53 protein-coding genes and 1 tRNA gene (1 of these 54 only partly in view) are annotated in these 56871 nt (G+C 59.2%); 7 read left to right on the forward strand and 47 right to left on the reverse strand.

Annotation, left to right across the window (positions count from 1 at the left end; translation table 11 throughout):
• From NH448_RS14685 to NH448_RS14710, 6 genes are all read right to left on the reverse strand, one after another.
• Positions 1 to 661: AAA family ATPase (locus NH448_RS14685; protein WP_253028932.1), on the reverse strand; the 661-nt coding region annotated here is incomplete at its 3' end.
• Positions 658 to 1662, reverse strand: coding sequence for an HAD family hydrolase (locus NH448_RS14690; protein WP_045994160.1), 1005 nt, complete (start codon positions 1660 to 1662; stop codon positions 658 to 660). The genes NH448_RS14685 and NH448_RS14690, both read right to left, overlap by 4 nt.
• A 99-nt stretch (positions 1663 to 1761) precedes the next feature.
• Entirely contained in the window at positions 1762 to 3315 is a 1554-nt protein-coding gene (locus NH448_RS14695) for an arylsulfatase (protein WP_083970556.1), read from the reverse strand.
• Between the two features lie 444 nt (positions 3316 to 3759).
• Positions 3760 to 3836: transfer RNA gene (locus NH448_RS14700), tRNA-Arg, on the reverse strand.
• Positions 3837 to 3975: 139 nt separating this feature from the next.
• Positions 3976 to 4752, reverse strand: a complete 777-nt coding sequence (locus tag NH448_RS14705) for a haloacid dehalogenase type II (protein WP_239452591.1) — start codon at positions 4750 to 4752, stop codon at positions 3976 to 3978.
• Between the two features lie 27 nt (positions 4753 to 4779).
• Complete coding sequence (locus NH448_RS14710) at positions 4780 to 5334, reverse strand: carboxymuconolactone decarboxylase family protein (protein ID WP_045994161.1); 555 nt, start codon at positions 5332 to 5334, stop codon at positions 4780 to 4782.
• Between the two features lie 236 nt (positions 5335 to 5570).
• On the opposite strand from NH448_RS14710, the gene NH448_RS14715 reads away from it, so the two are divergent.
• Positions 5571 to 6167 carry a TetR/AcrR family transcriptional regulator gene (locus NH448_RS14715; protein WP_045994162.1) on the forward strand — a complete coding sequence of 199 codons (597 nt, stop codon included), beginning with the start codon at positions 5571 to 5573 and terminating at the stop codon, positions 6165 to 6167.
• A 95-nt stretch (positions 6168 to 6262) separates the two neighbouring features.
• On the opposite strand, the gene NH448_RS14720 is transcribed toward NH448_RS14715, so the two are convergent.
• Both NH448_RS14720 and NH448_RS14725 read right to left on the reverse strand, forming a co-directional pair.
• The gene (locus tag NH448_RS14720) at positions 6263 to 9457 is read right to left on the reverse strand and encodes a multidrug efflux RND transporter permease subunit (RefSeq protein WP_045994163.1); all 3195 of its coding nucleotides are present in this window, start codon (positions 9455 to 9457) and stop codon (positions 6263 to 6265) included.
• Positions 9454 to 10977, reverse strand: a complete 1524-nt coding sequence (locus tag NH448_RS14725) for an efflux RND transporter periplasmic adaptor subunit (protein WP_052704468.1) — start codon at positions 10975 to 10977, stop codon at positions 9454 to 9456. Before NH448_RS14725 ends, NH448_RS14720 begins: the two co-directional genes overlap by 4 nt.
• Before the next feature lie 130 nt (positions 10978 to 11107).
• Between NH448_RS14725 and NH448_RS14730 the strand changes: the two genes are divergently transcribed.
• On the forward strand, positions 11108 to 12076 hold the full coding sequence (locus NH448_RS14730) for a LysR family transcriptional regulator (RefSeq protein ID WP_045994164.1): 969 nt from the start codon (positions 11108 to 11110) through the stop codon (positions 12074 to 12076).
• Positions 12077 to 12129: 53 nt separating this feature from the next.
• On the opposite strand, the gene NH448_RS14735 is transcribed toward NH448_RS14730, so the two are convergent.
• Positions 12130 to 13047 (reverse strand): TIGR03571 family LLM class oxidoreductase, encoded by a 918-nt coding sequence (locus NH448_RS14735; RefSeq protein ID WP_045994165.1) that lies wholly within the window; start codon positions 13045 to 13047, stop codon positions 12130 to 12132.
• A 461-nt stretch (positions 13048 to 13508) separates the two neighbouring features.
• Here NH448_RS14735 and NH448_RS14740 point away from each other — a divergent pair, with 461 nt between their 5' ends.
• Positions 13509 to 13886, forward strand: coding sequence for a YkvA family protein (locus NH448_RS14740; protein WP_045994728.1), 378 nt, complete (start codon positions 13509 to 13511; stop codon positions 13884 to 13886).
• Here the strand turns inward: NH448_RS14740 and NH448_RS14745 are convergent, their stop codons facing one another.
• From NH448_RS14745 to NH448_RS14755, 3 genes are all read right to left on the reverse strand, one after another.
• Positions 13887 to 14897, reverse strand: a complete 1011-nt coding sequence (locus NH448_RS14745) for a zinc-dependent alcohol dehydrogenase family protein (RefSeq protein ID WP_239452618.1) — start codon at positions 14895 to 14897, stop codon at positions 13887 to 13889.
• Positions 14898 to 15039: 142 nt separating this feature from the next.
• Positions 15040 to 15951 carry a LysR family transcriptional regulator gene (locus NH448_RS14750; RefSeq protein WP_045994729.1) on the reverse strand — a complete coding sequence of 304 codons (912 nt, stop codon included), beginning with the start codon at positions 15949 to 15951 and terminating at the stop codon, positions 15040 to 15042.
• Positions 15952 to 16271: 320 nt separating this feature from the next.
• The gene (locus tag NH448_RS14755; protein ID WP_045994730.1) at positions 16272 to 17126 is read right to left on the reverse strand and encodes a DUF4437 domain-containing protein; all 855 of its coding nucleotides are present in this window, start codon (positions 17124 to 17126) and stop codon (positions 16272 to 16274) included.
• 199 nt (positions 17127 to 17325) lie between these two features.
• Between NH448_RS14755 and NH448_RS14760 the strand changes: the two genes are divergently transcribed.
• Complete coding sequence (locus NH448_RS14760; protein WP_045994731.1) at positions 17326 to 18255, forward strand: LysR family transcriptional regulator; 930 nt, start codon at positions 17326 to 17328, stop codon at positions 18253 to 18255.
• Positions 18256 to 18578: 323 nt separating this feature from the next.
• Positions 18579 to 19310 (forward strand): enoyl-CoA hydratase/isomerase family protein, encoded by a 732-nt coding sequence (locus NH448_RS14765; protein WP_157033128.1) that lies wholly within the window; start codon positions 18579 to 18581, stop codon positions 19308 to 19310.
• Positions 19311 to 19634: 324 nt separating this feature from the next.
• On the opposite strand, the gene NH448_RS14770 is transcribed toward NH448_RS14765, so the two are convergent.
• The 33 genes from NH448_RS14770 to NH448_RS14925 form a co-directional block, all read right to left on the reverse strand.
• The gene (locus NH448_RS14770) at positions 19635 to 19973 is read right to left on the reverse strand and encodes a hypothetical protein (RefSeq protein ID WP_045994732.1); all 339 of its coding nucleotides are present in this window, start codon (positions 19971 to 19973) and stop codon (positions 19635 to 19637) included.
• A 64-nt stretch (positions 19974 to 20037) separates the two neighbouring features.
• Positions 20038 to 21525, reverse strand: a complete 1488-nt coding sequence (locus NH448_RS14775; protein ID WP_083970635.1) for a DUF1254 domain-containing protein — start codon at positions 21523 to 21525, stop codon at positions 20038 to 20040.
• A gap of 580 nt (positions 21526 to 22105) precedes the next feature.
• Positions 22106 to 22714: a TerD family protein gene (locus tag NH448_RS14780; protein WP_045994733.1), complete on the reverse strand. Its 609-nt coding sequence runs from the start codon at positions 22712 to 22714 to the stop codon at positions 22106 to 22108.
• Positions 22715 to 22813: 99 nt separating this feature from the next.
• The gene (locus tag NH448_RS14785) at positions 22814 to 23548 is read right to left on the reverse strand and encodes a hypothetical protein (protein WP_052704520.1); all 735 of its coding nucleotides are present in this window, start codon (positions 23546 to 23548) and stop codon (positions 22814 to 22816) included.
• 11 nt (positions 23549 to 23559) lie between these two features.
• Complete coding sequence (locus NH448_RS14790; RefSeq protein ID WP_045994734.1) at positions 23560 to 24447, reverse strand: aldolase/citrate lyase family protein; 888 nt, start codon at positions 24445 to 24447, stop codon at positions 23560 to 23562.
• Complete coding sequence (locus NH448_RS14795; protein ID WP_045994735.1) at positions 24444 to 25583, reverse strand: cysteine protease StiP family protein; 1140 nt, start codon at positions 25581 to 25583, stop codon at positions 24444 to 24446. The genes NH448_RS14790 and NH448_RS14795 overlap by 4 nt, the downstream gene beginning before the upstream one ends.
• Positions 25580 to 26335, reverse strand: coding sequence for a hypothetical protein (locus NH448_RS14800; protein ID WP_045994736.1), 756 nt, complete (start codon positions 26333 to 26335; stop codon positions 25580 to 25582). Before NH448_RS14800 ends, NH448_RS14795 begins: the two co-directional genes overlap by 4 nt.
• Entirely contained in the window at positions 26332 to 27525 is a 1194-nt protein-coding gene (locus NH448_RS14805) for a phosphoribosyltransferase domain-containing protein (protein ID WP_083970636.1), read from the reverse strand. The genes NH448_RS14800 and NH448_RS14805 overlap by 4 nt, the downstream gene beginning before the upstream one ends.
• Positions 27526 to 27751: 226 nt before the next feature.
• The gene (locus tag NH448_RS14810; RefSeq protein WP_366078343.1) at positions 27752 to 28333 is read right to left on the reverse strand and encodes a TerD family protein; all 582 of its coding nucleotides are present in this window, start codon (positions 28331 to 28333) and stop codon (positions 27752 to 27754) included.
• Positions 28334 to 28381: 48 nt separating this feature from the next.
• On the reverse strand, positions 28382 to 28954 hold the full coding sequence (locus tag NH448_RS14815; protein ID WP_290442791.1) for a TerD family protein: 573 nt from the start codon (positions 28952 to 28954) through the stop codon (positions 28382 to 28384).
• 99 nt (positions 28955 to 29053) lie between these two features.
• Positions 29054 to 30052: a TerC/Alx family metal homeostasis membrane protein gene (locus tag NH448_RS14820; protein WP_045994739.1), complete on the reverse strand. Its 999-nt coding sequence runs from the start codon at positions 30050 to 30052 to the stop codon at positions 29054 to 29056.
• A gap of 15 nt (positions 30053 to 30067) precedes the next feature.
• The gene (locus NH448_RS14825) at positions 30068 to 30538 is read right to left on the reverse strand and encodes a TerB family tellurite resistance protein (protein WP_045994740.1); all 471 of its coding nucleotides are present in this window, start codon (positions 30536 to 30538) and stop codon (positions 30068 to 30070) included.
• Between the two features lie 405 nt (positions 30539 to 30943).
• Positions 30944 to 32449, reverse strand: coding sequence for a hypothetical protein (locus NH448_RS14830; RefSeq protein ID WP_253028933.1), 1506 nt, complete (start codon positions 32447 to 32449; stop codon positions 30944 to 30946).
• Positions 32442 to 34046 (reverse strand): PP2C family serine/threonine-protein phosphatase, encoded by a 1605-nt coding sequence (locus NH448_RS23690; protein ID WP_052704522.1) that lies wholly within the window; start codon positions 34044 to 34046, stop codon positions 32442 to 32444. The genes NH448_RS14830 and NH448_RS23690 overlap by 8 nt, the downstream gene beginning before the upstream one ends.
• Positions 34043 to 35104 carry a TerY-C metal binding domain-containing protein gene (locus NH448_RS14840; protein ID WP_045994742.1) on the reverse strand — a complete coding sequence of 354 codons (1062 nt, stop codon included), beginning with the start codon at positions 35102 to 35104 and terminating at the stop codon, positions 34043 to 34045. Before NH448_RS14840 ends, NH448_RS23690 begins: the two co-directional genes overlap by 4 nt.
• 10 nt (positions 35105 to 35114) lie before the next feature.
• Complete coding sequence (locus tag NH448_RS14845) at positions 35115 to 35759, reverse strand: VWA domain-containing protein (protein WP_045994743.1); 645 nt, start codon at positions 35757 to 35759, stop codon at positions 35115 to 35117.
• A 1090-nt stretch (positions 35760 to 36849) separates the two neighbouring features.
• Complete coding sequence (locus NH448_RS14850; protein ID WP_045994961.1) at positions 36850 to 38451, reverse strand: protein kinase; 1602 nt, start codon at positions 38449 to 38451, stop codon at positions 36850 to 36852.
• Between the two features lie 343 nt (positions 38452 to 38794).
• A complete protein-coding gene (locus tag NH448_RS14855; RefSeq protein ID WP_157033140.1) occupies positions 38795 to 39382 on the reverse strand; it encodes a hypothetical protein in 588 nt (195 codons plus the stop codon).
• Positions 39379 to 39801, reverse strand: a complete 423-nt coding sequence (locus NH448_RS14860; RefSeq protein WP_157033141.1) for a hypothetical protein — start codon at positions 39799 to 39801, stop codon at positions 39379 to 39381. Before NH448_RS14860 ends, NH448_RS14855 begins: the two co-directional genes overlap by 4 nt.
• Positions 39802 to 39832: 31 nt before the next feature.
• Complete coding sequence (locus NH448_RS14865) at positions 39833 to 40465, reverse strand: hypothetical protein (protein ID WP_083970660.1); 633 nt, start codon at positions 40463 to 40465, stop codon at positions 39833 to 39835.
• A complete protein-coding gene (locus NH448_RS14870; protein ID WP_083970661.1) occupies positions 40459 to 41364 on the reverse strand; it encodes a nucleotidyltransferase in 906 nt (301 codons plus the stop codon). The genes NH448_RS14865 and NH448_RS14870 overlap by 7 nt, the downstream gene beginning before the upstream one ends.
• Before the next feature lie 115 nt (positions 41365 to 41479).
• Complete coding sequence (locus tag NH448_RS14875; protein ID WP_157033142.1) at positions 41480 to 42079, reverse strand: HEPN domain-containing protein; 600 nt, start codon at positions 42077 to 42079, stop codon at positions 41480 to 41482.
• A gap of 1091 nt (positions 42080 to 43170) precedes the next feature.
• Positions 43171 to 43560: a hypothetical protein gene (locus tag NH448_RS14880; RefSeq protein ID WP_253028934.1), complete on the reverse strand. Its 390-nt coding sequence runs from the start codon at positions 43558 to 43560 to the stop codon at positions 43171 to 43173.
• Entirely contained in the window at positions 43553 to 43978 is a 426-nt protein-coding gene (locus NH448_RS14885; RefSeq protein WP_253028935.1) for a hypothetical protein, read from the reverse strand. The genes NH448_RS14880 and NH448_RS14885 overlap by 8 nt, the downstream gene beginning before the upstream one ends.
• Positions 43975 to 44655 carry a hypothetical protein gene (locus NH448_RS14890; RefSeq protein ID WP_253028936.1) on the reverse strand — a complete coding sequence of 227 codons (681 nt, stop codon included), beginning with the start codon at positions 44653 to 44655 and terminating at the stop codon, positions 43975 to 43977. The genes NH448_RS14885 and NH448_RS14890 overlap by 4 nt, the downstream gene beginning before the upstream one ends.
• 125 nt (positions 44656 to 44780) lie before the next feature.
• A complete protein-coding gene (locus NH448_RS14895) occupies positions 44781 to 45521 on the reverse strand; it encodes a hypothetical protein (RefSeq protein ID WP_253028937.1) in 741 nt (246 codons plus the stop codon).
• A 379-nt stretch (positions 45522 to 45900) separates the two neighbouring features.
• Complete coding sequence (locus NH448_RS14900) at positions 45901 to 49587, reverse strand: host specificity factor TipJ family phage tail protein (RefSeq protein ID WP_253028938.1); 3687 nt, start codon at positions 49585 to 49587, stop codon at positions 45901 to 45903.
• Positions 49547 to 49960: an NlpC/P60 family protein gene (locus NH448_RS23695; RefSeq protein ID WP_366078342.1), complete on the reverse strand. Its 414-nt coding sequence runs from the start codon at positions 49958 to 49960 to the stop codon at positions 49547 to 49549. The genes NH448_RS14900 and NH448_RS23695 overlap by 41 nt, the downstream gene beginning before the upstream one ends.
• Positions 49960 to 50445: a DUF1833 family protein gene (locus NH448_RS14905; RefSeq protein ID WP_253028939.1), complete on the reverse strand. Its 486-nt coding sequence runs from the start codon at positions 50443 to 50445 to the stop codon at positions 49960 to 49962. The genes NH448_RS23695 and NH448_RS14905 overlap by 1 nt, the downstream gene beginning before the upstream one ends.
• 8 nt (positions 50446 to 50453) lie before the next feature.
• Positions 50454 to 50822 carry a hypothetical protein gene (locus NH448_RS14910; protein WP_253028940.1) on the reverse strand — a complete coding sequence of 123 codons (369 nt, stop codon included), beginning with the start codon at positions 50820 to 50822 and terminating at the stop codon, positions 50454 to 50456.
• A 3-nt stretch (positions 50823 to 50825) separates the two neighbouring features.
• Positions 50826 to 53192 (reverse strand): tape measure protein, encoded by a 2367-nt coding sequence (locus NH448_RS14915; protein WP_253028941.1) that lies wholly within the window; start codon positions 53190 to 53192, stop codon positions 50826 to 50828.
• Between the two features lie 382 nt (positions 53193 to 53574).
• The gene (locus NH448_RS14920) at positions 53575 to 54015 is read right to left on the reverse strand and encodes a hypothetical protein (RefSeq protein ID WP_045995176.1); all 441 of its coding nucleotides are present in this window, start codon (positions 54013 to 54015) and stop codon (positions 53575 to 53577) included.
• Positions 54016 to 54038: 23 nt separating this feature from the next.
• On the reverse strand, positions 54039 to 54608 hold the full coding sequence (locus tag NH448_RS14925; protein WP_052704562.1) for a hypothetical protein: 570 nt from the start codon (positions 54606 to 54608) through the stop codon (positions 54039 to 54041).
• Positions 54609 to 54761: 153 nt separating this feature from the next.
• Here NH448_RS14925 and NH448_RS14930 point away from each other — a divergent pair, with 153 nt between their 5' ends.
• Positions 54762 to 54950: a hypothetical protein gene (locus NH448_RS14930; protein WP_045995177.1), complete on the forward strand. Its 189-nt coding sequence runs from the start codon at positions 54762 to 54764 to the stop codon at positions 54948 to 54950.
• 73 nt (positions 54951 to 55023) lie between these two features.
• Complete coding sequence (locus NH448_RS14935) at positions 55024 to 55896, forward strand: phage antirepressor N-terminal domain-containing protein (protein ID WP_052704563.1); 873 nt, start codon at positions 55024 to 55026, stop codon at positions 55894 to 55896.
• A 314-nt stretch (positions 55897 to 56210) separates the two neighbouring features.
• On the opposite strand, the gene NH448_RS14940 is transcribed toward NH448_RS14935, so the two are convergent.
• Complete coding sequence (locus tag NH448_RS14940; protein WP_157033152.1) at positions 56211 to 56606, reverse strand: hypothetical protein; 396 nt, start codon at positions 56604 to 56606, stop codon at positions 56211 to 56213.
• 10 nt (positions 56607 to 56616) lie between these two features.
• On the reverse strand, positions 56617 to 56871 hold the end of the coding sequence (locus tag NH448_RS14945; RefSeq protein WP_253028942.1) for a phage tail tube protein. It continues 660 nt past the right edge of the window; the window shows 255 of its 915 coding nt (coding positions 661-915); its start codon lies beyond the right edge, outside the window — the gene reads right to left on this strand; it ends in the stop codon at positions 56617 to 56619.

The following is a 56871-nucleotide window of genomic DNA, read 5'->3' on the forward strand; positions in this document are numbered from 1 at the left end:
CGAAGATCGCCTCCTGGGCCAGGGCCACGGGGACCTGAGCAGGAGCGTCGCCGGCGGCCGGGCTTGCCTCGCGATTGTTGGCCTGCTCTTCCTGACGCACCAGGCGAATCACCTGGACCTCTTCCTCGCGGCTGGGGTAGTCGACCCGCACATGCATCATGAAACGGTCCATCTGCGCCTCGGGCAGCGGGTAGGTGCCTTCCTGCTCGATCGGATTCTGGGTGGCCAGCACCATGAACAGCGCCGGCATCTTGTGGGTCGTGCCGCCCACCGTGACCTGGCGCTCCTCCATGGCCTCGAGCAGGGCCGACTGTACCTTGGCCGGGGCGCGGTTGATCTCGTCGGCCAGCACCAGATTGGCGAACAGCGGGCCCGGGTGAAAACGGAATACCGCGCCTTCCTCGCCCTGATGGTAGACCTCGCTGCCGGTCACGTCGGAAGGCAGCAGGTCGGGCGTGAACTGGATACGACTGAAGTCGGCCTCCAGATGGCGCGCCATGGCCTTGACCGCGCGGGTCTTGGCCAGTCCCGGCAGGCCTTCGATCAGCAGGTTGCCGCCGGCCAGCAGGCCGATCACCAGCCGCCGAATGACGTCGCGCTGGCCGATGATCGACTCGCCGATGGCGGCCTCGAGTCCCTTGATGTCGTCGTTGAGGCTCATGGTTTCTCCGGGTAAAGGCGTTGCCAGTCGCGGGCCATGTCGATCAACTGCCAGTCGCGCGCTTCAGCCTGTTCCAGGCCATCGGCCAGGCGTCCGATATGGCTGTCGCTGTCGTAGGCGACCTCGCGCTCGCCATCGGTGTGGTGAACCAGCCCGCCAAGGCGCGGGCCTTCGCCCTCGGTGGTCCAGATCAGCATCGGCACGTCGCCGTCTGAGTTGCCCACGGCGAGAATCGGGCGCTGGCCCAGATGGCGGTTGATCGATATCACCTTGCCGGGGCCGTCATCGAGCCAGATGTCGCCGCCGCGCTTGTAGAGCTGCGGATCGTCCTCGAGATCGACCAGTTCCATCTCGCCGGTACTGCCGATGATGTTCTGGGGCGGCACGCCATAGACGTCGCTGGCGAAGACGCGCATGAACTCGAGCCCGCCACCGGAGACGATGTAGGTCGAGAAGCCGTGGTCGCGCAGGTAGCCGAGCAGTTCGAGCATCGGCTGGTAGACCATGTCGGTGTAGAAGCGGCCGGTCGCGGGGTGGGTGGCGTTGGCCAGCCAGTCGCTCACGTCCTGCTGGAAGTCACTCAGCGACAGGTCCTGGTGGGACAGCGACAGCAGCGCCTGGATGCCTTCCTCGCCGGCCTCCAGCAGGGTGTCGATGTCACCTTCGGCGGCGGCCTTCTTGAGCGGCGTGTCGAGCGCCTCGGGGTCGGCCTCGCTGGCGCGGTCCAGGGCGTAGAGCAACTGGGTGTAGGCGGGCTGTTCACTCCACAGAGTGCCATCGTTGTCGAACACCGCGATGCGTCGCTCCTGTGGCACGAAGTCTTCGCTGTCCGGATCGCTGGTGGACTCGACAAAGTCGACGATGGTGCTCTTGCTGTGACCGGCATTCCAGGAGGGCAGCGGGTCGGCCAGTGCCATCGCAGGAAGCAGAGACAGCAGTACCGCGGGCAGCAGCGTTGCCAGTGACTGTCGTTGGAGGATGCTCGGATTAGGGGGATTCATGCACTCGGTTCCTTGAGAGAATGGAAGGGGCTCTTCGACCCGTCTTTTTTCACCGACGAGCCGCCCCCGGGGGAGCGGCTCGTGGCGTTCAAGCCGGCGTCAGTGAACGCTGGCGGGCTGTTCCAGGGCTTCCATTACCTGATCCAGACTGAAACTTGCTGCCTTCATGCGTGGCGGAAACTCCTTGAAGGTCTCCAGGAAGTTTGCCACATAGGACTGGGCGGGCAGGGCCAGGAAGGAGTGATCCAGCAACCAGTCATAGTAGGTGTTGGAGGTCAGCTGAGCACGCTCGTAGGGATCGCGGCGCAGGTTGAACATCAAGGGGACACGCAGCGGGGTGAAGGGGTTCGCCCACACTTCGAAGGTACCCTCGATGCGCTGCTCCATGAACACCAGCTTCCAGTCATCGTAGCGCAGCGCGGTCAGGTCACCGTCATCGGAGAAGTAGAACACCTCATGACGGGGGCCTTCCTCACTTTCCCCGGTGAGCAGGGGCAGGAAGTTGTAGCCGTCCAGATGTACGTTGTACTCGCGACCGATGGCCTGAACGCCACCCTCCAGCAGGTCCTGCTTGATGGAATCGTTGCCGACGGCGGCCATGAAGGTCGGCATCCAGTCCATGTGGTGCATGACCTCGTTGGAGATGGAGCCTTCCTCGATCTGACCTGGCCAGCGGACCATGGCGGGTACCCGCCAGCCGCCTTCCCAGTTGGTGTTCTTTTCACCGCGGAATGGCGTCATGCCAGCGTCGGGCCAGGTATTCATGTGCGGCCCGTTGTCGGTGGAGTAGAACACGATGGTGTTGTCGGCGATGCCCAGCTCGTCAAGCTTGTCGAGGAACTGGCCGACGTGCATGTCGTGCTCGACCATACCATCGGCGTATTCGTTCTGACCGGAGATACCGCGCAGCTCGTCCTTGACGTGGGTACGGAAGTGCATGCGGGTGGCGTTCCACCAGACAAACCAGGGGGTGCCCTCGGCGGTCTTGCGCTCGATGAAGTCCAGCGCCGCGGCGGAGGATTCCTCGTCGATGGTCTCCATTCGCTGGCTTGTCAGCGGTCCGGTGTCCTCGATCTGCCCGTCGGCGCTGGACTTGATTACCCCACGGGGGCCGAAGGCCTCGCGGAAGGTACGCCCGTCCGGCATTTCCATATCGGCAGGGTAGTCCGGGTGCTCGGGTTCTTCCTCGGCGTTGAGGTGATAGAGGTTACCGAAGAATTCATCGAATCCGTGATTGGTCGGCAGGTGTTCGTCGCGATCGCCCAGGTGGTTCTTGCCGAATTGGCCGGTGGCGTAGCCTTCGGCCTTGAGCAGGGCGGCGATGGTCGGGTCCTTCTCGCTGATGCCCTGAGCGGCGCCCGGCAGGCCGACCTTGGATAGCCCTGTGCGAAACACGCTCTGGCCGGTGATGAAGGACGAGCGGCCGGCGGTGCAGGACTGTTCACCATAATAGTCGGTGAACATCATGCCTTCGTCGGCGATGCGGTCAATATTGGGGGTCTGGTAGCCCACCAGACCGTGGGTGAAGGCCGAAATATTGGACTGCCCGATATCGTCGCCCCACAGCACCAGGATGTTGGGTTTGGACGAGTTTCCGTTGTCCTGCTGCTGGGTGTCATTCTCCTGGGCAAGCACCGACGTGGACATCGTCATGATAAGGCTGGCCGCTAGATAACCGCTCCAGCGTTGCGCTCTGTTGCGATAAGGATTGAATGCGAACACCGTCTGTCTCCCTGACCCGGTCGCGTACCACGATGACCAGTGATTTGACGCGATGAGAGGCTCCGAGGGAGCCCGATCGCTCGAGTATAGGAGGAGTTGTTGACGATTCAGTGCAACAGAAGAGGTAAGGCGGGGGAGGATAATCAGGGTAAGGAGAGAAAGCGTCTCATTGCGGCGAGAAAGTCCGATGTTGGCGGACGTTTCGCGCCAAATACAAGGAGTTGCTGGATTGTCGTATTTTTGTAAAAAAGTGTTCTGATGACGCGGTCGATGTCGGTACAGAAATTGGAAGGGCGTCGAACGAAAGGTCAGATAGAAAGGCGAGACAGAAAGGCCAGAAAGAAAAGACAGACAAGATACAGGAAAGACAATCGATGGCGCGCCCGGGAGGATTCGAACCTCCGACCACCTGATTCGTAGTCAGGTACTCTATCCAGCTGAGCTACGGGCGCGCAGATGCCGCAGGGGATGCGGCGTCGAGAGGCTGCGCATGGTAGAGCAAAGAATGTGATTTCGCAAGGTGTCTTCGGGAGGCAGTACCAGGCCCGGCCTGCGGGACTGGCCGCCGAATCAAGTAGCGGAGCTGCTTGATCAGGAACCAATCAACCGATCCGCCAACTTGCCGATATCGTCGACGCTATAGTCCGGTACCGGGACGCCGTCCGCCGGCAACATGGCGTTGTAGGGTCGTAGCACCAGTGCACCCTGCCAGCCGGCGGCCTGGGCGCCGATGGTATCCCACAGGTGGCAGGCAATCAGGCACAGTCTAGATGGCGGTGTCTGCATGGCCTCGGCGACCTGGGCGTAGGTGTCCGGCGCGGGCTTGAACTTTTTGACCTGGTCGACGCTGAATGAGCGTTCGAAATACTCGGCCAGTCCTGCCTTTTCCAGCGGCGTGGGGCCAGCGCCCGGTGCCGAGTTGGTCAGGGTGACCAGGCGAAAGCCGGCCTGGCGAAGCCGCTCGAGTGCCGGGGCCACGTCGGGGTGCGCCGGCATGGAGCCGATGCGCTCACCCAGTTCGTCGAGATCGTTCTGCTCGAGGGTGACCCCGTGAATCTCGGCGGTCATGCGCAGGGCGCCTGCGCCGAGCTGGCCGAAGGGCGTATAGAGTCCCGACAGGGTCATCGACTGGGAGTAGAGGATCAGTTGGGCGAACCATTCGCGCAGCATCGCCGGGTCGCCGAACAGCCGATCGAACAGCGGCTCAAGGTGGGTCAGGTCGAGCAACGTCTCGTTGACGTCGAAGACCAGCACGTCGGGGCGTTCTGGGGCAGTCATGGCGTCTCCTTGATCGAGCCCGTCGCGATCGACGGGGCCTTCGGTGGCCTCGGCCAGGTACCACGACCAGGCACCACGACAGGACGCCACGGTAGCGTCCTGTCGATAGGGTGGTCGTTACTCGGCCTTCTTCCAGTCGAACTTGGCGAAGGGTTCGTCCACCGGGGTGTTGACCAGGTGATTGGTGTAGTTGCTCATGACCTTCTGGGACAGGGCCAGGATCACTTCGAGCACCTGGCGCTTAGTGTAGCCGGCGTCGAGGAAGGCCTGCACGGCGTCGTCATCGACGTTGCCACGTTCGCGCACGACCGACAGGGTGAAGGTACGCAGCGCTTCGAGGCGCTCGTTGGGCAGCGGGTCTTCGTTGCGCAGGGCGTCGGAGACGGCGTCATCCACTTCCATCTGCTTGGCGATGGCGGTGTGGGCCGGCACGCAGTAGTGACAGTTGTGCTCGACGTTGATGGTTTGCCACACCACGGTGGTTTCCTCGGCATCGAAGGAGGAATCCAGAAATAGCTGGTGCAGGCGCTGGTAGCCTTCCAGCAGGCCCGGTGCCTCGGCCATGACCGCGTGCAGGTTGGGGATCATGCCAAAGGCGTTGACCGAGTTGTCGAGCAGTGCCTGGCTCTCTTCGGGGGCGCTTTGCTTGTCGTGGAGGCTAAAGTCGGTCATCGGGTTCTCCTGTGTGATGGCGCCTGTGGCAAGGCCGCAGACCGTTGCAGACCGGGGCGTTGCACGCGCCATTGATTCCGAATTTTTTGAGCGATTGCTCAAAATTGGCCGCCAGCAGGCCCTGCTGAAAGCCGTTCGGGCACACTCTAGCTATACCTGAGCGATCACTCAAGTTAAAATTTGAGCAGTTGCTCAATTTTCTGAAGGCCGTACCGGCCACGACACCGGACCCATCCATGCCGCGCGCGACACTACATAACCGTCAGGATTCGCTGGAACGTGCCCTGCACCTGTTCTGGCAGAAGGGGTTCCACGCCACCTCGCTCAAGGACCTGGAACGCACCCTCGATATGCGGCCGGGCAGCATCTATGCCGCCTTCGGCAGCAAGGATGCGTTGTTTCAGGAGGCGCTGGAACGCTATGCCCGGCTCGGGCTGGTCGAGCTCGAGCGTACCCTGGCCGAGTACGACTCGCCCTTGACGGGGCTGGCCGCCTACCTGCGCAAGCTGGGCTGTCTGCGGGACCAGGAGCTTCCCAGCCGGGCCTGCATGCTGGTGAAGAGCCTGCTGGAGTTGGGCGAGCGAGAGCAGGCTGCGCTGGGCAAGGCCGAGGCCCTGCTCGAGGCCATGGAAGCCTGCTTCGTCGATCAGTTTTGCGCCGCCAAGGACGCCGGAGAGCTTGAGCCGAGCGCCGACCCGGTGCGCCTGGGACGGCGGCTACAGGCCGAGGTGATGGGTCTTCGCGCCTACGCCCAGCGCGAGGTCGATAGCCAGGCGGTGCACGCCCTGGCGGACGATATGGCCCGGTCGATCGAAGCGCTGCGGCTTCCCTGAACGCGGCGCGCCTGTTCTGATGCACGTCCGCCAATGGTGGGCCGCCTGCCGAGTCCGACGTTGGTGCAACGCCAGACTCGGCAGCGGACAGGGCCTCAGGAGGCGGAGGGTGATGTCGCCTCGGGTGACGCGGTATCGCTATCGCCTGAGCGTGGCCGGCGACGTTCCACCAGGCGACGCACGCCCACATAGAACAGCGGGGTCAGCAAGAGCCCGAACAGGGTCACCCCGATCATCCCGTAGAACACCGCCACGCCCATCGCCTGACGCATTTCGCTACCCGCACCGGAGGCCAGCATCAGCGGGATGACGCCCGCGGTGAAGGCCACCGAGGTCATCAGGATCGGCCGCAGGCGCAGGCGGCAGGCGGTCAGCACAGCGTCCAGTCGCGACTGTCCCTGGCTCTGCTGCTCGCGGGCGAACTCCACCAGCAGGATGGCGTTCTTACAGGCCAGCGCCACCAGCACGATCAAGCCGATGCGGGTGAAGATGTTGTTGTCACCGCCGGTCAGCCACACACCGGCCATGGCCGACAGCAGCGTCATCGGCACGATCAGGATGATCGAGAACGGCAGCGACCAGCTCTCGTACTGGGCCGCCAGCACCAGGAACACCAGCAGCACCACCAGCGGGAAGACGTAGATCATGGTGTTGCCCGCCAGCACCTGCTGGTAGGTGACCTCGGTCCACTCGTAGGCCACGCCGGCCGGCAGGGTGGTGGCCAGCACCTCCTCTATCGCCTGCTTGGCCTGGTCACTGGACATGCCCGGCGCCGGCGAGCCGTTGATGTCGGCGCTGACGAAGGTGTTGTAGTGCATGACCCGGTCCGGCCCGGTGGTCGGGCTGATCTCGACGAAGCTGCCCAGCGGGATCATCCGGCCGTCGTTGCTGCGCACCTTGAGCTGGCGGATGGCCTCGGCGTCCAGGCGGTATTCGGCGTCGGCCTGGGCGCGTACCTGATAGGTCCGGCCGAAGCGGTTGATGTCGTTGACGTAGAGCGACCCCAGGTAGATCTGCAGGGTGTCGAACACCGCATCCAGCGAGACATTCATCACCAGCGCCTGCTCGCGGTCCACCTCCACGTCGTACTGCGGCACCTGGATGCGATAGCTCGAGTAGACACCGGCCAGCCGCGGGTCCTGATTGGCGGCGCCGACCACCGCCTGGGTCGCCTCGAACAGCCCGTCGAAGCCGACGTTGCCGCGGTCCTGCAGCTGCAGCTTGAAACCCCCGGTGGTGCCGAGGCCAAGGATCGGCGGAGGCGGGAACACCGCCACGTAGGCCTCGTCGATCTGGGCGAACTGGGCATTGAGGCGGGCGGCGATGGCGCCGGCCGAAAGCTCCGGCGACTGGCGCTCGTCGAAGGGCGCAAGCGGGGTAAAGACGATGCCTGAGTTGGAGGCATTGACGAAGCCATTCACCGAAAGACCGGGGAAGGCCACGGTGTTGGCCACGCCCGGCGTTGCCAGGGCGATCTCCTGCATCTCGGCGAGCACCTCGCTGGTGCGCTCGAGGCTCGCGGCGTCGGGTAACTGGGCCATGGCCACCAGGTACTGTTTGTCCTGGGACGGAATGAAGCCGCCGGGGACCTCCTGAAACAGCTTGCCGGTGAGTCCCAGCAACGCCAGGTAGCCGAGACCGACGATCAGCCCGAAGCGCAGTAGGCGACGAATCAGCCCGGTGTAGCCCCGCGACATGGCAGCGAAGGCGCGGTTGAAGGGGCTGAACAGCCAGCGGCCGAACAGGGCGTCGATCAGCCGGGTCAGCCAGTCGGGCTTAGCCCCGTGGGGCTTGAGCAACAGCGCCGACAGCGCCGGTGACAGGGTCAGCGAGTTGAACGCCGAGATCAGCGTCGAGATGGTGATGGTCAGCGCGAACTGCTGGTAGAACTGGCCGGTCAGGCCGCTGATGAAGGCGGTCGGCACGAATACCGCGGTCAGCACCAGGGCGATGGCGATGATCGGCCCGGTGACCTCGCTCATGGCGATGCGGGTGGCCTCATAGGGCGAGTGGCCGAGTTCGATATTGCGCTCGACGTTCTCCACCACCACGATGGCGTCGTCCACCACGATGCCAATCGCCAGCACCAGGCCGAACAGCGACAGCGTATTGATCGATACGCCGATCAGCTGCATCACCGCGAAGGTGCCGATCAGCGAGACCGGCACCGCGATCAGCGGAATCAGCGAGGCCCGCCAGGTCTGCAGGAACAGCACCACCACGACCACCACCAGCAGCACCGCCTCCAGCAGCGTATGCACCACCGCCTCGATGGAGCCGCGCACGAACACGGTGGGGTCATAGACGATGTCGTAGTCGACGCCGTCGGGGAAGGTCTCGGCGGCCTCGGCCATATAGTCGCGCACGCCGTCGGACAGGGCGATGGCGTTGGAGCCCGGACGCTGGAATACCGGCAAGGCCACGGCGTCCTTGCCGTCGAGTTGGGCGCGCAGGGCGTACTGATCGGCGCCGAGCTCCACCCGGGCGACGTCGCCCAGGCGGGTGATGCGGCCGTCGTCGTCCACCCGGATCACGATCTGGCGAAATTCTTCAGGCGAGGACAACCGTCCCTTGACGTTGAGCAGGCGCTGGAACTGGCTTTCGCGCGGGGCTGGCTGGGCGCCCAGGCTGCCGGCGGCGACCTGCTGGTTCTGCTCACGCAGCGCCGCCACCACGTCGCTGGCGCCGAGGCCCCGGGAGGCGATGGCGTCCGGGTCGAGCCACACCCGCATGGCGTACTCGCCGGCCCCGAACAGGCCGACGTCACCCACACCCTCGAGGCGCGCGATGTCGTCCTGCAGGTTCAGCCGCGCGAAGTTCGATAGCCATAGCTGGTCGTAGCGCCCATCCGGTGAGGTCAGGTGGACCACCATGGTCAGGTTGGGCGACGACTTCTCGGTGGTCACCCCCAGCGCCTGGACCTCCTGGGGCAGGCGAGGCGTGGCGCGGGCCACCCGGTTCTGGACGTTGACCTGGGCCTGGTCCAGGTCGGTGCCGAGGGCGAAGGTCACGGTCAGCGTCAGGTTGCCGTCGGCGGTGGACTGGGAGTCCATGTACAGCATGCCTTCGACCCCGGTGATTTCCTGCTCCAGCGGGGTGGCCACGGTCTTGGCGATGACCTCTGGATTGGCGCCGGGGTAGTTGGCCTTGACCACCACGGTGGGTGGCACCACCTCGGGGTATTCAGAGACCGGCAACTTGAACAGCGCCAGGCTTCCGGCCACCACGATCAGGATCGACAGCACCGCAGCGAACACCGGGCGTCGGATAAAGAAGTTCGACAGGTTCATGTGCGCGCAGGCTCCTGGTCGAGGTGCTTGGCGTCGGCGGCCAGCGTGCCCGCATCGCCAGTGGTGTCGCCCGAGGCGGCATCGGTAACCGGGCCGGGGGCCAATTCAGGGACAGACGCAGTGGGGGAGCCGGGCGCTGCGTCGAGGCGTTCGGCCAGGCGACGGGTACGCTCTCGCAGTTGCTCCAGCGGGGCGCGGTCGGGGCCGTCGACCAGCGCAGGAGAGATCGCCATGCCGGGGCCGAACTTCGAAGGACCGGCGGCGACCACGGACTCACCGCCCTCGAGCCCTTCGCTGATCTCGCGCCAGGCCCCGAAGCGGGCGCCGGTGGTGACCTTGCGATAGGCGAGTTTGTCCTGTTCGTCGGCGACCAGTACAAAGTTGGCGTCGAGGTCGGTGCCGACGGCGCGGTCGGGCACCAGCACCCCATCGCGATGGCGGGCGGCAGCGATTCGCACCCGGGCGAAGGCGCCGGGGCGCAGCGAGGGATGCCCGGCGTCGAAGCGAGCGCGCACCCTCAGGGTGCCGGTGGCCTCATCGACCCGGTTGTCGATAAAGTCGAGCTCGCCCTGGTAGGCGAAGTCGTCCTGGCCGGCGAGCTGCAGTTCTACCGGCCAGCCCTGATCGGCGGTGATCTGGGCAAAGTCGCGGTTCCAGCTGCGCTCGTCGATATCGAAGTAGGCGTCGACCTGGTCGGTGCTGACGATGGTGGTCAACACGCTCTGGCCGGCGCTGACTACGTTGCCCACCGTCAGGTCGGCGCGGGAGACGCGACCGCTGATCGGCGCGCTGACCTCGGCGTGGGCCAGATCGAGACGAGCACTGTCGAGCTGTGCCTGCAGCGAGGCGACCTCGGCATTCTGGGCCTGGGCACTGGCGCGCCGGGCTTCGGCTTCCTCGCGGGCCATCAGGTTGCGCCCGACCAGCTGATTGGCACGGTTGGCCTCACCGTTGGCGCGGGCCAGCTCGGCCCTGCCCCTGGCAAGCCCCGCCTCCAGCTCACGCACCCGCGCCTCGAAGGGCGCCAGGTCCAGGCGAACCAGCGGTTGGCCCTGTTCGACCAGGGAGCCTTCCTCGAACAGAATCTCGGCCACCTGACCGGTGACCCGGGGACGCAGGGTGACACGCTCGGGAGCCTCGAGGCGGGTAGTGTAGCGATACCAGTTCGAGACCGGCTGACGCACCGCCTGGACCACCTCGACCCGAGGCGCGGGCGCAGAGCCCGCGCCATCGGAAGCGTCACCCGGTCCTCCCTGGCCTTTGCCGGGTTGGCAGGCCGCCAGCAACAGCGCCAGGGCGGCGAGTCCCAGGCCATGGGCCAGGCGACGTATTGCACGAGGTGTCTTACGCGGTGTTGTACGACGTGCCGTGCGACTCGCCTTGCGATGTTCGGTGCGGCCAGCGCTATCGGCACCCCCTCGAGTAGGCAGGTCGTCAGACTCCGAGGGCGATACGGCAAGCGCAGGGGAGGGGGCAGGCGACACCACCTGGGGGTCGCACGGGGGGCGTTGGTCGGACATCTGGCGACTCCTGAGCAAAAGGTTCGCCAGTGTAATCCTCGATCGAGACTTGTATTAGACCGGTTGGTCGCACATTATTGATGCCAAATATGCACGCATCTGTGCGCTTGTACCTTCTGTGGAGACCTTCATGGACCAACCGAGTCGTCTGCTGCTGCTGGTCGATGTGGCCGAGCTTGGCAGCTTTTCCGAGGCCGCCAAGCGCCGCGAATTGGATCGCTCGGTGGTGTCCAAGCATATCGCGCGCCTCGAGCAGGAGCTGGGGGTGCGCCTGCTCAATCGCTCCACGCGCTCGCTGTCACTGACCCAGGCGGGGCAGGCCATGGTGCAGCAGGGGCGTGAGCTGCGTGACTGGATGTACCACACCCAGGCGCTGGCCGAGAACCTGCAGCAGCTGCCGAGCGGACGGCTTAAGGTGAGCGCCCCGGGCATCCTCGGCCGCTGCCTGGGCTTCGAGGCGATGCGACGCTTTCGCCAGCACTATCCCGATGTGCAGGTGGACCTGCAGTTGGAAGAACGACGGGTCGACGTGATCGGTGAAGGCTACGACCTGGTGCTGCGGGTCGGCGACCTGAAGGACTCCAATCTGGTGGCCTCGCCACTGGCGCCCAATCATCTGTTGATCGGCGCCAGTCCAGCCTTTATCGAGCGTCATGGCGAGCCACGAGACCTCGCCACCCTGGCCCGGCTGCCGGCGTTGACCTTCAGCTCACAGCAGTTCCAGCTCGACTATCTGCCTTACCTGGATGACCAGGGGCGGGAGCAGAAGCTGCCGCTCAATAGCCAGGTGCGCACCAGCGAGGCCGAGGTGATCAAGCGTGGGGTGATGGAAGGCATGGGCATCGGGGTACTGCCGGCATTCGCCATGTACAACGAGGTCAGCGACGGACGTATCGTGCCGCTGATGACCGACCTGGCACTGCCGGAGTTCGGCGTCATCACGCTGCTCTATCCCCACCGCGAGATGCCGCTGCGTACCCGGCGCTTTATCGAGATTCTGCGCGAGATGGTCGGCTCGCCACCCCAGTGGGAGGCACGCATCCCCGGCTTTGCCGAAATGTACGGCAAGGGCACTGGTGGGATGGGCCTGGCGTCCTGAGTGTGGCAAGGGTGACGAGCCGGCTGTTAGTCGCACGTCGCTGCAAGGTGAGCCTAGCCAGCATCGAAGGCCGGCAACACTTCCTCGGCCAGGCGATGCAGGGTCTCTTCCACCGGCGCCTGGTTGCGGCGCAGGTTCAGGCCGATGTGATTGACGCCGGCGGCCTGCATGGCCTCGAGCTCGGCGATCAATCCCTGGCTGCCGACCCTCAGCCCGAAGCGGTGGCGGCGAGGCGGTTCGTCCGCGCGCTCGGCCAGGTCCAGGTGCAGGAAGCTGATGTAGGGCTTGTCGCCGGCCACCTCGCGCCACAGGCCGACCCGACGGCGGTGGTCCTCCGGCGTGCCGGGGTAGGCCAGCCAGGCATCCATGTGCTGACCGACCCAGTCCGGGCGCTGCTGGGCCAGACCGGCCACCAGCAGGGGCGGTGGCGTCGCCATCGGCAGCAGCGCCTGGCCGGCGTCCAGCCGCGCATCCTGATCGCCCCTCAGCACCGCGACGGCGTCGCGGAAGGCCTCACCGCGCTGCTCGAAGGGTATTCCGAACAGCGGATATTCCACCGGACGGTCACCGCTGGCGACACCCAGCAGCAGCCGGTCACCGCTGAGCTGTTGCACGCTGGCGGCGGCCTTTCTGACCAGCCAGGGCATACGCAGCGGCAGCACCGCAGCGGCGGTGCCCAACAGTGCACGCTGCGTGGACGCCGCCAGATAGCCCAGGTAGGTGAACATCTCGAACACCTGACCGGCGTCGCCAAAGTGCGGGTCGTAGAGCGGTACATCGCGCAGCCACAGCGCACGAAAGCCGAGGCGATCGGCCAGCTGGACACGTTGAAGGTGTTCGCTCAGATCGGGGACGCCGAAGGCACGACCATCGCGCAGGCGGGCGGCTTCACCGGCGGGGCTCCAGTCATTGTCCAGCGCCAGCTCCAGACCCAGGGTCAAGGGGCCACTGGTCAGTCGTTGCAAGCTCATCTTGGCTCCTGCCTCGAGGGGAGGCGTATCAGTTCGATAGAACGCTAGGCGCTGTCCGAAAAGTCGACGAGCGAAGGTTAGACAAGGCAAAAATCGGTGAGAAAGCGCAGTTTACGGGGTGTAAATGAGCATTTTGATCCGATTTTTAACGCCGTATTACCGAGCGCAGGCACTTTTCAGACAAGCCCTAATCGTTGTAATGGAGTGTGGCGCCGTCAGAGGCGGGGAAAAAGCGGCTCGCGGCGGAATCACTTTTTCGTTTGCGGCAACAATCGACACGAAACATCCGATGATGCTGGCGCAGGCACGGGGCAGGGCGACACCATTGAACCGATACCGGGAGTCCTGCTTCACTAGGACAATGGTATCGGCGATAAAGGTATCGCCGATAAAGGTATCGCCGACTGGGGCCGGCTCAGGGAAGGGCAGCGGGCGATGCCACGGCATAACGGGAGGGAACAATGAAAGACGAGACAACCCAGCAGGTCATCCTGGCCGGAGAGCCGATCGAAGAGCACCAGGGCCACTATTCCGACGAGCGCTTCTGGGCCAAGGTCGGGCGCTACGCCAAGGCCGCCGGCGAGGTCACCCTGTCCCGGGCGCTGACGCTCTATTACGCCGCCCGGGACAAGGACACCCCCGTGTGGGCCAAGACCACCATCTACGGTGCGCTCGGCTACTTCATCTCACCGCTGGATGCCCTGCCGGATCTGACCCCGCTGGTCGGCTACACCGACGACATGGGCATGCTGGCGGTGGCGCTGATGACCGTGGCGGCCTACGTCAAGGACGAGCACAAGGACAGGGCCAGCGCTACCTTGAAGCGCTGGTTTTCCTGATCAGCCCTCGACGTCCACGACCACCTTGCCGACGGCCTTGCCCGAGGTGAGGTGGGCGTAGGCCTTGCCGACGTCGGCCAGGGCGAAGCGGTTGTCGTCCACCAGCGGCGTCAGTGCCCCCGAATCGATGATCTCGGCAAGCGTCGACAGGATGGTGCCGTGCACTTCCCGGCCGACGTTGTGGATCATCGGAATCAGCATGAAGATCACGTGCAGCGAGGCGCCCTTGAAGTGCGCCGGCGTCATGTCCAGTTCGGCCAGCGACATGGTCGTCGCCACCTGGCCGTTGAGCTTGACCGCATTGAAGGAGTTGATCAGGTTGGGGCCGCCCACGCTGTCGAAGATGACGTCGAAGCCGGCACCATCGGTGTGCTGGTTGACGTAGTCGTCGACGCTCTGGGTCTTGAAGTCGATGGCGGTGGCACCGAAGCCTTCGATCAGTTCGCGCTGATGCACTCCCGAACCGGTGGCGTAGACCTCACAGCCCAGGTGGCGGGCAAGCTGCACCGCCACATGGCCGACGCCACCGGCGCCGCCATGCACCAGTACTTTATCGCCGGTTCCTGCGCCTGCGCGGGTCAGGCCCTCGTAGGCGGTGATGGCGACCAGCGGCAGGGCCGCGGCGTCACGCATCGACAGGGAACGCGGTTTGTGCGCGATCAGTCGGGCGTCGGCGAGCATGTACTCGGCCAGACTGCCCTTGAGGTCGGTGAGCCCGCCGGCGCAGCCGTAGACCTCATCGCCCGGGGCGAAGCCGGTCACGCCTTCGCCGACTTCCTCGATGGTGCCGGCAAAGTCCATGCCGAGTACGGCGGGCAGATCCGGCGCGATCGGCAGCTCCTCCTGTCCCAGCTGACGGATCATGGTGTCGATGGTGTTGACGCTGGTGGCGGCGATACGTACCACCACCTGACCGGCGCTGACCTGGGGGCGAGGCAGGGTGGCAGATTCGAACGGCGCGTCCTCGCCGTAGCGGTTGAGGACCATGGCGGACATCGATGATGTGGACATTGTCGGTCTCCTGTAGAGGGTGTGGATCAATGCCTACAGGATTGCCGATGCCGCCTTGGAAAAAAACGCCATGACCCGGGAATCAGTTTCTGGAAATCGCTGACAGTGCGCGCCGGCTACGGCGTAGTAGGGCGTAGTGCTGTCAGTGCCTGTCCCAGATCGGTGGTGTGCCGATCTTCTCCAGCAGGAAGTCGATGAACACCCGGACCTTGGCGGTCAGCACGTTGGCTTTCGGGTAAACCAGCCAGATGGCGGAATGATCGTCGACCTCGTGGTCGGGCAGAACCCTGACCAGCGTTCCCTGCTCCAGGTCCTTGTGGATGCTCCACAGCGCATGCATGGTGATGCCGGTGCCCGCCACCGCGGCCACCCTCATGCTGGCGCCATCGTCGCAATAGACGCGGGGCTTGGCCCCGGCCGGGGGAAAGGTGTGAGGGGTGCGCATCCCGTTCTTTGATAACGCCCGCGGCGTGCCACCCTGAAAGGCCACCAGCCGATGGCTTTGCAGGTCCTGCGGCGTCCTGGGCACGCCGTGGCGGTTCAGGTAGTCGGGGGAGGCACACAGTACGCGCTTGTCGTCGGCCAGCTTGCGTGCCTTGAGGTTGCTGTCCTCGATCGGATAGTTGCGCAAGGCCAGGTCAAACCCACCCTCGATCAGGTTGGTCTGGGTATCCGACAGTCGCAACTCCAGGCTGACGCTAGGATAGCGTTCGAGAAATTCCGGCAGGATCGGTGCGACATAGAGCTGGGCGAAGGTGCTGGAAGCGGCGAATCGCAGGCGCCCGGTCGCCTCTTCGCTGTCCTTGCCGAGGGCGGCGAGCCCGGCGTCCTCCTGGGCCAGCATCTCCTTGGCGAAGGGAAGAAAGGCCGCCCCTTCCTGGGACAACGATACCTTGCGGGTAGAGCGATGTAGCAGGTCGGCGCCGACCTGATGTTCCAGCTTGGATAGTCGAGCGCTGGCGACCGCCGGCGCGATGCCGAGCTGGCGTCCCGCCGCGCTGATATTCAGCGTCTCGGCCGCCAGTACAAACAGGCGTAGTCCATCTGTGTCCATTCACTAGGCTCCCGGTGACGTTGATGGCCTCGGCACCAGCTTAAGGCAAGCGCCACGCCGCAGATAGCGCGGTTCGCTGCAGGGCCGAGGCAAGGGCTTGAAAGGACCGCGGCGCGGTGGTGCTCCGGCGATGCCTTAACCACACCTCGGCGATGCCTTACCCATGCCTCGGCGATGCCTTCACCATGCGCAGCGCCCCCTGGCCGGACCGGGCGGCAGCACCGAGCGGCCCCCGGGGCAGAGGCGCGGTATCGAGCCTGCACGAATTTTTCCAGGAGGCCGGGAGGCCGGGGGCACGGCGAACGCGAGGCGTCAGCAGGTCAGCGCGAGGCGAAGTCGAAGCTGCCATCCGTGCGCAAGTAGAACAGGCATTCGGCGTCCGAGGTGCAGGTCAAGAGCGGAGCCGAGTCGTCATTCGCGCTGAAATAGCTGCCAGAGGGAAGCGGTGACGAGCCCTGAATATCGGCCCCGCTCAGTTCGGCGTCGCCCTGGATGACAACCGCGCGCAAGGTATCACCGTCCCCGCTGATGGTCCCCGAGGCTCCTGCCGGGATCTTCAGCAGGGAGCCGTTGGCTTCTCCGGGCGCGGTGCTTCCCCAGAGAAAGGCCACTTCGGCGCCCTTTTCCTGCGACTGGCCGGGTACCTCGAGCCAGTTGATGGCATCGGCATCTAGCCAGACCATATTGCCGGCTTCCAGGTTGACGGGTTTCTCGCCATTGTCGAAGGCCTGGTCCGAGGGCTGGACCAGGTAGGGGCCTTTCAGAATTTCCAGAAAGATGGTGGCGCCTTCTTCGGCGATGGCGGAGGTAATGTGGTCCTCGCCAGCCGGCTGTGTCCAGAACGACCCCGGACCCATCCACATGGTGGCGGCATCCGGGTCATCATTGTGCACGGCACCCTCGATGACGACCGCACGGTAGGTGATGTTGTGAATATGTGGGGGCGAGGCAAAGCCTTCCTTGAACTCGATGATGGCGCCACTGGGCACATCTTTGGTGATGTCGCCCCACAGCACGCTGGCCTGGGGACTGGCGTCGCCTCTGGCAGGGTTAAGTGGCTGTGGCGTCACCTCCGAGCGCAGCACCACCTCGGTGGCGGCGGTGGCCGGGCCGGCGATCGAGAGCGTTGCCATCGCAACGCCGGTGGCAAGCAAGGGGAAAGCAGACAAGCGCATGGGATCACTCCTGAGAAGACGCTGGTTGGACGGCGGGGCCGGAGCTTCGGAATGCAAGGGTCGGCAACCGAAGCCTCGTTCAAGGCACCGCAGGGAGGAGCATGGTTACCGGCCCAGCAGTGAGGCGATGAACGGTATCGGCTGGGGTTGGGGGGATAAACCGCCTATATTCGAAAAATAAATCCGGAGAATCCGAATAATGCTCGTCCACAACATGCGCCTCTTTCTGACCATCGTGGAAAAGGGCAGCCTGGTGGCGGCGGCCAGAGAGACGGGGCTTTCCAGTACCACCGTGTCCGAGCGCCTGGCGTCGCTGGAGCAGTACTTCGGCGTGGTGCTGATCAATCGCACGACCCGCTCCATCAGCCTCACCGAAGAAGGCCGTACCCTGGTCGAGGGCGCCAAGCAGGTGCTGGCAGAGCTTGAGGAGCTGGAATCCCGCATTCGTCATGGCGCCCAGACCCTGTCCGGGCCGATTCGCATCAGCGTGCCCATCGACTTGGGCCGCGGGGTGGTGTCCCAGGTGATGGCGAACTTTGCCCGCGAAAACCCGGATGTATCGCTCGAACTGTCGCTGTCGGACGGTTTCACCGATATCGTCGGTCAGGGCTTTGATCTGGCGCTTCGGTTCGGGCAAGTGCTGGACAGCAGCCTGCGCATTCGCCAGCTGGGATCGTTTCGCCGGATCGTCTGTGCCGCCCCTACCTACCTGGAGCGCCATGGCGTTCCTGGCATCCCCACGGAACTCGCACAGCACAACTGCCTGGTGATGCGTTTTGGTGCGGCGCTGGACAACGTCTGGAGCTTTGGGCCTGAGGACGCACCGCAGCAGGTGACGGTAAAGGGCAATCGGATCGCCAACGACGGCTCACTGGTGCGCCAGTGGGCGGTGGAAGGTCATGGCATCTGCCTCAAGTCCGAGCTAGACGTCCAGGAAGACCTTGAACAGGGACGGCTGGTGCCACTGCTCGAGGACGTGGCAGCGCCCCCCAAGCCCTTGCAGCTGATGTTTCCTCCCGCTCGCGACCAACCCCGGCGGGTGAAGGCGTTCGCCGAAGCGCTCTGCCAGGAGCTATCTGTGAGAGAGCAGGCCGTCACGGCCTACAGGGCTGGCAGAGAGAACCGGTAGAGAGAACCGGTAAAGAGAGCTGGTAGAGAGCTAGCAGAGGGAACTCTAGGTACAGAGAGCTGGCACTGCCGGGCGTCTTGTCGGGGGAGAGAATGTGAGGGAAGTGCCTGAAAGGGCAAAAATTGGTCCCCATTATACGGATTTTGCGAATTCTGAAACCGGAAAGCGGCCATTCTGAAGCCATCTCGACTGGGCTAAGTTGGTCCGAGTGTCATCGAGCTGAATGGTAGCCACGGGAGGCCGGCGTGCAAGGCGCAGAATGGCTCGACCATCCGCAGTGCCAGGCCGGCGACGGATTCACGAATCTGTCCGAGGGGATTGTCATGCAGTACAGAAATTTCACCACCTTTAACGTATCGGTACGCCGAGGTGCCGCCTGGGTGACCTTCCTGGATGCCCCGCTGGACCCGAGTGGTGCCATCTTTCTCGACGAGATGAGCAAGCTGCTGGATTATCTCGAGCGCGATGCCAGAATCGATGCCATCGTCTTTCAGTCTCGGTTCCCTGAAGTGTTCTCGCGCCTGGCGGGATACAAGACATTGAAGGGTGCCTCATCCCCCCAGGTCGGCGATGACGACAGCAGAAAACGTGAGTTCAAGCGTCTTCTTGCGCGAATCGAAGACCTCCCGCAGACCACCATCGCCAAGGTGGAAGGCATGGCCCGGTATGGAGGCCACGAGCTCGTCATGGCGTGTGACGTACGCATTGCCGCAAGAGGCCTTGCGAGATTCGTACCGATGGAGGTCGGCTTGACGGGGCTGCTGGCCCGTGGCGAGTCTTACGGGCACGAGAATCGTGTGGGTCCGGTCGGTGGACTGAGTTCCTTGCTGGGTAGCCGAGACTACGGAGCCGATCAGGCGGAATATCTTGGCACCATTCACCGTGCCCTGGATCCGGAAGATGTCGCCGCCTATGTCGATGATCTGGTGAGACGGCTGACGGGCCAGACCAGCGAGACAGACGAGCGCAGAGACATCGACCCTGCGTCGACACCCTTGCACGATAGCCCAAAGGAAGATGCGCAGACGGATTACACAGGCTTCGCCCTGGCCTAGTCGAGAGGAAGGACGCGCGACCTGACGCACAGTGACGAGCACTTCAACAGCATGATCGAGATGGACAACGGCCAGCAGGTCACCATCGAGCAGGAAGGTCACTGGGTCGGCGAGAACTGCGAAAGCTAGGCCAGGAGCTCAAGCCCTGCAGTGCCAAGTTCAGTAGCCAAGCACGGCCCTCGAACCACTTGGCTTGCAGCATGGCTGATCAAGACGAAGGCCCGCCTATGGCGGGCCTTCTGCTTTTCTCCATCAAGGCGATAGCGAGTGAGGGCGTTGCCACCTGGCCAGGTGCCCTCACACATTCTCGGGTGGGAGCGGTAGTTACTGCGCCTTCTCGATATCACCTGGCTTCCAGCTACCATCCAGCGCCGGTTCGGCGGGGGCATAGAGGCGCAGGATGGCGAAGGCCTCCGCCGCGCCGTCGCGCATTCCCATGGTGTTCAACAGTGGCAGCGCCCATAAATAGGTCTGTGTCGCTCGCTGGAAGGTCAGCTCCTCCATCAGCTGCTGGGCGGTCTGCTCGGTGGGACGGTTCTGTTCAAAGGGCAGGTTGGCAAGTTCCGTCGCGCGCTCGGCCTGGGCCAATGCGACCGGTGTCAGGGCCAGTGGCAGGGTCAGGGCAAGACCGGCACAGAGAAGGGGTCTGGACCGGCATTTCATGATCGGCTCCCGCGGCGTGAAAAAGGGGCGACCCGCCGGCAAGGGCGGCGGGTCGAACAGGGGATTACTCGACGAGTTCAAAGTCCGGGAGTGAGAAGGACTTGTCGAAGAAGGCCTGGCCTGGTGCGTAGAGGCGGAAGTACACGAACCAGCCGTCATCCTCGACCGTCTTCATGTGGTTGCTTTCCAGGCCGTCCGGGGCATCCGGACCGATGTAGAGATCGATGGAGCCGTCTTCGTTGTACTGGAGCTGTTCCATGCGGCTGTCGAGGCTGACATCGGAAATCTCCGTTCCTCCGTTGTCATAGGGGCGGCGAGTGTCTTCGCTGTAGAGCGTCAGCGACCAGAACTGCTCCACCGGGACCTCCGCCGGGACATGCAGCACGTAGTTGCGATCGGCGCGCAGCATGTCGCCGTTGGCGTCACGCTTGGTGGTCATGTAGACCTGTCCCGCGCCGGGCGTCGGGTTGACCATGCCCTCGCTGGAGCCGACCGCCTCGTAGAACCAGGTCGCACGTTCGTCGATCTGCTGCAGCGTATCGGTGGCCTGGGCGACGACGAAGTCGAAGCTCTTGTACCAGGAGGTGCCCTCCCACCAGACATCCGCATAGCGCGGATTCACCTGCAGGTTGCGGGTCATCAGCTCACCCAGGGCCGCGCCCTGCAGCAGGATCTCTCGCTGGCGCTCGTCCGGTGCAAAGGCCTCGCCCTTGATGATGCCGAGCGGCGCGAGCATCGCCATCCACGCCTTGTCGATCTCGCGCACCGGCTCTTCGTCGATGATCGAGGCGAGCTTTGCCCAGTAGGCGAGGCCCCGTGGGGCGGTGGCGCTCCACTCGACGTCCTTGCCCTTGACGAAGGTGCTGGGCGAGGTGTCACCCACAGGCCCCATCTGGTATTGGGACACATAGGTGTCGTAGTAGGCCGGGTCGGGATCGAGGATACGGATGCCCACCAGCACGTTGTTCGTCTCGCTCTGGTAGACGTGGGCATCTTCCTCGCTGTAGTCGTCGGGATCGTCACCGGGGCCGACCACGATGTAGGTGGCGCCTTCGCCCTTGTCGGGGCCGGTCAGGCCGAGGTCGAATACCGGGCGCATCCACATGTCGAGCACCCCGCCGGCGGTCTGGCCGGGCGGGTAGTCGATCTGCACCGGTCCATCGGAAAGATCGGTGAAGTTGAAGATGTAGGGGGTCGTCAGGTTGGCGGTGACGATGCCGCGTTTTTCCTTGAGCGTCTCGAGGACGGCAAAGGCACCGGGTTCATCGGTACCGAAGGCTTCGCCCTGGTTGTCCCGCCAGGTCGTCGTGCTGACCAGCGGCGTCGACCAGATATAGGCCTGGGCGGCCCGTTGTACGTCCATGGTATCGAACAGTCGCTGCGACGCCTGTTCATCGAAGTAGCTGTCCTGCAGTTCGATCTCGCCGGCGGGCGTCTCGATCACCTCGTCGCCCTTGAGGGTTGCCTGATCGAGTGGAACGGCCGCCTGCGCAAGCCCCGAAGCGCAGAGCAGCGCCCCGGCGACGGTGGCCGTGGTCATGTGACGAAGCATCTTCCCGAACTCCCTTTCTGTTATCGATGGTGGTCTGAGCCGGGCGGAGTTCGCCTCCATCGCGCTAATCCGCGCCGTCGTGCTATCGATCCGGTCGTGCCTGGTTGCGTCCGAGTCTCGTGTGGGGGCCCTGCGCATCGACAGGACGCAACAAAGCCCGCCCGGCGCGGCGCCTGATTCGCCACCGCTCGAGAATCGTCTTCAAAATATTTCTGATTTAGAAAGCTGGCACAGAGCCCGAGATCCCGCCACTAAGCCACCTTCGGGCTGATGGTGATTCTGCATACTTTCTATGTGACAGGATCCAGGCTTGCCTGGTGTCGTTTCGAGTCGTAGCTGTCAGGGAGCGGACGAGGCATGGCTGGGGCAAACACCAGGGATGGCTGGCAGGAAGAGAGCCGTGGCCTGTTTGCGTCCGGGGGCACGCCGTTTATGGTGTTGGCAGACATGCCCAGGTCCGATGTTCCAGACGGATGATCCCAGGGGGAAGGTGGCTACTTGGCGGCGGGCATGAAATGAAGATGGGGATGGCTGTTGTCATGGTGAGCGGCCGCCAGGCGACCGCTCACACCCGATGGGGTCAGGCAAATTTCCGGGAGAAGGTGACGAGGGTGGACTTGAGGTCCCTGTCGTCCACCGCTTCACCGATCGAGCGGAACTTCCAGCTCTCACCGTGGCGGTAGACGCTGGCCATGATCATGCTGATCTTGCCCGAAAAGCTGGCGTCATTGGCGACATCGAAGGTGCCAAAGACCGAACCACTGCCGTCATGAATACGAATGTTGGCATAAGGGATGTCGGCGAAATCCTGCTTTCGAAATGAGTTCAGGACAAGGCCGAGTCTGGTGATGTTGGCAGGGATCCGATTGAGGTCGATAGAGATGACCTCGTTGTCGCGGCCGTCGTCACCGCCGATATCGCCGGTCAGGTCGTCACCGCTATGGTGGATGGCTCCACACCTGGATTTCAGCTGACCGAAATAGACGATATCGACGACCTCGCCTGACTCATCGAAAAGCCCTACCGAGGCGTCGAGGTCAACGTCTACATTCCTTGTTTTTTCGCCGCCAAAAAAGCCTTTGGTTGTCTTTTTGATGGCGCCCCAGTTTACACCGATTTCGATACGGGAAAGGGAGCTGCCATCCTTTTCAAGACTGATGCGCTGCCCCTTGGAGAGATTGATGCTCATATGAGATTTTCCTGGTGATGTCTATTTAGGCTCTTGCGAAACGATATCGGCCGGTTGAAATAGGCCGAGACAAGGACGAGAGGTGATGACGCTGCACCTTTAGCCGAAGAGCCCGAAGAGGCCTTTCTTTTGTAGCTTCGCCTGGTCGACATTGGCGAACGTCTTGGTGATGTTTCGCTGGCGGTTGTAAGAGGGGCCCTTTGACGCCTGCTTTCCCTTGAAGACCGCTGGGCCGTTGACATCAACATCGACTGAGCTTCCGTGCCAGGAAATCCAGGCGGTTTCTTCTTCACCTGGTCGTGAGGTCTTTCCAGATGGAGCGAGGATTACCTCGGACTCCGTGACGATGGCGTAGCCGATGACGTAGGTGTAGATGTTGGGGTTGGCTGCGCTTATATCCTTGGAGAAGTCGTAGGAGCAGACGACGACATCCGTGCCGCAGCTCATTTTCATTTGAGGCTTCAGCGATGCGACCGAGACGGCGCCGTTGCCAAGCGCCGAATAGACGCTGAACACCATGGCCACTGGCCCACCGGCCCTCCTGGCGATGTCCTTGGCTACCGTGATGACTTCCTCTCCCGGCATTTCCTGGCTGGCATTCTGAACATCGCCGTGGTGATGGGCATAAGGCGCCTGGTCGAGCGCGCAGCGGTACTCGGCATCGACCAGATACATCTGCCCGTCTGGAAAGAGAATCGAACAGCGAAGGTCCAGATCATCGTTGTCACTTGAGGCATCGCCGTTGTCTACCCACTGGGCCTTGACGACCAGGTCGGTGGTGCCCTTGGAGAGATCGATCGTGGCGGTTTCGTCGACTTTGTTGAGGTTGATCATCGTCAGCTTCCTTACTGTTGATGTTGATACTCGGCTTGCAGGGAATGGATTCGCTGCGCCCAGGAGCCATGGCAGGTCTGCTCGAGCATTTGCCCGTTGTCCTGGAAGACGGCGTCTCCACGTGTCAGGAGTTGGTTGGCCTGTTGGCGCTGTCGCTGGATGGCCTGCTTCAGGTGGGCCTCGATGACATCGATCTGCGATGGGTGGATGCAGGTCTTGGCGTAGAATCCCCAGGCGATGTCCTGAGCGACCTCACGGGCCAGTGTCTCCGGCTCGCCGATCAGGTCACAGACCGGCGCCGCTATCTCGTAGCCGGCCGGTCGGAACAGGGTCACGATGCGCTCCAGTGTCGAGCGTAGCGGTGTGTCGTAGATCGTCATGCCCGGTTCGCGCTTGATGCCGAGCGTGCCCAGAAGATCGTTGGCGCCGATGCGCAGTGTGATGACGGGATTGCGCAGTTCATCCAGAGACTCGCCGATGGCATCCGCCGTCGCATCGCGAAACAGCGCGGTTGTCTCAAGAGTGGGCATCAGTGGCAACTGTGGGGCGCTGTCGAGGACCGACTTCCAGCGCGCCGCGCTGTGGCTGTCGAACTTCGGCACCACGATACCGTCCAGGGCGTCCAGCGCTCCCGCTGACTCGACCAGTTGGCGTAGCACCAAAGGCGAGCGTGGCCTGACGAATCGCAGATGTCGGGTATCTCTCGGTGTGCTCTTGAGTGCCTTGATCAGGCGCTGCACGGCCCAGGCGACTGCATCGGGTGCCACCGCATCCTCGGTGCAGAAGATGATCGAGCGTGCCCCGTGGCAGCCGTGGGCAAGGATATGGTCGAGACGCGGATGGGTTGCCGGAACATACAGCGAGGCGCCCAGCGCGGCGTAGACTCGGGAGACGCTCATGGGCGTGCCTCGGCGGTCAGGGTCTTGATGATCGAGCAGGCGTGGAAGGGCATGTCCGGACGCTCCACAACCGCAACGGCCTTCTCACCAGCCAGCAGCAACAGGTGTTCCACATCAGGATGGCGCTTGTCTCGCACCAGCAGCAGGGCCGGTACGCGACGCAGCATGACGCGCGTGGCCTCGGCAATGCCGGGTTTGATGTGATTGATGTCACTGACCTGATAGTCCCGGGCCAGGGTATCCAGCATCGTCAGCATCGATTGCCGCTGGCGGGCACGCTCGGCGGTGGCGGTGGCGCGGGAAAGGGAGCTATCGAGGCCGGTGAAGTGCGTTGAAACCTGATCCAGAAAGGCATGAGAGCGGTCGTGTTCGGCCAGGTCATCATGGATCACGCAGCCGTGGAAGGCGCCGGCGGGCACCTGGTCATTGACCACCGAGCGGGAGACGAGACCCGAGACGGTCGCGTTGAGTACGCCGGAAGGAATGGCGTAGTCGTCGAAGGTGGCCGAGTAGTCGGCGGTGCCTCCGATGTCCGAGATGACGGCCAGGCGCACCGGGACCGGCGACTTGCCAGCCGCTTTGCGTTCAGCGTTGTAGCGCGCCAGACTGGCACGCAGCTCCCGCGTGATGACGCCTTTGGCGGTCCAGGCATCGATGAAGACCAGCCGCTCTGGTGCCAGGCCGACGGTGTCGAGAATATAGTCCAGTGCCTGGGTGTCGATGCCACGGTCGCGAATAATGGAAATACTGTAGTGCTCGCAGGGCTGTTGCCCCTGCCCCACCAGGGCGCGCCGAAGCAGTGCGCCCACCGGCGTCCCGGCCCGAGCGAGGCTGACCAGTCCGATCGGTGCCTGACTGTGGCCGATGTCGGCCAGCAGACGGCCAGCGAGCGAGCAGACTTCCTGGGCCAGACGCTGGGCGTAGCGGTCACTCAGGGCGTCGAAGAGACTCAGATACCGAGCGCTGGGCGCCGCCTCGCGATGGATCATCTCGCTGTAGTGGGCTTGTCCCGTCTGAATTCGCCTTTCCTTCTCCTCGATGGACAGAAATCGTGGGCTGATCGGGGTCAGCAGGAACTGGCAGTCGTCGGGACAGTAGGATCCGTGGATGGGAGTAAGGCCGATCATCGAGGTCATTGGGCAAACTCCTGCAATTGGCGCCAGATCTGGCTGTTGGTCGGCGCCACGGCCATGTCGCCAGTCCCCATGAAGTCGATGTCGGACAGGCTGTCACCGAAGGTGAGCACAGTGTCTTCAGGGTGGCGTTCCAGCAGCTGTTCGAGGACAAACCTGGCGGCGCTGGCCTTGCAGGTGTAGTGAGGGCGCAAGGCTGCATTGCGTGCGTTGGCGTGGAGTCTCAGTCCAAACCGAGCGGAGGCCTCGCGAAGCGCCGCGACAAGGCGCTCTGGCAGTTCAGCGCAAGACTTGACGGAGAGATAGACGGGAACATCGAGGTCATGCAGGACGCGCAGATGGATGTCTCCACCTGGCGCGAGTCTGGCGACGAGCGGTTCGAGATGATTTCTGGCCTGTTCAAGGGCCGTCTTGGCCTCATCCAGGTGAGGTGCCAGATGCTCTGCCCAGGCCGGGACGATAGTGCCATCCAGTGTCACCAGGGCACCGTGGCTAGCGATGGTGTAGCCGCCTCGCGCCAGCAATGTCACTCGTTCGACCGCGTAGCTGGTGCGGCCGGTCACCGGAATGATGATATCGGCGGTGCGTTCGATCAGCTTCCACAGCGCATTTTGCTGGGCTGTCTGGAAGCAGAGGGGGGCTCCCTGGCGATCGACTGCAGCAAGATGGAGTCGCTTGTCCTCGGTGGGCTCTGCGCGATGGGTGCTGAACCAGGTATCGTCGAGGTCGCTGAGAACGATCAGGCGGTTGGTCATGGACAGGCCTGTCGGCTGAAGGATTGGAGATGGTTGGCTTCCAGTTCACGGCTAAGGTCGATCCGTCCGATACCGTCAAAGGCCAGTGGCAGGTGTCGAGCCGGAGCGTTATAGAGGTAGTGCCTTTTGCCTCCGGCATCCGGCGCCGCGTGCTCGATCCGGGACGCCACCGCGTCGGCCACGGCAATGGGCGAACGTGTCGAGCTTTGAAACAGCACTTCTTGTCCACGCTGCTCCAGCTGAAGCGCCAGGCGAAAGGGGGCGTCAAGATATTCACCCATGCCGAACACCACGACAGGCACGTCGGGGGTGATATCGATAGCCTCTAGCAATGCCTGCGGGGGCTGCTGGCGAGAGCTCATGACCTTGCCGTAGAGGCCTTCGTTCTCGATCGGCAGCGGTCGATGTTGGCGATGCGCAATCGCCTGGGAGAAGTCAGTGTCAACGTCGTCGGGCAGGGATGGAGCAAAGTCAGGGCGGGGGTGGAACGTGAATTCTCCCGCCATCAACTGGACGAAGCGTACCTCCAGCATCTCAGGCAGTTGATCGAGAAGCGCCTGTCGAGCGGTCGGCGAAAGCCAGCTCACCAGAGAGACGATATGGAGCCGCTTCACCCGAGCAAGCTCGGGTTGAATCATCAGCGCCCTTGCCAACTGGGCCAGCGTTCTACCGGTCGTGATCTCATCGTCGACCAATACCAGATCCTGCACCTCGCTGACCGCAGCTTGAGCCTCCACGCCAAGCTTCGCCAGGTGCATGGTATCTGCATGGGAATGGGCCTCCCTGATACGGATCCAGGGCGTCGCGACGGTGAAACGTGTGGTGTGATGGAAGACGCTGTCGTCATGGGTAGCGGCGAGGTGACGGCTAACCCCGGCACCGAGGCCGATGGCGGTTTCCGCCATGCCTACGACATAGGCGGTCGACCCCAGCAGCTGGATCGCGGACGCCAATTCTGCGTGAATGCTATCCATCGCGCTCGGGCGGACGGGGACATGCTTGCCCAGAACCCTGGAGATAAACAGATAGCCACGGCGCGGATTGAGGCGCGAGCCGAAGGCCAGCAGTTCCTCCAGCCTCTCTCCCTGCTCGTGGAGGGTCAGCTCGAGAGTGCCGGCACAGATGGTGGCACTATGCTGCGTGATAGGCACGGAATCCCCTATCGTTGGTGCAAGCGAGGGTAAGCCCATGAAGACGGGATCTGGCGCTTTCCTGGACGCTTGATGGATGAAGGTGGGGCGAAAAGCCCCACCGTAGCTGCTCAGTTTCGGGCTTTGGCTGGGGGCCAAACGTCTGCAAGCAATGAAGCGACAATGAGAAGATCGGCAGCTAGCCTGAGTTCACCAGATGCAAGAGCACCTATTGAGCCGATCCATCATGTCGTAATGCCCGATGCAGACTCATGGCCGCCAAGCCTCAGGCAGCGTTGAGGCCATACTTGCTGACAAGGTCAGCCAGACCGCCGTCGAAGCCCTGGCCAATGGCGCGGAACTTCCACTCTTCGCCGTGACGATACAGTTCACAGAAGATCATGGCGTCTTCGGTGCTGTAATCCTCTGACAAGTCGTAACGAGCCACTTCCTGGTTGTTTTCCGCGTTCACCACCCGGGCAAAGGCATTCTCCACCTGTCCAAAACTCTGCCCACGGCTCTTTGACTCATGGATGGTGACGGTGATAGCAATGCGATCAATGTCGCGAGGGACAAGAGGCAGGTCGATGACGATGGTTTCATCGTCGCCTTCACCGTCGCCTGTGGTGTTGTCTCCAGTGTGTTCGACAGACCCGTCAGCAGATTTGAGGTTGTTGTAGAAGATGAAATCTTTCTCGTTACGGCATTTTCCGTTTTTATCAACCAGGAACACGCTGGCATCCAGGTCGAAGTCATGCCCGGTAGTGATGCGAGCATCCCAGCCAAGGCCAACCCGAATTTTCTTGATGCCAGGCGCTTCCTTGGTCAACGAGATGTTGGCGCCTTTGGAAAGTGAGATTGCCATGATGACCTCCGTTAGTGGCTTTCGCTCTTTTGTCGGCTAGTGGAAGAGGTGTTACTGAAGTCCGTATTCCTTGAGGAATGCAGCCAGTCCTCCTGCGAAGCCATCTCCCTTTGCCGCGAAGCGCCAGTCACCATCTTTCTTGTAAAGCTCGCCGAAGATGACAGCCGTCTCGGTAGAGTAGTCTTCGGAAAGGTCATACCGTGCGATGACATCCTCACTGCCATCCTGAAGGATGCGGACATAGGCGTTGCTGACCATGCCGAAGTTCTGTCCACGACTTTCGGCTTCATGGATGGTTACCAGAAGAATGATTTTTTCGATGTTGCTATCTATGGCAGTGGTATCGACAATAATGCTTTCATCATCACCGTCTCCTTCCCCGGTAAGGTTGTCCCCAGAGGATGCGACACCGCCACACGGTGATGTTTGCTGTCCATAGAACACCAGTGACTTCGGCCCGCCGACCGGTTTCTCGCTGGCGTCCAGTAGCAGGGCCGAGGCATCCAGGTCAAAGTCGGTACCATCGGTCTTGCGCGCGTCCCACCCCATGCCGAGAATAAACTTGGTGGCGCCGGGGGCTTCTTTTGACAGGTTGATGCGGCTACCTTTACTCAGATCAATCATGATTTGCCTTCTCCTTGGCTGGTGGCAGCGCTCAGTAAAGAGGCGCTGGAAAGTCTTGAGTGGCTTTCCAGTGCCCCCTCAATGGAGGCATCGGCTGACTTATGGATCAGAGGCATGTTGTTCCTTCTCGGGAAATAGAAGGCTTGCAACCACGCCAAGCGCAATAAGGCCAAGCACCACGATAAGACTTACCTCATGATGGATGTGATACAGACCCAAGGCGGAGCTGCCGAGCTTGATAGCGATGAATACCAGCACGAGTGCGACGGCCTTCTCCAGGTGGATCAGGTACTTCGCTGCAGCTGCCAGCATGAAGTAAAGGTTCCTGAGTCCGAGTATGGCGAAGATGACAGCCGAATAGACCAGGAATGGCTCCTTCGTTACTGCGATAATCGCCGGGACGCTATCGAAGCTGAAGATGATGTCCGAGACTTCGATGCAAAGAAGACACAGTAATAAAGGTGTCGCATATAAGGGTGCGCTTCTAGGAAGTGAAAACCCTTCCTTTTTAGCAACGTCATCGGCTATTGAGCGTTTCACAAGGAACTTGTTTTCCACCAGGCGGGGCAAGACGGGCAGCAGCTTCTTGGTCAACCGCACCGACCAGTGGTTTGAATAGTCGACGGTTTCATCGTTATCCTCGCTGCCGTTGAACATCTTGATGCCCGTCCACAGGACGATGGCGGCGAACAATAGTTCGATCCAGTGGGAGAGTCCAAAGACAGCGGTGCCGGCCGCAACAAAGGCGGCACGAAATACCAGCGCACCAACGATGCCGTAGTAGAGGATACGGTGCTGCAAGATCCCCTTGATGCCGAAGCTGGAAAAGATGGCAACGAACACCATCATATTGTCTATCGACAGCGCTTTCTCGAGCACGTATCCCGACAGGAAGAGGCTGGCAAACTCTTCGGAGTATCTAAAATGAAGATAGCCGTAGAACGCTAACGCCAGGGATATCCAGAAGACGGACCAGGCGGTCGCATTCTTCAAGGTGACCTCTTCGCTGTTTCGGTGAGAAAAAAGATCTAGCCATACCGAAGAGACGACGGTTACCCCCAGAATTACTACGGCCTCGGAGGGGAATCCAAAATCCATGGGGACATTCCTTTATCAAGAGGGCAGGTCAAACTCTGACGGGGAGAGTCCCAACTCCTTGGCGATCTGTGATGCCTTGGCCTTCTCTTGGTCATCGAAGTTGCCGTCGGCCCCGCCAATAGCGATAGCCAGGCGAAGCACCATTCGTGCTTGTGCATCATTTTTCTTTATCTTTCCAATGATTTGCATTGAGGTTATGCTCGCGATATCGACGTCGGTGCCAGGGTTGTCCGGGTCAAGGCGATCCAGATGCTTCTTGAAACATTTTCCTACCTCAATCGGATCGAAGATCTGAAGGGCTTCCAGGTTTTTGACAAAGTTGAACGCCTTTTCCTTCTCTTCCCGAGTGATGCTTCCGTCGGCAACGGTAATCATCGCACTTGCGGCCATTGCCGATTCGAGAAAATCAGCATTGCGATATTTTTTTGCATTTGTTGCAAGGTCGTTTAACCCTTTCTTGGTCTTTTCAAGGAAGCTGTTCAGCATTTTTGTCTCCGTTTTTTCGTGGTTTTTTATTCCTGTCTCAGCGTATCCCATCGTGACTTTTATCGATAAGTGTCGACTAATCTATTTCGGTAGGTCGGTGACAAGGAATGATCGAGATCATTTTTTACAGGGAGGGTAAAGTTTGTGGACTGGGCATAATCTGGTGAAAAGGGGCTGGGTGACGACGCCATGCTCGGATCACTGTGAAGGGGAGTTCTGGTGACCGTTTCTGGATATCGTCATCTGTCGAGTGGCAACACGGTGTCAAACGACGACGCCAATAGCGTCAGCCACACTGATCGCGGCGTTTCATCTGGCCCCCGGCGGCCCCTTGGCGACGGGGCCGGTGTAGACAAGGGGGCGTGCCGTTGGCGGGGAGGTCTGAGGCGGCGGTGAAGGAAAGCCCTAGTCGCTGCCGCCCTCGACCATTTGCAGCAGCAACAGACGCTGCCCAGGCTGTGTACCGGCAAGAAGCTTGAGATTGGCACGCAGTTCGACTCTGGCGCCGACAGGACAAGGGGCGTCGGTATCGGCATTTTTCAACTCGGGCATGCCCTCGTTCACCAGAAACCAGCGTCCCTGGTGCTGCACGAAGTAGCCGACCCGTCGCCTGTGAGCCGCAGGCAGGCGTTCATTCGGGGTGATGGTGCGGTCGATGTGCCAGGGAAAGAGGCTCAGGTTGGAGTACACCATCAGGCGATGGTTGTCCGGTCGATATTTTTCGCCACGCTTCGAGTACAGATTGATGATCGGCAATTGGCCCGTGTAGTGCGTGCCACAGAACGGGCAGCGTGGTGCCGTGGCATTGTCGAAGACAAACCAGCCCTGCTCACAGGCGCTGTTGTGGCAGGGCTGTATCAGGTCGACGGTGCGTACCAGCGCCGACTCCCACTCGTCCGCGCTGGGCCGCATCGCCGGGTTGTGCAGTCCGTCAATGAAGGCTCTGTCGAAAAGCACCTTGAGGTAGGGGCCGGTGGCGGTGTAGGGGAGGCTGTCGGGGTCCACCCAGGGCAGTTCCGTGGGTCTTGCCCCATCGACGCTGAGGCGGTTGGAGCTATCCACAGGGTGCTCGATGAACACGGCCTTTTCCCCCATGGCCAGCCGCTCGTCCTCGACCGGGTCCTTGGCGTGGATCTTCTTTCCACGCAGAGGGTGACGCAGCAGCAGCAAGCTATAGATCATCACGGCCAGCGCGTGGCTATCGGTGCTGATGCTGGGCAGCACGCGGCGAGGGTCATCCCGCGGCAGGCAGCTGCTCATCACGACCTCTGGCGCGATGAAGTCGGGTGTGCCGACCACCTCCGGTGGAAACCGAGCGGGGACCACCAGGCCATCGACATCGATGATGCAGACCCGGCCGCTGGTGGGGGCCAGCAGCACGTTCTTGTAGCTGAGGTCGGAGTGGGCGAGGCCCGCTGCGTGCAGGCGTCGCAGAGCGCGTGCCAGTTTCAGGCAGAGCTGCAGGTAGCCAAGCCAGTTGCCGCGCTCTCTGGCATCCAGAAACTTGAATTGATGGTGAGGAGAGGCAAACCATTTGCCTTGCTTGTCCTTGCCTCGAATCTTGAGCATGTCGTTGTTGAACGAACCATGCTCGAAGAAAAAGTGGTCGTGGTAGAACGGGGCCACGACACCGATGCGCCCGCCATGCTGGACCGTTGTGGTGGGCCAGCAGAACAGTTGTTTCCAGTAGTCCCCGGCCTCGCCTTCGAATATCCGCTCGCGGTAGGGGCCGGTGATCATGTCGAGCCGCTCGATGGCATGCACGTCCGGTGCCTTGCGGTAGAAGGCCACGACATAGTCCCTTTCCGGGCTTGCGTAGACATCCTTCATGCCGCCACTGGCGATGATTCTGTCACGGAACTTGATCGTCTCGCCGTTGGCGGCCGTCAGCGTGGTGATGGCATCAGTCATGCTGTCCCCCACCGACGGTTGATGCCGCTTCGGCGTTGGTGACGCCACCGCGGCGATGCAGCAGCGCGATCGTGCGGTCATCGTGGTGCCGTTCGACGAAGAAATCGAGATACTCCAGCAGCGGATCCATGGTCACCGTCGTCGACGGGGCCACCAGGTGCGGGCTGATGTCCTCGAACAACGACCACCAGAGGGGGCCATTGTGCAGATCATTGTCGGAGTCGAACTTCGGGTCTGTGACCCCATCGGTGGCCAGCACGAGCGCCTCCAGGTCAGGCAGCACCTGAACGTGAATACGCCGGTACAGATCATCGACCTCCTGGAACAGAGCCCTGTCGAGGAACCGTGTCTGGCCAGCGTGGTCACCGCAATCGGGCGTATTCATCAGACGGACGTCATCTGGCGCCGTCAGCGCTGCGATCGCGCCATCGCCGATGCCGAAGCTGATGATCAGGTGACCGTCTTCGGTCGCTTTATGGGCCGCCAGCAGCAGGGTCGTGGCGAAGGCCTTGACGGGGTGGCCGGAGGCATCGGCTTCCTCGACGATGGCCTGGTAGCCGGCATGAATCGAGGAAACGACGGTACTGCTCAGCGCTGTGATTGCTGTCTGGGGTAGTGTCGATCGATCCTTCGACCTCCACCATTCGGTCAGCGCCTTTTCCAGGGCGCCACCTTCTCGGTTCAGTGATTCGCCAAGGACCTCAAGGGTACGGGTGGTGGCCAGCCGGCTGCCTTCCCGGGAAAAGTGACAGGAGCCTGCTCCGTCACCGATGACCAGCAGGTCCCAGCCGCCTTCATGGTGGGTGATGACGCCATGATCATCGCGGTGACTGCCACGGTGGGCGTGTGATCGTCCTCGTTGCGACCCCACCGTCAGCTGCCAGCCTGGGCGGGACGCGCATCGATCGATGTCGCTTTCGGGTTTCGCGTAGGGTGCGGTCTGATCGGCAGGCATGTTCTGCCAAAGATCACGCGAGTTGGGGATGACGGCAAATTTCAAGACGGCATCCACCAGCGGTCGGCCATCATGGCCCACGCCGCGTACCCGTAGGCGATGAGAGCCTGTGCTGGAGGGGTATCCGCAGAGGCATGCCGGAGGCTGGAGCACCAGGCCGATGTCGTCCCCCTCCATCATGGTTACTTCGGCACATGCTTGCAGGCCGGAACACAGGCGGGTCAGGTCCGTCCGGTAAAGCTGACCCAGGCGCCCGTTGGGTATGCTCAGCGTCAGCGTGGTGATGGCTGGTTCATGGCCAGGGCGCGGCGTCATGCTCGTCGGGAGTTCTTCGCACGCCTGTGGCGTATTCGATGGACGGCCATCGTCGACGGGCTCATGGGGAGCGCTGGCAGCCTCCTTGTCGTGTACCGCCGGATCCTGCGGCAAGGAAGTCCGAACGTCTGCTGACTGGGCTTCGCCATAGGCGCGCATGGCCTCGCCGAGGTCTTGCCGGAAGCGCTTGATCAGGTGCTGGATCGTCGGCGATTCGGCGAGTCGATCCAGTTGCGAGGGGTGCCTGGGCCGAACATTCGGGTCCGGGTACAGGGTGGCGAGGATGATGCGAGCGTTGTGTCGCGGGGTATCGTATTTCACGTTCATCCAAGCCCCCGGGTCATATTGAAGCCGGCTCCATGGCTTTCGGCAACGAACTCGACCGACTGGTCGCACCAGGGACACTGCTGGACGCCGGGACCGTTGCAGCACATCAATTTTCCACAGCTGCACTTGGCGAGGGTGGTGCGGGCACCGCAATGGGGGCAGGGGGGAACGCCCTCGATCTGGCTTGTGGAAAGCGCCGCGTGAAGAGGCACGATCGATGACCACTCGAAGTAGCTTTCTTCCAGTGGGTAGCATCCTTCAAGACCGTAGAAGTGGTCCCAGTCACCCGTGCCGAAGGTACCGGGGACGGCCACACTGGCGTACTTGAGCAGATAGGGGCGAGATGTTCGGTGGCATCGACCGGTGAAGACCGCTACCCGTTCATCCATCGGTGCCCAGGATGATACGTCCGATTGCTTGATCAGGTTGATTCCCGCTTCTTCTGCCTTGGCGATCGACAGACGCGACGAAGTCCCCTCTGCGATATCGATGGCCTGGCTCTGGGCGGCCACGGAGGCGGTGACCCATTTTGCGAACCGTCCCAGTGCCTCGGCGCTGGCGGATTCCATGGCGACCACGTCATCGGTGAGGCGCTTGAGTAGCGCCAGGTCCGCCGCCGGACCCAGGGTCACGGCAATCAGGTGGGCGCGGCTGGCGAAGTGGCGTTGCCAGCGTGCTATCGCGTGATCGGTGTTGTCGGTAGGACGGCCGTCGGTCAACAGGTAGACGATGGGCTCCCAGTCCCCGCGCTGATCGGCAGTCGTCTTCTTGACGTCGACTTCGATGCGGGTCATCAGCTCGTCTAGGGCCGCCCCTAGCGCTGTACCGCCGCCAAGCGGCAGTCGTGGCGGGTAGAACGTCATCAGTTCGACCATCGGCACGATCAGCTGGGCCTTGCCGGCGAAGGCGATGACCGACAGGTGAACCGACTCCAGGGCGTGGGGATCCTGGCGCAGCGAGTCGACGATGGACTCCATCGTGTGTCCGAGTTCGGCCAGGGGGTCACCCGCCATGGATTCGGAGACATCGAGAACAAGATAGATCGGTAGACGACGCATCGGCGATTCCTCAGATCACGACCTGGACTTCATCGGGCGGTGGGGGCAGGTCGATGTCCTGGTCATCGTCCTGCTGTTGGCCGGATGCGGAAGCCGCGATCGAAGCCGACACCCACTGGAAGTAGTTGGCGAAGCTGGAACTGTCCATATGCTCCAGCGATACCGTCTGGGTAGCGAAGCGTTTCAGCTCCTGCGTCCTGGCCTTTGGCCCGGCGGCGCAGGCGATGATCTGGGCGAACTCCACGCCCTTGAGGCGCTCGACGGCACTGTTGAAATCCATGAGATCGGATGGTGAGCCATCGGTCATGACGAACAGCATCGGGCGAAAGTCGCCCTTCTGGTGGTCTGTCGAGGTACGGACATCCCTGGCGATTCGATCGCAGACGAAGTGGAGACCTTCTCCCAGGTGCGTCGCCCCCGAGCGAGGCAGCTCGATGTCATCGATGTGCGCCGTTTCCAGGGCCTGCAGGGGGACCAGCTCCTTCACCTGGTTGTCGAAGGTGATGATCGAGATATGTACCGTTTCGAGGGCATAGGGATCTTGGCGCAGGGCGGACAACATGGCGCTGATGCCAACGTTCACGGATTCAATGGGTTCACCGCGCATCGAGCCTGAAGAGTCGATGAGCAGATAGATGGGGAGTCGACGATCCATGTGAGTCCTCTTGTGATGGGGGCATGTCTTGGCGATATCGGTGATCTGGCTCTCGTCAGGGGCGGGGAAGCTGGGTTGGGCATCGAGACCAAGCCCCGGGACCAAGCCCCGGGGCAGGCATCGATGCCCACCTGCATAGGTCTTAGATGTCAGCGGCTTCGAGAACGGCGAAGCAAGCGACCTGAATGAGCAGGTGTGGCGCGCTTTCCCGTGTCCTCGCCGTCGACGTGGAGACGAGCTCCCGGCCCGGTGCTCTAGCAATTATTAGGTTTGTCTGATGCTGACAAGCCGGTGCAACCCGGAACCTGACCTGGGTCCTGGGTTGGGCGAGTCGAATGCTCGATGGAAGCTAGGCGCTGTCCGAAAAGTCGACGAGCGAAGGTTAGACAAGGCAAAAATCGGTGAGAAAGCGCAGTTTACGGGGTGTAAATGAGCATTTTGATCCGATTTTTAACGCCGTATTACCGAGCGCAGGCACTTTTCAGACAAGCCCTAGAAGGAAGGCTCGCCAAGGTAAGTAGACGGTGCATGGCACGTCATTCGTTGTGGGCGAAGGTAGGGTGACCTTCCCCCTGATCCAGGTCCGCCCCCGTTTCATGCGTCAGCGACACAGGCCTGGGACAGCAATTGCGTCAGGAGGCCCACTGGCATCGATGAAAAGAAGACGACAGGCTTGAGGGTATCGTGATGTCGGCCTGGTCGAGGGAGCGGGCCTGGAAAAGCGGGCCTGGAAAAGTGGGATAAAGGCGGATGCGGTCGGAGAACGCCGGCCCTGGCAGTGGAGGGGCGAAGCGAGCAGATAGGGACCAGCGAGACGGTGGCAGGGCGCCGATGGCGCCCTCTGTAGGATTCGATAAAATCCATTAACTCGTTGTTTTATTTTGTTTTATTTGTGTTGTTGGATTTTCGTTATACCATTCGCTATACCATCTTCCCTCAACACACGGCTGTGCATCCATGCCCTCGCAGCGAAGGGCACGCCCCCTGCCTACGTTCGGCTAGAAGCGGTCCTTCAACGAAAGCTGATGTAACGTTAGTCATTAGCCACATCAGGCCCGAGTGTCGGATGAATGGCTTAGTTGGGTTCAAGTTATTCAGTTATGCGACCAGTCATTTGCTTATCTCTGGAGCTGGACTCCGCAAAGAGGTCCCTCATGCTGGTCCAGCGTTCGTATAGGCTCTCTAGCTCGGCTTCATAGGGTGCCAATCGCCGCACTTCACCCAACAGATCGCAAGCTTCGGCTCTGTGTCCCATCCGCCACATGTCGCTTGCCTCATTCAAGATCCTACATGCACGGATCACTCTTCCACTCTCGTCAACCTGCACCTCTAATTGCTCGTCATAAGCACCTAGCAACTGCAGCCGTTCGATATTAGTATTTAGGATTTCCGCCTTCGCCTCAATATCACTCACTAGCTTCCTCGGCTCCGGGTTGCCAAATGAGAATGTAGGATACAAGCAGCCCGAAGTTATAATTTCATGGTTTTTAAGGGTGAATCTCAAAATCGATATAGAGCCCTCAACTATAAGTTCCTTATCGTTATCGGTGAAATTTTTACCGCATAATCTATGTAGAGCCTTCGCCAAATGGTGCACACGAAGAGCTTTTTCGAGACATGTCACGCTTCCATCTAGTGAATCTTTTAGGTTTTGTTTGATATTTTCTTTAACCATTTCTCGTTGGCTAGGTATCACAGCAAGCTTCAGCTGCCCTTCAATCTCTCTTTCCAAAGCACAATGGTTGGCGATATACTCAAAGTATTCGAAGAGAAGTTCGAGTTGTTTAAAGGTTTTACGACTCAAAGATTCAAGAATACTCGCCAGCCGGGCGTAGCATTGCTGGAACGAAGGACGTCCACTTGGGTCAGCAGTCAACATGTTTTTAACCAACTTCACTAGCTCTTGAGCTTGGGCATTCTGAGTAGGAGAGAAATGTCTCTCCCCACCAATTGTCCATTTTTTAAGCTTGGAACCCTTCCAGTTCCATACCTTAGTTCCCGGGTCTTTTGCTGCGGGATGGTAGCCCTGGAATAGCTCTGCGATTACCAAACCCACCGCGAACACATCAGGAGAAAATGTGTCGTAGGCATTGGCATCATGCTGTTCGGGAGCCTTGTAAGCGTTAGTGCCGCCCAGATGGTTATCTCGCCAGGCGTTGGCTACTCCGAAGTCTGCAATCCGGACGGAATACTTCACCGCAGCATCAACGCCTGAAGGTGGAAAATCGCGAAACTGAGCGCTCAGGTCTATGTAAAGTAAGTTCTCGGGTTTTACATCTTGATGGTGGTCCATGCCACGCTCGTTAGCTATTATCATTCCCTTCACTATCTGCAATGATAGGCAAATTACGCCCGTCAAACTTAGCTCCTTTCCTACTAAATCACTGAGATCTCCATCACAATAAGGCATGCAGATAAGAGGCACATTGTTCCAGACTTTGATGAAGTGTGGCTTGATAACTAACGGGTGACCCGAAAAGCCAATCCAGTTTCTGGCTTCGCGATCAAGTCGTTCAGTATCAACGAAAAGATTGCTTTCAAATTCCTGGATTGTCTTGTAGGCGATACGGTTAGGGATCGCATCCTGCTCAACAATGTAGACCAATCCGCCTCTTCCTTTCCGCCGTTCGACGACCCTTCCCTTGAAGACCTCTGTCTCTAGCAACCCCTGAGTGTGTTTATTCCAAGACATACGCTACTTCCTTTTGATGCTACGCAAGAGGCGAAAGAAATGAACATCCACTTTCTTGAACCTTAATTTACTTGAACCCCACCGCTGACTGCCGTTTGGCCGGCTAGACATCATAGTGGTTCGCTCAGTAGGGTGATCCGATCAGCAAGAAAGTGGGTTTCCTTTTCGTGTCCCTGAGAGGATGCTGATGACACCCATTCATGAGCGAGGTCTAAAATTTCCTCTTCGGCTAAAAGAAGATATTCAGCGCGGGCTGATATAACACCAGCTATAACCGGTGGCAAAAAATTGCTGAGGGAGAAACGACCGGCGCAGCTTGTTGACATCCAAGTATATAGCCTTGTTAGATTTGTTTTTTTCGGCGCAAGGTATATTGCCCATTTGTAGATCTATTCGTGAAATAATTACCATGCATATGGTTATTTGACTCCATACTCAGTCTCAGAAGAGCCGCCCCGGTATGTGGATCTTGTTTTTTTGCTGCTCCTGTTTTTCCTTCGCTGCGATAAATATAGTACAAGCCTGGTCGGGCTGATTTTGAATTTTTGTGTGGCACAACTACTAGCGTTTCTGATTCTGACTCATCTGACTCTAATTCAATACTGAATTCCAACAAGCTTTGCTTGATATACGCAATGGCTGGCTTAGTTCCTGACTTTTCTCCCCAGTGCCAATTTATTTCCACATCCCAATAGCCGTTTAAATTTGGATATATCCAGTCATTAAGTTTTGGAAAAATCTTCCAGAGCCATTGCCAAGCGAACGCAGATACAGCAAAAAGAACAATATTTAGGGAAGCTGCCCCTTTGATTGCGACGCCTAACGTAGATAACCCTGTAAGGTTGAAAAGTGCAGTGAATAGCAGCACCAGCGTCGCGTAGGAAACTGCAATCCAGACAATTATCTTTGTGATGGGAAAAAGGTTGATCATACTGCTTTGCCGTCAACAAAAACCAATAAACCATCACGCTCACTTATCAGACCTGTGCAAAGCACGTTTTTTAATAAAGATCCGTGCTTGGCGGCCATATAGCGCGCTCCCACAACCTCATGGTTTAAGCAAGTAACCCCATCAATAAAAGGGGCAAAATACTGATTGCGCCGCGTTAATGCCCAATCACTAGAAACTAGCTGGAAACCATCATGACAGTCGTTATTCGAAAGACTACATAAAGCTATATCCTCGGCCAGTGTTTGGCTTTTAGGAAGCGGGGCAGAAGGGCATAAAGAAGCCACTGGCAATACTGCAGCGTTTTCGTGCACAACTACACCAACACCGCAAAATTCTTCAGCAGACATCATTTCACGAACGCTGGAGAGTAATTCCTTTAAGTTTTCTTCGATTTTCAAGGTGCTTCCTTCTCTTAAATCTAATATTGTACTAGTTACCCAAATCTCGCTCTGCATGCTCATATGTGCTATACAATTTATTGACCCGACCAACCAACTTAATTCCGCCTTTAGTAGCTCTATCTGTCCAGTAATGTCCCTCAAGCTCTTCGACTGGAGAGCCATGTATTTCTAGGGAAAATGAACCATGATGAATCTCACTTCGAACGCCTTGCAACTCAATCTTAGGCTCGTTTCTATATACACCAACCAGCTTGAATAGATCATCATCTTCTTGCTGTTCTATGCTGTGGGCCACCAAAACTGATTTTGATTCCTTTGTCATCAGCCTTAAGCTAAGAAAAGTCATAGATTTCCTAATAACCGCGTAACCATAAATTGGTGCGATCCCTTCGCCTGTTTCTGGGTTTAACCAACTACTCTTCAGTTCAGCCTTCCAGGTTCCTCTCAAGTCAGGTCTCTTGACATACCATCCTTTGAAAATTTTCCAAGACCACATATATTTATTAAATAAAGCAACAGATAATGTTATGGTACCAACTACGGTGCCAAAAGATTTTACAAAATCGGCACTCAGAACTGGCATCCTTTGAAGCCATAGGGCAAGCAACCAAACTGCAATCGTAAGGCCAATAAAGGATGAAATATGAAGTCTAGTTAACATGATTCATATCCTAAGTAATCCCACGCATCACTCAAGAACTGATGCGCACTTTCTCTTGTCCATGGCTGCGACCCCCTGAAAAGGTATTTAAATCCACTTACTTCTCCCCACTCAGAACATATGTCATATGACAAAGTGTTAATAAACAGCTCCGCGATCACAGCTCTTACAGTCTGCTTGAATGTTTGATGTTCAAAGCAAGATGTTGAAGCATTGAAAACTAAGCATTCAATGAGAAAACTCGGTGCCTCTTTCGCCGATTGGATACCATTTGACGCCATCTCGTTAGATAAATTCTTTAATATACGAACAACTCTTTTATACTTTCTTGAAGTAGCGTAATTTTTTGAAGTGCCATTTTGATAATGTTGTTCTGGCCAATTCCTGACTCTAGGAGGGGCATAGTCATCAGGAATCATTTCTACGCCCGAATGATAATAATTTGTTGTTAAATATCTCCGATGCTCAAAAAAAGCGGCTACATCTGACTCTATGCGATAAGTGTTTGCCTTTATGTCGAATGCTTTACTGCCACGCTTGACAGATTCTCTTCCGAATCTAGATACAAGCGCTTCTTCTAATTCATTTTTAAAAGTCACGTATTCATAATTTGCAGGAACGAAGCTTTTAGCAAGCTCCATTTTAACATTGTCATCAGGGTATTCTGGGAAGTACGTGTCAAAACAGAGAACGCCTATATCTACATCACTATCCCGCCTTACATTAACCCTATTCCTGTAAGAGCCTTGTGCAAACACTCTGATATTCCGGTTTTTTAACTTATCACTAGCTTGAATCGCCTGCTTTATTTGCCTTTCAGTATTTTCAACTCGCTCTTGCTCTGTCTTTCCCGGCCCTTGAGACCAAGCAGAGAATACAGATTCCCAATCTCTGTTCATGAACTTTCTCCTTACTTAGACAGGCAATTGCCGCTCACGGTAACTGGCGACAGAGCGCAGCGAAGGGAACCAAAAGCGGAACGCTTTTTGCGTCCAGCTGACCGCTTTGTTCTAACTAAACTTCATCCAGCACCGCTTTTCCAAAATCCTCAACGGCAGCAATCCAATTGACCACTGTACCGTGACCAATTGATGTAACCCTGTGATTTCCTCTCCCAGCTGCCTCATTATCCTGATCTGCTCGATGAACTATTTGATGACGTCTATCCATGACGAGTTGAATCTTGGCAAAATGAGGCCGGATCTGATCTACGTTAATTTGAACGCTTGAAAGAAATGCGGCGACTTCAGCTGAATTGTTGTAGTTTGAACGTTCCAAGTGCCTATTAACTGAGGACTCAATCACCTCGTCTACAGTTTTCCCCCGGTGGGCTGATAGAGCCCCCAATGTAAACTTCGTGGCCGTAGCCGAAGACACCAAAGGAATATTCTGTAGTACCTGAGCAGGTGCAGAAGGCAGCTTCCAGTATGCAATGCTTCGAAGAAGGTCTTCCATGGCAGCGTGTAGCATTACAACTGCGGCTCTCAAAACATCAGTCTTTAAATGCCCCCGCCTGCCAGGACCATCTCCCATCAAGTAATCCTTGTATAGGTCGGCAAGGTTTCGCACCCGCTCAATGTTCTGGTTGAACCTGGACTCGATGGTGGCTTTCATTCTGATCCTTTAGGTATTAGGAAGGGTGGACACGCTTGCCACCTTTACCGGCGGGGCCACTTTGGGTGCGTAAGCACCCTCCGGACCAGTCAGGCCTTTTGGAGACCATGCTGTTGCGAACTTGGCATAGATTCATCCATTTCTCCACATACGCTACTCCAACGCGTAGCATCCCCGGCACAAATTCGCATGATTTCTTATGACTCCTACTTGCCCTGTACCTCCAGCGGAGCCCTGTATTGGCGCGGATTAGCGGCCAGCGCATGAGCGCATTAAAACCGACGGGTTTAGCGCGCAGGCGGGGCGGGGTGTCGACAGCTCGCAAGGGCCGCGCATTTGATAGGGCTTCAAAACGGATCAACCCCGCCATATGGCGAGGTTGGTGGCGATAGACGCAGCTTGGAGAGGGTGGAGCTGAGCTCTAGGCTGAAGCGCTTCCCAGAGTTGCCTCCAGCTCCTCAGTCGTCTCGCTGTCTCCATGCTGTTTTGGATGGCCTCTCTCGGTAGTTCACCGCTTAGCGCTGGGATCTCTGTTTGATGCTCATCGCTGGCGTTGGGTGGCGGTAGCAGTAGCAGCTTGAGGAAGAGAGCACCGATAGCGGCCAACTGTTTTCGCTCAATGTCATGTTTGACCTGTTGGGTTTCCTGCTGGTCGAGGTGGCTGAAAGCTCCTCTACGGGCTGCTTGCTGGTGCCGGTCTGGTGGACGGTGTCAATCTTGTGGCAAAACCGAACTGGGCCATAAACAAGGCGTGGGTCATCTTTGAGCAGCAGGGTTGATGAGGTGCAAAAGTACGGTTGAGCCCGGGCAGGAAGCGCTTGCAGCAACATCCAGGAGCAATAATCGAGGAAAAAAGCGCCGGAATGTCAGGGGAGGGGGGCATGGATCGCAGATCTGACATGGCGCCCTCTGCAGGACTGATACATGCCCGTGGTTACTGGGCTGGCGGGAAGAAATGTGCTCTACCATACACCAGGCCATACATGGCGCCGTCGGCTAGGCTTGGGTGGGAGGCTGTTCTAGAGGAGATGGTAGCACGCCATGGGCTACCCTATGGCAGGTCGTGTTGAACGCCATCCTTGGCTCTCACTTCACTCCCAGCTGATCGCCTCAACGGCCTCTACCGTCTCAGCGGCCTTTACCTGGTCCTCAAGAGCCTGGCGCTTCCCTGTTGCCAGGCCGCTTGCCTGCATCCAGGCATCGGCTTTGGCGATGATCCGTGTCGCTAGCTCGGTCTTGTCCATTCCCCGGCCAGTGGCCATAGCATCCAGTAGGGGCGTGGCAGTGCCAGAGTCAGCCAGGAATGCCCGCGCCTCTCGCTCCTGCTTGTCCCAGGTCATCTGCTCTGACTCTGGATACTCGCTGCGAATGCTGGCGAGCTCGGCCTCATAGGCTGAGTTGATACGTCGCATGGCAGTTTGTCGCGCATCCTCCAGCTTCTCTGCCTCTGTCTTGGGCGGTATCCAGTACACGTTACCCATCAGCCATCTCCTTCTTGCGTACCGTCCAGCCGGTGTTGCCGGCAACATCCACGCCCTGCACGATTTCGTAGTCGTCTACGCCTGCCATGCCAGTGGGAATGACGTAGCAGGTGTCGGGATCGTAGTCCTCTGCGTCGATGGTGGGCGACTCTCGCCAGTGGGCCTTATGTTCCGGATACTGTCCTGCAATCACTGCTTGGCCGAGGACAACGTGGAGAACACCTCCTGGCCTTGTTGCACCAAAAATAACGGGGGTCCCATCACTCATCGGTGCTGCGTGCAAGTAATGACCATTGGTCGGAAATTCGCCGAAGTCATACTCTTTTTCTTCGCTACCTTTTTTAGCAGTCAAAACAAGGCCGTCTATCTCGTAGCTGTCGGGAGCATCGGGTACTGCTAAAAATGTAATCTTTATCATGCTTTCCACCTTCCTTTTGCGAAAAACCTTTCAACACAACTTTCTCGCACCCCAGAGCTGTAACTTACGTAGTAAAAGTCCATTCTGGCGCCTGACCCATTACTGGTTGTTACGCTCGACCAGAATAGCGACCCTGATCCAGTAGCGGTCACATCTCCTGCTGGTTCATCAATAAAAGAAGCTGGGAAGTTCCACGTTCCTTGTGATGGCGTGCGGTAAATAGCTCCAGCTGTGTTCGAGATATCTATATCTCTTCCGGTGGCGATTCGTGAGCAGATTTGGGTCCCATCAGCAAAGCGCACCCACCCGCCATTGCTGTTGCTATCAGACTCAATTAGCGGTGAGCCAGCTACAGCGGGCATCGTGTCGAAATTATTCGCTGCTGACAACCGCGCATAACGCGCATCGGCCTGTGATGTTTTGGGAACGTCGTTCGCACCAGTGCCTACGGAAGCTGTCGCCGCAGTGCCTAACCCTATATTACTACGAAGCATGGCAGCATTACCCACAGGCGACGCGCTCAGTGTATCCAGAAGCGCCAAGTCACCCAGGGTGCCCGACTGGCCAACGTCAATTCCGCCCTTAAGAATGTTGACGAGCTCACGGGCTCTGCGCTCCAGCTCCGTCAGCGTCTCAAGGGTCTGCTGATTTGCGTCCTCAACGGATTCGTATGCCATGATACACCTGCTTTGGTGGAAATTCTGGTTGTGTAGTACATGTGGTGGAGGCGTGGTTTTGCCTCACGCCAGCTGAGGGCTCAAGTTCGTGGAGAGCAGCTAGGCTGTGTGCGCGAAGCTGAAACTTACCCATAAGGTACGGGGCAAACCGAGATATCTACCATGAGTATGGGCATGGCCCAATCATCATTGTAGTTCCAGCCCTGGCTATTCCCGTATTCTCCAGCAGCTATGTATCTCGTATAGAGAGTGTTGCCAGACGTCCAAAACCCTGATTTATACGTGACCGGTATATCCTGGTAGGGTGCCACAGTGTATAGCCTGCAAAACGTGGGCATGATGGCGGTGCCCGCCACTATGGAGCCAACGGTGAACGTCTCTGGATCGCCGCCTGATGAAAGGTTCACGATTCTCGGTCTGTTTGCCGGGACATTGATGACGCCCCGCACCTGCATTGTGTACCAATCGCTGTGGAAGACGACCTGGCCGCTGTCATTGAAGACCTCGACCCCACTATTCCCTCTTGGAGCTGTCCACTGATCGAAGATGTAGTAAGTCACTGACGCGCTGCTATCATCGAATGTGAACCGAACGTAAGAGCGCCCCCCTACGTATCCCCCGAGGTATGTTCCTTCTGGTCGAATGACTTCCATGCTACATCTGTTACCAGAACCGCTCGCGATGTAAGCCACTGTTGGGTTATTGAACCCGGTAATATCGATACAGCAATGATATCCCCCAAGTCCGTTGGCCTTAATCATCGAGGAGCTGATGGTACCTGATTTCCTCAGGCTGAAGTTGATGTACTCTCCATCAACCTGCAAGGTCTGCCCATCAGCGGCAAATACCTGAAAGCCCGCAGCCATCAGTAAACTCCAAAGTAGAGGTACAAATCACCGACATTAGATCCACCTCCAAACGACCCGGAGCTGCTCTGCCAGGCATTTAAAGCACCCACATCCCAAGTCCATGAGATCCTGTCACCAGAGAAGCTGATTTGAGGCACCGGTGGCGGCCAGCCGTCGTAGAAGCGTTGAGCGATCGACCCGGGTGCAAAGAAGTAGAACGGAGCCCCATTTGTTAGTAGCGAGTGCGTCGTGCTGCCGTTATATCCAGAGGGGATTGTGTCGTAGCTTCGCGATGTCCATGGGAAGTACTTGTATCCCAGCACTCGGGTTAGCCGGTCGGTCACGTCCAGCGTTTTTGCCCCGGTGCTGCTGTGCCACGCCTGCAGTCCAGAACCCATTACCACATCCCCATTCTGACCAGCAGTCTTCCACTGGAGTTGTAGACCCGAATGCCATCGCCGTTCTGCACGATTCGTCCACCGCTTGCCGATGAATTGAGCTCGAAGGTGCCGTTTTCCCGGAAGGCGTATGCGGGCCTTCCGTTGACAGTCACTGAGGAAATGATTTCCTTGGGAACGATCTGATCCACTTCGATGTATTCGGCCTGCAGCTTGCCGTTCTTGAACACTAGAGAACCGTCGCCGGCACGCAGCTTCGTGAACAGAAGCTCAGAGATCATCGCCTCTTTGATGAATGTCTGGCTTCCCTGTGTGAAGAACGGAATGACTTCGTTGTCCGGGAGACCAGGCGGCGCCACGGCAAACGTATCGGCTCGGACGATAAAGCTGACCTCTTGGCCGTCATTCGCCAGCCCGATTCCGCCCACGAGCCCATTTGCGTCCACCCGCAGAGTCCACATCGCGTTGATGCGACCTGCCTGCTGGTCGATGCTGGCCTGGGCTTGCTCTTGGACACTGGCGATGTCGCTGCCCAGGGTCGCCTGCAGTGTCTCGATCCTTGTGGCAGTGGCCGCTGTATCCGATACACGGTTGACCACCTCCATCTGGTAGGCCGATCCGCCCGCCGCATTTTGAACGACTGAGACCGAACTGGTGATGGACTCAAGCAGACCATCCAGCTCTGCCTCTCGCTCCAGGGCCGGGATTTTATCAACCTCGTCGGAAAGCTCTGGCCACAGGTCTGACTGCTTAATCTCTCCGCTGATAAGCCCCATGATGACGGTCGGATCGTTATCCGTCGTTCCCTGGGCACTGAACCACGCGGATGTGTAGTTCGCACTCCATCCCCGAACGTAGTAGTAGTACGTGGTATCAGGGGTTAGGCCTGTGTGAACAAAGGACGAGCCAATGCCAAGCAGGTTTCCAACAGAGACAATATCCCCCTCGGCCAGCGGCGTTTGAGACCAGTAGACCTGCCACTTCGCGTCCGGATAGATGCCTTTGGGCTGAATCACGATCTCGAAAGTGTGTTCATCGATCTCTACGCTTGTTGGTCGCGACACTTGCTGACCGATAGCGTCAAAGGCTACCTGCTGGGACCACGGAGAGAATAACTGGCCGTTGCGCGCGCGCAGCTGAATTTCATACCTCTGTTCGTCGCTGACGTTGTCGATCGTCAGGTTTCCTGAGGCCACGAAAGGCCCTGCCTTCATCCATGCTTCATCGCCAACCACGCGGTAACGTGCCTCTACCTGCAAGGAAGGCAGCCCCACCTGGGCTGAGAACGAGTATCCCACCCGGATTAAGGTCTTGAATGAGCCGTCAGGGTTCTGGAACGCAGCCGACTGATCGCCACGCACTGTGGTAATGGCAGGAATCGGGGGTGGTATCTGGTCGATCGGTATCGGGTTAGTGATGCCCGGGTCATAAATTGGCGCTTGGCTGAAGTCATAGATATTGGTTGCCGCGGCTACCATCGTGACATCTGCAGTAAAGTCAGCGCCTGCTTGAACGTTGGTGATTTTGCAGTCGATGGTGTCCTTACCCATCTCGCCATAAGCGAACAGCTCCCCAACCTTGATTGAGTGACTGTCGCCAACAACCTCGAGGACCCGCGTGCTTCCAATCTCCTCACCGGTAACGGCATAGACGTCGATATCGCCATTTTCATGGCGAACCCGCAAGCCATAGACGCGAGATGTTTCGTACTGAACCTCACTATCAAGCGTGACGGTGTCACCAGAGACAGACTTCACTCGCCCCCAGCCAAGCCCTACTTTTATGGAGTCATAGGCTAGCCTTGCGCGATTTCCTCTGACGACAGCCAGGTTCTCCCAGTCCATCCCCACACGAAAGGTTTCGGGCCTGAGGATGGCTTGGCGCATGTAGTACTGGCCGTGGTGCCATGCCTCCTCAGCGCCCTCTACGCCCTGGGTTTCGAAGTCCTCGAAGCGTGTTGCGTTGCTCTCGTTGTAGCCGGGCGCATAGACGATGCGCTCTGCATCGGACCAGGTATCCGAGTCGATATACTTCACGCGCAGTGCATGTGGAAGATTCTTGTAGGATTTCTGGGAGCTCAGGCCAGTCGCATTGCGTGGTGTGATCACCTGAATTTCGGGCGCCTCGGGATCATCACGGACGACGCCGAATTTGCCGTCTTGTAGGCTGAAGGATGCCTGGCCACTAGTTGCGATAACTCGGGCGCGTTCCATGACCGTTTCACTGGTGTCATGAACCCAGCTGTAGCGAAGCCCCTGAAGGTCACACCAGATAGCCCACTCTCGGATTGACTGAATATCTACCTGATAGTCTTGCACAGGCTTGCCAACTTGCACGCCCGTCATAGCGTCAAGGTAGGCCCAGGCTGGGTTGCTCGTGGCCTGCAGAGAGAAGGACGAGCCATCGTAGACACGCAGCACCGCCTGCGTCTTTACGTTGAGCTGATCAATGACACCATTCAACTGATCCGTGGCGCGGATCCTCAAGCCCATGAGGACGTGATTACCTTTGTAAGAGGGGCCACCCTGAAACGACCGGAGCACAGACCATTGGCAGTCTGTGTAGACGGCTTCCACCCCGCCGTGATAGGAGGCTACGCGCGTGACCAGCACTTCATACTGTCCCTCCGACACCCTCCAGCGCTTGTTAACACGCTTGGTATCCTTGGTCGGTCCTTTGATCAACCATTCTGAATCCTGAAGGCGCCAGGTATTCGCACCTACTTCGCGGTACTCCACCCTGAACTTGACTTCGGTCTTGGACGTATTGCCGTTATCGTTTATGGAGAACAGGCCCTGCGCAAAAACCAGGTCAAGGCTAATCTCTCTCGTGTTAGCGGCGGTGGTACGCTGGACGCTATTGCCATCACTGACCCAGCGATCTTCATCAAGGCTCCCCACCCGGTTCAGCGCTGCACCCACGGCTTCTTCATCAATATTGGCGTAGTCGAGCTGGATGCTGTCGGCTGTGCCGATTTCCCACTCTACGTCCTCATAATCGGAGATGTTGGTTTCGCCAATACGGATGGCGTTTCCAATTTCAGCATTCTGGTTGAGCACAGGGTAGCCGTCCCCGACGCGATGACCGGCTACTTCCAGAGGTCCATATCCCAGGCACAGCACCATTCGCAGGTATTGGTCGTTGCCGGCGATCTCTGTAATAGGGTTCGCAGCCAGTTTGGGATACCAGCGTGGGTGGCCATACGTTCTCGGCACCACCCCATAGGGGTCGGCACGGTTCTGTGTGCCGGTGATGGACTGCCTGACGTTTGGTGACTGTACAGAGGGATTGCTCGGCATCTTGGGCGGAATTAAAGCGTTCACAGCCATTGAGCCGGCGAACGTGATGGCCGCCCCCACTGCGGCTTGCCCAGCGAGCGCAGCTCCCCCGGTCAGACTCGTGGCCCCGATCAGAGCAGGCGCAGCATATGCAGCGACTACCGCAACCGCGATCATCGCTATGGCTCGTCCAATGCCGTCTCCTTCTGGAGTGGAGTACAGGCAGACATGCGCGCCATCGGCGAGAGCATCACACCACTGATCCCTCTCAAGCACCCGGCCCTCTACCTGGGCGATGATGCACTCTGGAAGATCACCGAAGAGCCCAGCGAGGCTGGAACCATTTGGCACCTCTGCAATGTAGGCGTCAGTCGACAGGGGGCTTGGCCGCGCAACGATAGTGATCATGCCGGTAGAATCCTTCAATGCGTGTTTTCCAGAGAGGTCGTGTGTACTGCTCTCTGCGAGAGTTTGCGCCATGGGTGGTATGAAGCATCCACCCGGAGGCGATCACCAGGCCGATGTGGTTTACCATTCCTGAAATGTTGAACAGGACTACGTCATATGGCTGGGGGTGATCAGTTGGCGACCAGTCGCACTTTCCGCCTTCGATGAGGCTGGAGGTCTGCTCGTTAAGGGTTTCCTGATAGCCATTCATGGATGGAAGGTCTACGCCTAGTCTTTGGCGATAGACGAGTCGCACCAGCCCCCAGCAGTCCAAATGCGGGCCCCTGCCGCCCACGAGATACGGGATCCCTATGTACTCGCTGACATCCAGCATCAGAACAGCCCCGGAGATAAGCCAGGGTTGAAGATGTCCTGTGTGGCGGGCTCGTTAAGGATGTCGGTGGCGTAGCCGATTTCCATGGAGATGGTGGCGGGACTGATGTCATGCGAGAGCAGAGTAAAGGGAAGCGGGCCAATCTCCTTTGATATGCTGCCCTGGGCACTCACTCTCACGATGGTCATCTCAACCTCAGGCGGTGAGTCCACGCTCCGAAGGATCTCAACGAGCGTCCTCTCAACGTTGTCTACTTCCATCTGAAGGTTGGGGATTCTCTCCTCTACATCGTCCGGAAGGTTTAGCTGGAAGGGCAGGCCAATGTAGGTATCCCCCTCAAACTGCAGCGTGGTAGTGCTATTGGTGATTCTGATCGGCTCTGCAAGGTCTGGATGACGAAACACTGCCAGTGCTAGCAGAGCGGATCCGGCGTGCTGTGAGAACAGGTCTCGCATCGCCTCAGCAGATAGGCTTCTGTTCGGCATCGGTAGTCCTACGGTTGAATTGACCAGTTCATGGAGACACGCCAGTAGTCAGCGCCGCCGCCAATTGGGGTGAGGGTGTACTTCTCTTCTCCAGCAAGAAGTACGGTGATAGGCGTTCGCTTGCGCGGATGCGTCGCATCAAAAGGCAAAACACCCCACAGAATGTCGTCCTCAAAGAACTGTTCGAACGTATCGACCTGCTCTGACGTCATGACCATGGTGACCGGAAGTGGAGCTGCAGCCGCCTTGTCTCTCAAACGAGTTTTGACAGGCCCCACATCCATGGTGGAGCTGAGCACTCTGTTGGGTGGACGCTCTTGATAATTGGAAGCCTGCACCTTGTCCGGTAGAGATGCCGGCCATTGAGGGTTTGCCATGTTTTAGCCTCGTCCTGTTGCCTGGCGCCGGAATCCATAAGCGTTGCCAAATGCCCGATCAAAGGTGCCGTCGTTGATCATGTTCTGCACTTGATCTCGGATAAGCACTTTGACCTGACGCTGCCCATCGCTGGACGTAGTTTCCTGCACTTGCGCCCGCTCACCACCTTGTCGTTGGTCGATCACTTGGACGACGGTGCTACCGCCTGAGTCTCGTTGAACCTTGTCGAGCGTTCGATCGAGCTTGCTGCTGGTGGATTCCGTGACTACCCGCTCACCTTTCTCCAGGTTCCACGTGCCCGATTTAGGAACGCGATCAATCCCGTCGTGCGCCTGGCCGACCAAAGATGTGGCGCTGCCAGCCCACCCAGAGCCCCCATAGGATGCAGCCGAGGCCGCGCCGCCGCCCAGGGCGCCACCAATGAGGCCGGCCCAGTCGAAGCCGCCGATAGCCTCTGCCGCAGGCTCCGTGATGGACTTTCGGATCAGCAAGCGCTGAATGTCCTCGGCAATTCCGGCCAAGACGTCCCGGAAGCCCTCTCCGCCCACGATGGCGTCCTCGAACGCGCTGGAGAAGGTCAACCCGAGATCCCGAGTGAGGTCGTCAGTCTCCTTGACCTTCTCCGCCAGCCCGCCGGTGGCGATCTGTTCCATGAAGCCGCCGGTCAGCTCTACGGAATACTGTGTGCGCAGTCGCTCCTGGGCCTCAGCAAGGCGAAATGTGTTGTCAGCGGCAGCTTTGAGGTCGAGAAGATCCATTTCCTCCCGAAACTGCCGGTGGGCAGCTTCAAGGGGGAATAAGCGATCGATCAGGCGCTGCTGGGACTCGGCGAGCTCTTTTGTGGCTTTGTCTGCTTCATCTGTGCTCTCAGCCAGGGCTCTTAAGCTGTTGGTGGGCTTTATGCTGCTTTCGCCCAGCGATTCCAGGCGATTCTCAAGCTGGACAACAGCCTCGTCGTAGCTGGCAATCTCTGTTTCGATTTGCCGCACGGCTTCCACTGCCTGATTCCGCCCCGGGCCAGCGCCTGGGCCGATGCCGACATAGCCCGGCCCAGGGCCTTGCATTTGGATGGCGTCTCGTTCCGCTCGCGCTGTCTGCGCAGCTCGCTGTAGGTCTGCGATATCAGCCGAGAGCTTGGATATGCCGTTCTTGAGCGCTGCTTCGCTGTTCATGTTGATTGAGTCTGTCAGCGCATCAACAGTTGAGGTGACTGACTCAATTTTAGGCTGCACTAGGCCCAGTTCTTCTCGGAAGTAGTAGATGCCTCCGGCCGCCACAACGGCTGCGCCTACTGGGCCGCCAAGCAGTGCCATCGCACCCGTTGCGGTCCTCACCGCGGCGCCCATCGCAAGCTGTGCAGTAGCCGCTGTACCACTGACGCCTGCCAAGCGGGCGAGAGCGGCCTGGTAAGCGAGGGTCTGTCCCAGGGCGGACAGCTTGGCGGCGGTAGCAGTTGCCAATGACCCGGACAAGCGGCCCGCCATCAGCACGGCCAAAAACTGCGCACCATCCACCAGCGTGTCTATGTTGTCCGATAGGCCAACAATGGCATCACCTGCGAGCCCGACAGCGTCGTTCAGCCCTTCGCTCGCTCCCACCCATTCGACAATTTTGTTTCGTGACACAGCCATTTTCTGGCCAAACGTTGCAATCGACTGGCCAAACGCCTGGTCGATACTGGCCGCTGCGCCCTCCATGGCGTCGATGATGACCTGGGCAGTGATGCCGCCCTCAGCGGCAAAGTCTTTCAGCTCACCAGTGGTCATGTCGAGAGAGTCAGAGATGGCCCTCATGATCTCCGGCGCTTGCTCAGCAACAGAGTTAAATTCATCACCGCGAAGCGCCCCAGCAGCCAGGCCCTGAGCAAGCTGAGTGATAGCGCCGGCAGACTCATCCGCAGTAGCGCCGGACAGCGCGAACGACTTGTTGATGGAGTCGGTAATTCCGAGCAGGCGCTCGCTGGAAATGCCCAGCCCTTGGGTTGATTTCTCTAGGCGGGTATACAGATCGACGGTTGACTCGTAGGCCGAGCGCGAGTCGTTAGCGATCTGGAGTAGCTCGCGCTGTGTCTTGGCAAGCTCGTCGCTAGAGCTGGTCACCTGGCGAATCTGATTTGTGGTGTTGGACCAAGCATCGGCATATCGGATCACCTCGCCGGCACTGGCAGCGCCAACGAGACCGGTCAGCGCCCCGGATGCCGCAAGTGCAACGCCGCGAAGCCGGGACGCCTCCGCCGTCACTCCGCTGAGGCTCCCGGTAGCTCGATCTCCAGCCCGATCGACATCGACCAGCCCACGTTCCACGCGCTTTAATGACCGCTCACCGCTGCGGCTGTCGATCACCAGCTCAAGGCGGCTGGAATAAGGCATCACAATCTCCAAGCATAAAAAAGGCCCGCTCATAGCGGGCCTTATGGTTTTCGGGAGGATGGCTAGAGTTCAGCCTTAAACCGGGTTAACTCGCCTGACGACGGGTCTAGATACCATCTGCGCGAAATGTTCTGAGGTTCGCCACAGAACATGAAGTAATATGGCTCCCCGGCTACTCGGGAGAATCCGCCATTATTCCGCATCACCTCAGCATCACAGTCATCTCTTCCGCTTAGTTCGCGGATGGCTTCGGTAAAAGCATCTTTGTACTTCTCTGCGTCTTGTGACAAAGCCGCAATAGATGCGGCCTCTTCCTCGCTAATCGAGCCCCCACCGCAACCTGTTAGAGCCATCGCGACTACCGCGGGGACAATACACCCCTTCATGACAAGCCCTCGCCATCCTCACCAGCACGGGTATTTTTCCGCACTGCCTCGAAGTATATACGGGCGTACTGATCTCCGATCCATAGAGACATGCGGGCCATCAACGTGCTTGAGTCAAAAAACTTGGCAATGATGTAGCGGCGCGCTGGCTGACCGTCGCGGGGGATTTCGTTCTCTACCTTCTTTTCGACGACTGCACCATTTTCCTCAGCCGCAGAGATGATCTTCTCGATCAAGGCCTCACCGTCACTGGGCGTTAGGCTCTTTATCTCAGCAAGCAGTTTGCGCTCCTCCTCCAGTTTCTCAACAAGGTCTTCGGGCACGAAACCATTCAGCTTGTCTTTGATCCGCAATCCGGCGGTTTCCGAGGTAACGTCATGGAAAGTTCGGTGAGCTTCGCTGTAGTCGCGATAGTAGGGCGCATGCTTCTTTTTCATGATGCCTCCGTGCGTTGTGACGACTAGAACGGGATCTCGGAGTCAAAATCTTCTTGATCAGGTGCCGGCGAGGCCGTCTTCATCTTCTTTACGTCCCCCTCACTGACGCCGTGGTCGGTCAGCTTGAATGGACGTATCGAAGATGCATGCTTGTGCCGGGCCACATGGTCGATGATCGGCTCCCAGTATGCCTGAACCATCTCTACGTTAAGGAACGCTAAGTCTAGGTTCTTGACGGTAGCCGGGTTGCCGATTCGCCATAGGTCAGGGGATGCCTTGATCGTCTCCCATATTCGCATCTCATCATAGTCGAGGAGAGATGGCTTATTGAAGGCCAGAGCCACCAGTCGCATCGACTCGTCTGTAGACCACAGAACATCCAGCATGTCGCGGAACGACGGCCCATCGTAGCCCGACGAGACGTCAAAGCGCTCCTGATCTGCCGCCCGCTCAAGCGCCCACTCAATTACGCCCGTGATTGTGCGCTTCTGGTCCCTGGCCAGCAGGTCGATCAGGTATTTGGTCTTCGGGTCTAGCCTGAGCGAGACGTTGACGCTGCTCGACGTCCTAGTCCCTGATTTTTTTTCCGCCATGCGAGGCTCCAAAAAAAGCGAGTCTCGTCAAGTTTTTATCATTGCCGCCAAGGCGTCAACATGATTCTATTGGGCGCATGTGCCGCAAAGTACTTGCAAGGCGTAAATGTGCCTCTTAGACTGAATAAGCAATCCACTAGACAGGAGAGGCCCATGGCCACCGAAACCCGCAAGAAGTACTTCAACACTCGTATCGAGCGCAGCCGAGGAGAGCAGATCGACGAATGGGCAAAATCAGCCCGCCGCAGCTTCACCCAGGAGGTGCTGCTGCTGATTGATCAAGGCATCGCATGGAGGAAGAAGCATGGGAACACAGTCCCGCAACCCCACGAGGGGCAGTAACGAGGAAGCCCCGAGCGTTGCAGCGCCCAGGGCTTCGAAGTCAGACCAAACTCTCACGAAAGGTACAGACACTATGGATTCTAGCACCGCCATCACCACCGTTCCATTCCACGGTCACTCCCTGTTCCTCGTCGATTACGACGGGCAGCCCTACACACCGATGAAGACCATCGTGGAAGGCATGGGACTCAAGTGGCAGCCTCAACACCGAAAGCTGAACGAATCGCGCTTCAAGTCCTGCATCACCGAAATGGTGATTCAGCTTCCAGGCGATGATCAGCGCCGCTCTGTGACGTGCTTCCCGCTGCGCAAGCTTCCCGGCTGGCTTATGACCATCTCACCGAACAAGATCAAGGACGCAGACACCAAGGCTCGGGTCATCCAGTACCAAAACGAGTGCGACGACGCGCTCTGGGCATACTGGAGCGAGGGCGTCGCCATTAATCCCCGCACCGGACTGACGCCAGAGCACCAGCACGGCCTCCAGAAAGCCGTCAGGCAGCGAGCGATGCAGGTTCCCGAACCGATGCGCCGCAAAGCGTTCTCAACGCTCTGGACTCACCTCAAGGATCGATTCGGCGTGGCCAAGTACGATCAGATCGACGACAGCCGCTACACGGAGGCGCTCGGCGCCGTGCAGTCCTTCGAGCTAGAGGGCGATTGGCTTGAGGCTGATCGCGAGCCAGGAGCAGCCACGTTCACCGACGAAGACTTGAGCGACCTCTACATTCTTTTGTGCCACGTCTACCACCTACACGCTAAGTGGAAGGGGAGCCGGATTGAAGAAGCCATGCGCATCCTGGAGTCGCCCGTCGCATCGCGGATGTGTGAGCACCTGGATATGGCGCAGACCTTCACCAATCGGCTCGCTCGGGCGAAAGGGGAGTTGATGGAGGTCTCTCGCCGTCGTCTCGGGATGAATTACGGGCTGCTTCCCATCCACTGAGCCTTTTCCGCGTTCCTTAGCCCCGCTGCGGCGGGGCTAACTCCTGCTTTCCATGTATGCCCAGTCCATCTCCCGAATGACAGAGATGAATTCATCCGCTGAGCAGGGTAGCACCATCATCTGGCGCAAGGCAGCCATCTCAGACAACGGTATGGGTTGGATGGTACCGAAGCCGGCAGGCCTTGAAGGGGATAGGAGGTCGAACAGATGCAGCCAGAAGGCGCAGCGCTCGTCGATCTCTGGCGGCTCAACCTGCTTGGTGAGATTGAGCGCCTTGGCGATCGTGGCGAGCTTGGTTTCTCGTCCGGCTGTTGTCAGGCGGTATTTGAGCGCTGCCGCGGCTTTTTTCCCTGTCCCTCGATGTCCTCACGACGAAAGTTGGACAGGTCGTTGGCCTGGCTGAGAATGCGTGCCACCAGATCAGGGTTGTCCAGCATCACCTCAACTGCATTTTCGATGCTGTAGGGGATCGGATCGCCGCTGTCGTCTTCGACACCGCTCCAGTCTCGAAGAACGCCGGTGGCGATGGCCGTGTACAGGGCGCGCTCTTTCTCAGCAGGCTCGATCTTCTTCCGATAACCGGATTCCTCCAGCGCCTGCTCGTAAATGGGATTGCCAGCTCGGGCGACCTTGAACTGGCCGCCCATGATTGCTAGCCAAACGCCCTGAGTGAAGGCGTCAGGTGAGTATCGTTTTGCATTGAAAGCCATCGGGGATTCCTTATACCAGCACGCGGGTGACTTTGATGGGAGTGTTCTTGGCGGTGTAGTTCAACTGGACTTGGACAATCGACTCGTTATCGCCGTCAGGCAGCTCGCCATCGATCTCGATCTCGGGCAGCTCGAACGTGTACTCATTGCCAGCGGCATCGGTCAGAGGGAAGGACACACCGATAGCCTCGCGGGTCAGCATCTTCTTCCACTGGTTCCAGGCCGCCTTGCTCCAGGCCATAGTGAGCGAGCCTGAGACGTTGGC

Source organism: Halomonas sp. OfavH-34-E, from assembly GCF_024124525.1.
Lineage (GTDB): Bacteria > Pseudomonadota > Gammaproteobacteria > Pseudomonadales > Halomonadaceae > Halomonas > Halomonas litopenaei.

What these genes read in the sequence shown, in the direction of transcription:
- NH448_RS14690 (WP_045994160.1), bottom strand. Translation starts at nt 1,662, where the DNA reads ATGAATCCCCCTAATCCGAGCATCCTCCAACGACAGTCACTGGCAACG.
- NH448_RS14695 (WP_083970556.1), bottom strand. Translation starts at nt 3,315, where the DNA reads ATGACGATGTCCACGTCGGTGCTTGCCCAGGAGAATGACACCCAGCAG.
- NH448_RS14710 (WP_045994161.1), bottom strand. Translation starts at nt 5,334, where the DNA reads ATGACCGACTTTAGCCTCCACGACAAGCAAAGCGCCCCCGAAGAGAGC.
- NH448_RS14715 (WP_045994162.1), top strand. Translation starts at nt 5,571, where the DNA reads ATGCCGCGCGCGACACTACATAACCGTCAGGATTCGCTGGAACGTGCC.
- NH448_RS14720 (WP_045994163.1), bottom strand. Translation starts at nt 9,457, where the DNA reads ATGAACCTGTCGAACTTCTTTATCCGACGCCCGGTGTTCGCTGCGGTG.
- NH448_RS14725 (WP_052704468.1), bottom strand. Translation starts at nt 10,977, where the DNA reads ATGTCCGACCAACGCCCCCCGTGCGACCCCCAGGTGGTGTCGCCTGCC.
- NH448_RS14730 (WP_045994164.1), top strand. Translation starts at nt 11,108, where the DNA reads ATGGACCAACCGAGTCGTCTGCTGCTGCTGGTCGATGTGGCCGAGCTT.
- NH448_RS14735 (WP_045994165.1), bottom strand. Translation starts at nt 13,047, where the DNA reads ATGAGCTTGCAACGACTGACCAGTGGCCCCTTGACCCTGGGTCTGGAG.
- NH448_RS14740 (WP_045994728.1), top strand. Translation starts at nt 13,509, where the DNA reads ATGAAAGACGAGACAACCCAGCAGGTCATCCTGGCCGGAGAGCCGATC.
- NH448_RS14745 (WP_239452618.1), bottom strand. Translation starts at nt 14,897, where the DNA reads ATGTCCACATCATCGATGTCCGCCATGGTCCTCAACCGCTACGGCGAG.
- NH448_RS14750 (WP_045994729.1), bottom strand. Translation starts at nt 15,951, where the DNA reads ATGGACACAGATGGACTACGCCTGTTTGTACTGGCGGCCGAGACGCTG.
- NH448_RS14755 (WP_045994730.1), bottom strand. Translation starts at nt 17,126, where the DNA reads ATGCGCTTGTCTGCTTTCCCCTTGCTTGCCACCGGCGTTGCGATGGCA.
- NH448_RS14760 (WP_045994731.1), top strand. Translation starts at nt 17,326, where the DNA reads ATGCTCGTCCACAACATGCGCCTCTTTCTGACCATCGTGGAAAAGGGC.
- NH448_RS14765 (WP_157033128.1), top strand. Translation starts at nt 18,579, where the DNA reads ATGCAGTACAGAAATTTCACCACCTTTAACGTATCGGTACGCCGAGGT.
- NH448_RS14770 (WP_045994732.1), bottom strand. Translation starts at nt 19,973, where the DNA reads ATGAAATGCCGGTCCAGACCCCTTCTCTGTGCCGGTCTTGCCCTGACC.
- NH448_RS14775 (WP_083970635.1), bottom strand. Translation starts at nt 21,525, where the DNA reads ATGCTTCGTCACATGACCACGGCCACCGTCGCCGGGGCGCTGCTCTGC.
- NH448_RS14780 (WP_045994733.1), bottom strand. Translation starts at nt 22,714, where the DNA reads ATGAGCATCAATCTCTCCAAGGGGCAGCGCATCAGTCTTGAAAAGGAT.
- NH448_RS14785 (WP_052704520.1), bottom strand. Translation starts at nt 23,548, where the DNA reads ATGATCAACCTCAACAAAGTCGACGAAACCGCCACGATCGATCTCTCC.
- NH448_RS14790 (WP_045994734.1), bottom strand. Translation starts at nt 24,447, where the DNA reads ATGAGCGTCTCCCGAGTCTACGCCGCGCTGGGCGCCTCGCTGTATGTT.
- NH448_RS14795 (WP_045994735.1), bottom strand. Translation starts at nt 25,583, where the DNA reads ATGACCTCGATGATCGGCCTTACTCCCATCCACGGATCCTACTGTCCC.
- NH448_RS14800 (WP_045994736.1), bottom strand. Translation starts at nt 26,335, where the DNA reads ATGACCAACCGCCTGATCGTTCTCAGCGACCTCGACGATACCTGGTTC.
- NH448_RS14805 (WP_083970636.1), bottom strand. Translation starts at nt 27,525, where the DNA reads ATGGGCTTACCCTCGCTTGCACCAACGATAGGGGATTCCGTGCCTATC.
- NH448_RS14815 (WP_290442791.1), bottom strand. Translation starts at nt 28,954, where the DNA reads ATGATTGATCTGAGTAAAGGTAGCCGCATCAACCTGTCAAAAGAAGCC.
- NH448_RS14820 (WP_045994739.1), bottom strand. Translation starts at nt 30,052, where the DNA reads ATGGATTTTGGATTCCCCTCCGAGGCCGTAGTAATTCTGGGGGTAACC.
- NH448_RS14825 (WP_045994740.1), bottom strand. Translation starts at nt 30,538, where the DNA reads ATGCTGAACAGCTTCCTTGAAAAGACCAAGAAAGGGTTAAACGACCTT.
- NH448_RS14830 (WP_253028933.1), bottom strand. Translation starts at nt 32,449, where the DNA reads ATGACTGATGCCATCACCACGCTGACGGCCGCCAACGGCGAGACGATC.
- NH448_RS23690 (WP_052704522.1), bottom strand. Translation starts at nt 34,046, where the DNA reads ATGAACGTGAAATACGATACCCCGCGACACAACGCTCGCATCATCCTC.
- NH448_RS14840 (WP_045994742.1), bottom strand. Translation starts at nt 35,104, where the DNA reads ATGCGTCGTCTACCGATCTATCTTGTTCTCGATGTCTCCGAATCCATG.
- NH448_RS14845 (WP_045994743.1), bottom strand. Translation starts at nt 35,759, where the DNA reads ATGGATCGTCGACTCCCCATCTATCTGCTCATCGACTCTTCAGGCTCG.
- NH448_RS14850 (WP_045994961.1), bottom strand. Translation starts at nt 38,451, where the DNA reads ATGTCTTGGAATAAACACACTCAGGGGTTGCTAGAGACAGAGGTCTTC.
- NH448_RS14855 (WP_157033140.1), bottom strand. Translation starts at nt 39,382, where the DNA reads ATGATCAACCTTTTTCCCATCACAAAGATAATTGTCTGGATTGCAGTT.
- NH448_RS14865 (WP_083970660.1), bottom strand. Translation starts at nt 40,465, where the DNA reads ATGTTAACTAGACTTCATATTTCATCCTTTATTGGCCTTACGATTGCA.
- NH448_RS14870 (WP_083970661.1), bottom strand. Translation starts at nt 41,364, where the DNA reads ATGAACAGAGATTGGGAATCTGTATTCTCTGCTTGGTCTCAAGGGCCG.
- NH448_RS14875 (WP_157033142.1), bottom strand. Translation starts at nt 42,079, where the DNA reads ATGAAAGCCACCATCGAGTCCAGGTTCAACCAGAACATTGAGCGGGTG.
- NH448_RS14880 (WP_253028934.1), bottom strand. Translation starts at nt 43,560, where the DNA reads ATGGGTAACGTGTACTGGATACCGCCCAAGACAGAGGCAGAGAAGCTG.
- NH448_RS14885 (WP_253028935.1), bottom strand. Translation starts at nt 43,978, where the DNA reads ATGATAAAGATTACATTTTTAGCAGTACCCGATGCTCCCGACAGCTAC.
- NH448_RS14890 (WP_253028936.1), bottom strand. Translation starts at nt 44,655, where the DNA reads ATGGCATACGAATCCGTTGAGGACGCAAATCAGCAGACCCTTGAGACG.
- NH448_RS14895 (WP_253028937.1), bottom strand. Translation starts at nt 45,521, where the DNA reads ATGGCTGCGGGCTTTCAGGTATTTGCCGCTGATGGGCAGACCTTGCAG.
- NH448_RS14900 (WP_253028938.1), bottom strand. Translation starts at nt 49,587, where the DNA reads ATGATCACTATCGTTGCGCGGCCAAGCCCCCTGTCGACTGACGCCTAC.
- NH448_RS23695 (WP_366078342.1), bottom strand. Translation starts at nt 49,960, where the DNA reads ATGCTGGATGTCAGCGAGTACATAGGGATCCCGTATCTCGTGGGCGGC.
- NH448_RS14905 (WP_253028939.1), bottom strand. Translation starts at nt 50,445, where the DNA reads ATGCCGAACAGAAGCCTATCTGCTGAGGCGATGCGAGACCTGTTCTCA.
- NH448_RS14910 (WP_253028940.1), bottom strand. Translation starts at nt 50,822, where the DNA reads ATGGCAAACCCTCAATGGCCGGCATCTCTACCGGACAAGGTGCAGGCT.
- NH448_RS14915 (WP_253028941.1), bottom strand. Translation starts at nt 53,192, where the DNA reads ATGCCTTATTCCAGCCGCCTTGAGCTGGTGATCGACAGCCGCAGCGGT.
- NH448_RS14920 (WP_045995176.1), bottom strand. Translation starts at nt 54,015, where the DNA reads ATGAAAAAGAAGCATGCGCCCTACTATCGCGACTACAGCGAAGCTCAC.
- NH448_RS14925 (WP_052704562.1), bottom strand. Translation starts at nt 54,608, where the DNA reads ATGGCGGAAAAAAAATCAGGGACTAGGACGTCGAGCAGCGTCAACGTC.
- NH448_RS14930 (WP_045995177.1), top strand. Translation starts at nt 54,762, where the DNA reads ATGGCCACCGAAACCCGCAAGAAGTACTTCAACACTCGTATCGAGCGC.
- NH448_RS14935 (WP_052704563.1), top strand. Translation starts at nt 55,024, where the DNA reads ATGGATTCTAGCACCGCCATCACCACCGTTCCATTCCACGGTCACTCC.
- NH448_RS14940 (WP_157033152.1), bottom strand. Translation starts at nt 56,606, where the DNA reads ATGGCTTTCAATGCAAAACGATACTCACCTGACGCCTTCACTCAGGGC.